We start from the raw sequence: 55933 nt of genomic DNA on the forward strand, positions 1-55933 counted from the left end.
CTGTTCCGGAGCCGTTCGCGCCGCCCCGTCGATCCGGCGAAGCTCGCGGCGGCGGCCGCGGCCGGGGACGCCCGGGCCGTGCGGGGGCTGCGGGCGCTCGCCCTGACCGCGCGGGCCGAGGGACGCCCCGACGCGGCCGAGCGGCTGCTGCGGCAGGCGGTGAAGGCCGGTGACGTGGAGTCGATGTGGGAGCTGGGACGGCTGGTCGAGCAGCGCGAGGGGCCGACGGCGGCGGAGCCGTGGTTCCGGATGGCGGCGGAGGCCGGGCACCCGGTGGCCAAGCGGATGTTCCGGCCGGGCGGCGCACTGCACCCGGACGGGTCGGACCCGGCCCCGTAGCCCCCTCCGCGTCACGCGGGCCGCGGCGCGGCCGCCACGCGTCATCGTGGCGGCCGTCCCCCGTCGCGCTGGTTCCCGGCCACTCCCCAGCTCTCGAAATTTAGGTTAGCCTCACCTAAATTGACCTTCGGGCCGTGGGCCCGGGGCACCGGGGCGAGGCAGGAGACACCGTGGGGCATGGCTGGGAAGGCGTCGTTCTCAAGCTGTTCAGGGGGCGTGACTTCACGTTCACGGTGACCGGCGCGGAACAGGTCACGGACCGTTTCCGCCGGGTGCACGTGACCGACGGCGGGCTGCTCGCCGCGACGGGCGGGGCGCACCCCACGATGTGGGTGCGGCTGTGGTTCGAGAAGGACGGCAAACCCCACCAGCGCGCCTACACTCTGGTCGACCCCGACCCGGAGACGGGCACGTTCAGTCTGGAGTTCGCCCTGCACGAGGGCCCTGCCTGCGACTGGGCGAAGACCGTCGGAATCGGCGAAACGATCGACGCGACGCTCCAGGGCACCGGTTTCACCCTTCCCGACCCCGCGCCCTCGCGGCTCTTCGTGATCGGTGACGCGGCGGCGCTGCCGGCGATCAACTCCCTGCTGGACGCGGTCCCGTCGGCCCCGGCGACGATCTGGTTCGAGACCGCGCACGAGGAGGACCGGAAACTGCCGTTGCGCCTCGACGGGGCCCACCACACCCTGCACCACGTGGAGCGCCGAGAGGCGGGCGCGCATCTGGTCTCCGAGGTGCGGGCGGCCCTGCCGGAGCTGCTGGGCGAGGACCGCACGGACGCGTACGTCTGGGTCGCCTGCGACACGGCGACCACCCGGACCCTGTCGGCGTACCTCCGCAAGGAGCTGGGGCTGCCCAAGGACCGGGTGAACGCGCTGGGCTACTGGCGGCCGTAGGGCCGACAGCTTCCGCGCAGGGGCGGCCGGGGGCTCCGGCGCTCGCCGTACGCGCCTACGCGGCCCCGGACCGCATCGACCTGCGCAGCAGGACACCGCCGATCCCCACCAGGCTCGGGAACCCGCTCTTCGGCATGGCCACCGTGCCGACCACGCCGACGGCGGTCAGGGCGATACCCGCCGCGCGCTGGGCCGGGATGTCGTCGTGCTCCTCCGCCGAGCGCAGCAGCCGGCCGCCCAGCCACAGGGTGGGGGCGGCGGCCATGAACCAGAAGGCGGCGGCGCGGTCGCCCCGGTCGGGCACGGAGTCGACCACGTCCCGCCCCAGTTCGGCGAGCACGTCCCGGTAGATCACCGCGCCGATGGCGCCGTGGGCGATACCGACCACCTGGAGCCAGTGCCCCGTCGAACGTCGCGTCATGGCCACAGCGTACGGCCCCCGCACGGTCCGACGGGCTCAGTCCTCGACCACGAGGGCCGGGGTCTCCTTCGTCAGGATCTCGCCCCGGAAGAAGGCCGGGCTGCGGCGCTCCATCGCGACCATGAGCACCACGCCGAGGAGCAGCAGCCCCACCCCGATGACGAACACCGATCCGACGCCGAGGACCGAGGATCCGGAGCCGTACGCCGGGTCCCACATGTCGTAGAGGGTCTTGGCGAAGACGGCGGCGAGCAGAGTGCCGCCGAGCAGCGGGAAGAGGCCCTTGAAGACCAGGTCCCGGGCGGAGCGGGTCAGTTCGGCGCGGAAGTACCAGGCGCAGGCGAAGGCGGTCAGCGCGTAGTAGAAGCAGATCATCAGGCCGAGCGCGTAGATGGTGTCGACCAGGACGTGCTCGCTGACCAGGGTCATCACGGTGTAGAAGGCCCCGGTGCCGATGCCCGCCGTGACCGTCGCCCGGCCGGGGGTCCTGAACCGGGGGTGGACCTTGGCGTACGAGGCCGGCATCGCCTCGTACGCGGACATCGCGAGCACCGTGCGGGCCACCGGGATGAACGTGGTCTGGAGGCTGGCGGCGGCCGAGGCGAGGACCGCGAGGAAGAGGAGGACGCCGAGGCCGGGGCCCATCACGGGTCCGGCGAGGGCGGCGAAGACGTTGTCGGAGGTGTCCGGGTTGGCGAGGCCGAGCCCGGAGGTGCCGGAGCCGACGGCCATCTGCGCGGCGATGCCGGTGGCGAGGTAGGAGCCGACCAGGACGACCATCGCGATGAGGGCGGCGCGGCCGGGGGTCTTCTCGCTGCCCGTGGTCTCCTCGTTGGCGGTCAGGCAGGCGTCCCAGCCCCAGAACATGAAGATCGAGAGGGACAGCCCGGCGGTGAAGGCCGCGAAGGACTGGACGGCGAAGGGGTTGAGCCAGGACCAGGAGAAGTCGAGCGAGGAGGCGAACTCCGGTCCGCCGCCGCCCGCCTTGCTCAGGGCCATCGTCACGAACACGGCGAGGACGACCAGCTGGAGCCCGACCAGGGCGTACTGGATGCCCTTGGTGGCGGTCATGCCCCGGTAGCTGATGGCGGTGGCGACGGCGATGAGGACCAGGCAGGTGAGGATGTGGACCGGCTTGCTGTCGTCCAGGGCGGCGACCGACGCACTGCCGGCGATCTCCCCCGCGAGCAGCCAGAAGTACGAGGTGGCGACGCCCGCCAGGTTGGACAGCACGATGATCGTCGCGATGACCAGGCCCCAGCCGCACATCCAGCCGACGCGGGGGCCGAACGCCTTCACGGTCCAGGTGAAGGAGGTGCCGCAGTCCGGCATCGCCCGGTTCAGCTCGCGGTAGGCGAAGGCCACGAGCAGCATCGGCAGGAACCCGGCCAGGAAGACGGCGGGCATCTGCGCGCCGACCTCTCCGGCGGTGGAGCCGAGGGTGGAGGTCAGGCAGTAGACGGGGGCGACGGTCGAGACGCCGATGACGGCGCTGCCCATGAGGCCGACGGAGTTCCCGCCGAGCCCCTTGCCCCGTACGCCACCGCGGCCGTCACCACCGTCGGCCGGCAAGCTTCCCCGTACCGTGTCTCCGGCCCGTGGCCGCGCGTCCAGCTGACTCATGGGGAGGACGCTATGCGCTGCGATATCCACATCCGGAGCGTGAGACTCCAACGTCTCACCCTTGGATATATCAGCCAACTCCCCAGGAACGCTTCACCAATTCAAGGCCGCATTCGCGTGAAGCCTTGCAATGCATGCCACTCAGTCAGGCGTAGCGCCGTACGGTAATCGCAGCACTGTCCGTTTCGTACTGATTCAAAATTTTCCCGCGCCCCCGGGACGCCCCCTCAGCCGGGCCAGACGATCGCCTGCGTCTCGCTGTAGGCGTGCAGCGCGTACGAGCCCACGTCCCGCCCCACGCCGCTCTTCTTGAACCCGCCGAACGGGGCCTCCATGTTCCGCCCGACCGTGTTGACGCCGACCCCGCCCGCGCGCAGTCGGCGGGCGATCCGGAAAGCGCGGGCCACGTCCCCGGACCACACGTAGTCCATGAGGCCGTAGTCGCTGTCGTTGGCCAGGGCGACGCCCTCCTCCTCGTCGTCGAAGGGGACGACGACGACGACCGGCCCGAAGATCTCCTCGCGGACCACCCGCATGTCCGGGGTGCAGTCGGCCAACAGGGTCGGCGCCACGTAGAAGCCCCGGTCCAGGTGGCCGGGCCGGGCGCCGCCCGTGACGACCCGCGCGCCCTCCTTCCGGCCCAGCTCCACATACGCCTCGACGCGGTCGCGGTGGGCGGCGGAGATGACCGGGCCGACGACGGTGGCCCGGTCCCGGGGGTCGCCGACGGTGAGCCGGTTCGCGTACGCGGTGAGCGCGGCGATCAGCTCGTCCTGCCGGGACCGGTGGACCAGGACGCGGGTCGGAGCCGTACAGATCTGTCCGCTGTAGAAGGAGAACGTCGTGCCGATGCCCGCGACGGCCAGGTCCACGTCGGCGTCGTCGAGGACGAGCGCCGCCCCCTTGCCGCCCAGCTCCATCAGCTGCCGCTTCATCCCGCGCCCGCACACCTCCGCGATGCGCTGCCCCACGGCGGTGGAGCCGGTGAAGCTGACCATGTCGACCTCCGGGGAGTCGACCGCGGCCTCCCCCACCTCCGCGCCCGACCCGGTGACGACGTTCACGACGCCCGGCGGAACACCCGCCTCCGCGAGGGCGGCGGCCATCCGGTAGACGGAGAGCGGGTCCTGCGGGGCGGGCTTCACCACGACCGTGTTGCCCATCGCGAGCGCGGGCGCGATCTTGCCCGCCGGGTTGGCCCAGGGGTTGTTGTACGAGGTGACGCAGGTGATCACGCCGACCGGCTGGCGGACGGCCAGCGCCCCGAAGACCCCGGCCCGCCCCATCGGACCGGCCTCGTTGATCTGGGGTGCGACGGCCTCCTCCACGGGCTCCAGGGCCCCTCGCGCGTACCGCCGGAAGCGGGCGATGCCCACCCCCACCTGCATCCCCCGGGCGGTGGAGGCGGTGGCGCCGCTCTCCGCCCGCGCGACCTCGGCGTGGGCGGCGAAGTCCCGCCGGACGAGGTCGGCGGCCCGGTCGAGGATCGCGGCACGCTCCTCGGGCCGGGTCCGCGACCAGGGCCCGAAGGCGTCGCGCGCCGCCGCGGCGGCCTCGTACACCTGGGCGCGGCTCGCTTCGGGGGCGAGGCCGACGACCTCCTCGGTGGCGGGGTCGATGACCTCGTAGTGCCCGGCGGCGGGCTCGGTCCACTCCCCGCCGACGAAGAGCTTGCCGGGGCTGCCGTCGTTCACGCCGTACTCACCGTCCGGGTGTCGCGGCCCGAGCGCAGCACCGTCCCCGGCACCGCCCCCGTCACCTTGTCGTCGCGCAGGGTCTCGACCCCGTTGACGCGTACGGAGACGATCCCGATGGCCTTGGAGTCCAGGCGCGGGCTGTCCCCGGGCAGGTCGTGGACGAGGGTCGCGGGCCCGGCGTCGATCCGTTCGGGGTCGAAGAGGACGAGGTCGGCGTGGAAGCCCTCCTCGATCCGCCCGCGCTCGCGCAGCCCGAAGAGCCGCGCCGGGTCGTCGGTGAGCATCTTCACGGCGGCGGTCAGGGAGATGAGTCTCCGCCCCCGCAGACAGTCGCCGAGGAAGCGCGTGGTGTAAGGCGCCCCGCACATCCGGTCCAGGTGGGCGCCCGCGTCGGAGCCGCCGAGCAGGACGTCCTCGTGCGCCCAGGTCCGCTGCCGCAGCGCCCAGGAGTCCGGGTCGTTGTCGGTGGGCATCGGCCACAGGACCGTACGCAGGTCGTCGGCGGCGCAGATCTCGACCAGGCAGTGGAAGGCGTCCTGGCCGCGCTCGGCGGCGATGTCGTCGACGACCCGCCCGCTGAGCCCCTCGTTCGCGGCACTGTAGGTGTCCCCGATGACGTACCGGCCGAAGTTGGCGAGCCGGCGGAAGACCCCGGCCTCCTTGCTGTCGGCGCGGCGCAGCATCTCAGCGCGTGTGCGGGCGTCCCGGAGGCGTTCGATCCGCTCGGGGACGGGGAGGGCGAGGATCTCACCCCAGCCGGGGATGAGGTTGAGGGCGCAGAAGGTGCCGAGCGACATGTTCATCGGGGTGAGGATCGGCATGGTGAGGGCGACGATCCGCCCGCCGGCGCGGCGGGCTCGCTCACTCGGGATCAACTGGCGCGGTACGCGTTCGGGGACGGCGGCGTCGATGGTGAGGACGTTCCAGTTGAGCGGGCGTCCGGCGGCGGCGGTCATGTCGACGAAGAGGTCGATCTCCTCGTCGGAGAACTGGTCCAGGCACCCGGCGACGATCGCCTCCAGCTGCGTCCCCTCGTGCTCGCCGACCGCGCGGGACAGGGCGAGCAGCTCCTCGGGCCGGGCGTGCCGGGAGGCGACGGGCTCGCCGTCACCGTCGGAGTGGGTGGAGGACTGGGTGGTGGAGAGCCCCCAGGCCCCGGCGTCCATCGCGTCGTGGAAGAGGGCGAGCATGGCGTCCAGCTGGGCCGGGGTGGGCTGCCCGCCGACCGCGTCCGCGCCCATGACGTGCCGCCGCAGGGCGCAGTGCCCGACCATGAACCCGGCGTTGACGGCGATGCGCCCTTCGAGGGCGTCGAGGTACTCGCGGAAGGTGGACCAGGTCCAGTCGACGCCTTCCTCCAGCGCGGCGAGCGCCATGCCCTCGACCCTCGACATCATCCGCCGGGTGTAGTCGGCGTCCTCGGGCCGGTCGGGGTGGAGCGGGGCGAGGGTGAACCCGCAGTTGCCGCCCGCGACGGTGGTGACGCCGTGGTTCATGGAGGGGGTGGCGTAGGGGTCCCAGAAGAGCTGGGCGTCGTAGTGGGTGTGCGGGTCGACGAAGCCGGGGGCGAGGACGAGCCCGTCGGCGTCCTCGCTGGTGACGGCCTCTTCGGTGAGGGTCCCCGGCTCGGCGACGACGGCGATCCGGCCGTCGCGGATGCCGACGTCGGCGGTGTAGGCGGGCCCGCCGGTGCCGTCCACGACGGTCGCGCGGCGGATGAGGTGGTCGAGCATGACGGTTCCCTTCTCGGGGTTCCTTCTCCGGCTCGGGTGCGTGGGACAGCCGGGGTGCGCACGCTTTCGGCCGCGGTACGCACCCCGGCTCATCAGGGCGACGGTCCGGGAAGACGCCGCCCGGCCATGGGTGGGGACGTGGTGCGTTTTCAGCCCCTCCGGCCATTGAGGCGCGCGTTTCAGCCTCTCCGGCGCTTGAGGAGCGGGGCCCGGGGCGGAGCCCCGAACACCAGCCCCGCCGGCGCTTGAGGCGCGTACTCCAGCCCCTCCGGCGCTTGAGGAGCGGGGCCCGGGGCAGAGCCCCGTGCGGTCAGCCCGCGGCCCGGAACCGCGAGGTCCGATGCACCGGATCCGTGTCGATCCGCGGAATCACATGCTCCCCGATCAACCGGATCGTGTTCATCGTGTCCTCGGGACTGATCCCGATCGGGAGCCCGAAGCTCAACTGGTCCGCCCCCGCCCGGTCCCACCGCCGGCACTGCTCCAGCACCTCGTCGGGGTCGCCGCAGATCATCAGCTCCTCCGCGATGAGCAGCTCGACGATCTCCTCGCTGTACTCCGGCAGCAGCTGCGGCCACTCCGGGATCCCCTCCGGCCGGGGAAACGTGTCGTGGTAGCGGAACAGCAGCGACTGGAGGTAGTTGAGCCCACCGCCCACCGCGATCTCCACCGCCTTGGCGTGCGTCTCGGCGCAGATCGCGGTGGACGTCACCATCACGTTGTCGTTGACGAACGCGCCCACCGGCTCGGCGTCCTTGACCGCGTTCTTGTAGGACTCGACGACCCACTCCATGTCGGAGACCTTCTGCACGCTGAAGCCCAGCACGCCGAGCCCCTTCTTCCCCGCCATGGCGTACGAGGACGGCGACCCGGCCGCGTACCACATGGCCGGGTGGGACTTCCCGTACGGCTTCGGCAGGATCTTGCGCGGCGGCAGGGACCAGTGCTTGCCCTGGAAGCCGACGTACTCGTCCTGGAGCCACATCTTGGGGAACTCGGCGATCGTCTCCTCCCACAGCTCCTTCGTGTGGTTCATGTCGGTGATGCCCGGCATGAACCCGAGGATCTCGTGGCTGCCCGCACCCCGTCCGGTGCCGAACTCGAAGCGCCCCTCGGAGAGGTGGTCGAGCATCGCGACCTTCTCGGCGACCTTCACCGGATGGTTGACGGGGGCGAGCGGGTTGAAGATGCCGGAGCCGAGGTGGATGCGCTCGGTGGCGTGCGCGAGATAGCCGAGGTACACGTCGTTGGCGGAGAGGTGCGAGTACTCCTCCAGGAAGTGGTGCTCGGAGGCCCAGGCGTACTTGAAGCCGGACTTGTCCGCCTGGATGACGTACTCGGTCTCCTCGATCAGCGCCTTGTGCTCTGCCTCGGGGTCCACCTTGGCACGCGCGGCGGGCACGTACCCCTGAACAAAGAGCCCGAATTCCACGGAGGTTCACCGTCCTCAAGTCTTCCTGGCGAATTTTCTGACGCATCGTCAGATTGCGATGCGACCGACTGTTCCACCGCCACCGCGACCCGTCAATACCTGACGTCTCGTCAGAAAGGGCTGACTCCCGCCAGCCAACCCCCGTCCACGACGAACGGCTGCCCGGTGACGTACGAGGAGTCCGGGCCGGTCAGGAACAGGACCAGCGCGGCGACCTCCTCGGGCCGGCCGATCCGCCCCATCGGCACGAGCTTGCGGTAGTACGCGTCCAGAGCCGCGCTCGACGCCGACAGGTCGGCGTCCGCGTCCAGCAGCGCCGGGTTGCTCATCGCGGTGTCGACGGCCCCCGGGCAGACGGCGTTGACCCGGATGCCCTTCCCCGCCAGCTCCATGGCGGCGACCTTGGTCAGCCCCAGCACCGCGTGCTTGGTCGCGGCGTACGCGCCGACCAGGGGCATGCCGGTCAGACCGGTGTACGAGGACGTGTTGACGATCGTCCCGCCGCCCGCGGCCTCGATCTCGGGTGCGACGGCGCGTATCCCCAGGAACGCGCCGGTCATATTGACCCGCACCACCTGCTCGAACTCGGCCAGCGGGGTGTTGACCAGCTCGTTGAAGCGCAGGACGCCCGCGTTGTTGACGAGCCCGTCGATCTTCCCGAAGGCGTCCTTGGCCGCGGCCACGCCTGCGGCCCAGTCCTCCTCGCTCCCGACGTCCAGACGCACGAACCGGGCGACGCCCTCCCCGAACTCCTCCCCCAACTCCTTCGCCAACGCCTCCCCCTGCTCGACCAGCACATCGGCGACGACGACCCGCGCGCCCTCGGACGCGAAGAGCCGCGCCTCCTGCTCGCCCTGCCCACGCGCCGCCCCGGTGACCAGGACGACCCGCCCGTCCAGCTTGCCCATGTCCGTCTCCTTCACGTACCGAGGTGAGGGGCCACGTCCGCGCCGAACGCCGCCATCTGATCGGTCAGTTCGTCCACGCTCCGGCTCCGGAAGCGCACCTGGATCTGGTGCACGCCGATCGCCGCGTACTCCCGCAGCGACTCCGCGAGGGCCTCCGGCTTCCCCGTGAGCGTCCGCCGCCCCACGGACCACCCGGGCTCACCGACGTACAGCGGCTCGGTGATCGCACCGACCACGATCGGCGCCTCGACCCCCGCCTCCTCCCGCAGGGCGTGCACCCGGGCGATCTGCGCGGGCAGCCGGTCCCGGGCATCACCCTGCGGCAGCCACCCGTCCCCGCGCACGGCGGCCCGGCGGGTGGCGGCGGGCGAGGAGCCACCCACCCAGATCGGCACCCGTTCCTGGGCGGGCCGGGGCAACTGCCCGAGCCCGCCGAACGAGAACCGCTCCCCCGCGAACTCCGGGTACTCCTCGGGCCCGAGCGCGGCCCGCAGCGCGTCGATCGACTCGTCCAGCAGACCCCCACGCCCGTCGAAGTCCGCCCCGACCGCCTCGAACTCCTCCCGTACATGCCCGGCCCCGACCCCGAGGACGAGTCGGCCGCCGCTGAGGTGGTCGAGGGTGGCGTACTGCTTGGCGGTGACGAGCGGGTGGCGCAGCCCGACGACGGCGACATGGCTCATGAGCAGCACGCGCTCGGTGACCCCGGCGAGAAAGGCAAGCGTGGCGACGGGGTCGTACCAGACGGTGCTCATGCCGTCCGCCAGCCGTCGCGGGATGGCGACGTGATCGCAGCCGGCGATGTAGGCGAAACCGCCGTGCTCGGCGGCGCGGGCTATGCGGACGAGATCGGCGGGGGTCGCCGCCGCCTCCCAGGGTTCCGCGTAGATGACGCTCTGCGACTGGACCGGCAGCTGCATCCCGTACGACAGCGGCCCGCCGGGCAGTATCGGCACAGCGGCCTCCTTCCCCTCCGGCCCGGGGCGGTCCGCCCCGGGTGACGGCCGCCATCGTCATACCTGACGGGCCATCAGACAAGGGGTGGGGTGCATCGGGGGCATCGGCGGCGGGGGCCGATGAGTTTCACGGCCGCCGACGGTCAGGAGTGGTAGGCAGGACGGACCGGCAGACCGACCTGGGGCGGCCCGGTAGACACACGGCACGGCACACGGCACACAGCACGCGGCTCGCACGATCGACCGACCGAGCAAGGAGAACGACCATGACGGCTTCCACCGACGACAGCAGCGGCACCACCAGCCCCGGGACCGGCACCAGCCCCGGCACCGGCACCGGCACCGGGGGCATCACAGGCCTCGGGATCATCCTCGGCAGCACCGACTCCGCCGCCCTGATCGCCTGGTACCGCGCCGCACTGGAACCCCTGGGCGCCCGCTGGGCGGAGCACTTCCTGATCGTCGGCCCCGGGGCGATCATCGGGTTCGACGAACGGGACGACGTGGCGGACGAGGCCGCCGAACCGGGCCGACAGCTGATCAACCTCACCGTGCGCGACATCCGGGCGGCCGAGAAGCACCTCAACACGCTCGGGGTGACGTGGGTGCGGCCGGTCGAGGACACCGGGAACGGCTGGTTCTTCTCCACGATCGTGGACCCGGTGGGCAACTACCTCCAGCTCCTCCAGGGCCCGGGAACCCCCTGAATCCCCTCCTCCGCAGAGCACGGGCGGCTACGTTGGCGAGGCCATCCGAACAAGGGGATTCCAGCGAACATGCCGAACACGCCGCACACGCCGAACACGCCATCGACGACGACCTTCCGTATCGGCGGGGACCTGACCGTGAGGCGGCTGGGGTTCGGTGCGATGCACCTGCCCACCGAACGGCCCGAGGACCGCGAGGCGGCCATCGCCGTGGCCCGCCGGGCCGTCGAGCTGGGGATCACTCTGATCGACACGGCCCACCTGTACGGGTACGGGGCCAACGAGGAGCTGCTGGCGGAGGCGCTCCACCCCTACCCGGACGACCTCCTCATCACGACGAAGGTCGGCGTCGTCCGCTCGGCCGAGACGGGCGACTGGGCCCTGAACGGCCGCCCGGAGTCCCTGCGCGCGGAGGTGGACCACGCCCTGCGCCGACTCCGCGTGGACCGGATCGAGCTGCTCCAGCTCCACCGCATCGACCCGGAGACCCCGCTCGCCGACCAGCTCGGCGCCCTGCGGGACCTGCGCGAGGCGGGCAAGGTGGGCCGGATCGGCCTCTCCGAGGTGACGGACGCCGAGCTGGCCGAGGCCAGGGAGATCGTCGACATCGCGAGCGTGCAGAACCGCTACAACCTGACCGACCGCGAACACGAGCCGGTCCTCGCGGCCTGCGAGGCGGCGGACATCGCCTTCCTGCCGTGGCGCACGGTGGCCTGGGGCAAGGCGGGCGACCGCGCGGAGGTGGCAGCGGTGGCCGCCGAACTGGACGCCACCCCCACCCAGGTCTGCCTGGCCTGGCTGCTGGACCACTCCCCGGTGATGCTCCCGATCCCGGGCACGTCCAGCATCGCCCACCTGGAGGAGAACACGGCGGCGGCGGACATCGTGCTCACGCCGGAGCTGCGGGCGCGGTTGGACGGGATCGCGGAGAACGCGTGACTCCGACGGCCGGTCGTCTCAGCTCCCGGGTCCGTGGGGGGCGGTCACCAGATCCCGAACGACCCCGTCCGGATCAGCTGCGGCCTCCTCGGCGAACTCCGGGAAGTCCAGGTTCGCGAGCTGGAGATTCCCGTGGACCATGTGAACGGCGTCCGGCACGACACGCACCTCGCGGGGCGGCGGGGAGTCGATGAGCTCCTGGTAGTAGACCGGATCGAGGTCCTGGTCGTCGTCCGCGCCGAGATCGAGCGCGAGCAGCGGACGCAGGGGCGAGCGCATGGTGACGCCGTCGGCGAGGAACACCACGCTCAGCTCCTCGTCCCGCGCCGCCGCGACAAGAGCCTCATCACTCGTGACCCCTGCCCACCGCCGGTCGTCGACCAGGTGCACCGGCGACTCCCACTCCCTGCCCCCGACGACACGTTCCAGCTCGGCGACGACCTCCCGCCACGCGACGTCATCGGTGTAGTCGGTCCGGATGACGAGAGGCGCCCACTCATCGGGCCTGACGATCTCCGGCAAGTCCATCACCCTCTGCTCCCCGGACGATTTCGATCCTGTCGCACGGACCCTCTCACCCACCACTGACAGCACCATGCGGCGTTCCTACAGCACCGAGCCGGGAGGGGCGGAGAGCGCGGTGAGGCGCGCCATCTCCTGTTCACGGAAAGTGGTGACCTCACGGCAGAGCCGGCTCATGACGAAGCTTCCGAGCGAAACGCAGAGGTCCATGCGCTGAACGCATCCGCCCACCATGCGGTTGATCCGGTCCAGGCCCCTCCGACGCACACGCGGGCAGCACGTCCGCGCCGTTCTCCCCGTTGGAAGTGACGCCCACCCGCAGCCCCGGTCGACGAGCGATCCTGACCAGTCCAGGAAGATCCGGGTGCAGGGTGGCGGCCCACCGCCGATGCGGTGCAGTGCGGGGGCGTCGATCACGGCTCGGAGCCTGAAGCCGAGCCTGTCGCCGAGCAGCTCCTTGCGTTTCATGCGGGTCTCGACGAGGGACTCCACCTGGTCGGCCGGTGATGCGACCTCGTACAGGTGGCGCATGTACTCCTCGGTCTGGAGCAGCCCCGGAATGACCATCGGTTCGAACGTGCGGACCGCTTGCGAGTCCGCCTCCAGCATCAGGTAGTCCTTCAGGACGTCGTGGAGGAAGGGCTCCGGTCCGCTCCACCAGTCGACCCTGTGCATCTCTTTCGCCAGCCGCTTCAGGCTGGCTCGCTGCCGTCCATCCTCCACTCCGTAGAGATTGAGGAGGGTCGTCAGGTCGAGCGGGCGGATGCCTCGCTTGCCGTTCTCGATCTGGCTGGTCTTCGGCTGCCCGCACTCCAGGGCCTCTGCCACGTCCTGGACCTTGAGGCCGGCGTTCAGTCGGAGCTGTCGCAGTTCACCGCCGAGTCGGCGGCTCCGCATCGTGGGCATGTCGCTCTGAGCCATGGCGCCATCTGGGAGGCCAAGACCTCGGCGGAGAGATGGCTGTACGTCCATTGCTGGCCGCAGCCGTAGGGCGCCTTGAAGTTGGGGGCGGCCGCGGCCGGGCTCGCGGTGGCGGTGACCGTGAGCAGGCCTCCGAGGAGCGCCAGCAGGGCAAGCAGACTGGTACGGGTCGAGCGCATGGGCGGGGGAAACCTCCGGGTCGACAACCGGGCAGTGGGGTGCCGGGTGCGGAGCGCGGGGCGCGAAGTGCCTGTCTGCCTAAGCGAGTTGAACGGAGACCAGGGTGCCGCAACTTCCGGCGGAGGGACAGACCTCGCGGGTACTTCCGGGGCTACCGCAGGGCCGCTCCCCGGCGGCGCCCCAGCCCTCCCTGGTACCGTCGATCGCATGTCTGCAGCTTCGTGCGCGGCCGCTTGCGCCGCGGTGACCAAGGCCCTCCGCTAGCGGCGGGGCGTCTGCTCACACACTTTCCAGGGCGTCCAGCCGCTTCGTGATCAGATCCGGGCGGCCTCTTCGTGCTGCTCGGAGCCACTTCTGAGCTACGGAGCACCTGATGTTCTCAGGCATCCTCTCTTCACGCGGGTCCTCACGCGGTCACGGCCCGTCCCCCGTGCGCGCACGGCTGGTGCTGTGCGCGATGTCCATGTTGCAGTTCTTCATCGCGGTCGACGTGACCGTGGTCAACATCGCCCTGCCCTCGATCGGCGCCGACTTCGGCGTCGACGGGCACTCCCTCGCCTGGGTCGTGGTCGGCTACACGGTCACCGGCGGCGGGATGCTGATGCTCGGCGGCCGGCTGGGCGACCTGCTCGGCCGACGGCGCGTGCTGGTGCTGGGCACCGGCCTGTTCGGCGTCGCGTCGCTGCTGGCGGGCCTGGCCCCCACGTTCGGTCTGCTGGTGGTCATGCGCCTGTTGCAGGGCGCCGGGGAGGCCGTCGCGCTGCCGGCCGCGATGGCCACCATCATCCTGATGTTCCCCGAGGGGCCGCGCCGGTCGCGGGCCCTGAGCGTGTGGGCGGCGGTGGCCAGCTGCGGGCTCGTGCTCGGGTTCGTGCTGTCCGGCGTCATCACCGCTCACCTGGGGTGGCGGTGGATCTTCCTGATCTCGGTCCCGTTCATCCTGGTCGTCCTGCTGGCGGCCGTCTTCCTGGTCGACGGCGACCGACCGGTGGCCGAGGACCGGCGGGCGCTGGACCTTCCCGGCGCGCTGCTGCTGACCGCCTGCCCGCTGCTGTTCACGTTCGGCGTGGTCGAGGCCGGTGAGCCCGGAACGTCCCCGTGGGTGGTCCCGGCGGCGCTGGCCGGGGCGGTGGCGGCCGGGATCGGGTTCGTACGGGTCGAGGCCCGCTCACACAACCCGCTGGTGCCGCTGCGCTTCTTCGCGCACCGCACCCGGGTCGCGGCCAACCTGGCCACGATGCTGCTGAGCGGGGCCCTGTCCACGTCGTTCCTGCTGTTCACGTTCTATCTGCAGGATCGGCTGGGCGTGGGTCCGCTGGGCGCGGGGCTGACGATGCTGCCTCTCGCGGTCTCGCTGATCGTGTTCTCCATGCTGGTGCCCCGCCTGCTGGGCCGCTGGGGCGCCCGTGCGTGCGTGCTCGCCGGCATGGGGTTCACGGCGGCGGCGATGGCCACGATCGCGCTGGTCTCGGTCTCGTGCGCGGGCGGGATGGCACTGGTCCCGGCCATGCTGCTGATCTCGGCCTGCATGGGGTTCGGCATCGTCGGACTCCAGTACGTGGCAGTCACCGGCGTTACCGAGGACGACGCCGGAATCGCCTCGGGCGTGCAGCGCGCCGCCGACCAGCTGGGCGGCGCGGCCGGGGTGGCGGTCTGCGTCGGGGTCGGCTTCGCGCCCACGCTGCACTCCTTCGACCCGTTCGTGGTGGCGACGCTGCTCACGGGCGTGGGGCTCGTGACGGGTGCGGTCGTGGCCTGGCGCATGCCCGCACCCCTGCCCGCTCCGGCGGCCGGGGCCGACCTGCGGGAGCAGGCCGGGGCCGACCTGCGGGAGCAGGCCGGGTGACCTGAACCCGGCCGGGTCGCGCCGTCCCGAAGTTCGGGGCGACGCGGCCCGGCGGGGTGGGGCCGGGTTGGGCTGGGCTGGGCTGCAGGACGCGAAGGTCCGTCGTGCGGCCCCGTCAGGCCCACTCGACGGGGACTGCGCGTTCGAGATCACAGGAGCGCGCAAGTACCCGAGCGATACGTAGCACCATGCATGACATGGAGATCACGGCCAGCGATTTCAACCAGAGGTCCTCACAGATCCTCGCTGCGGCAGCACGAGGCGAGACCATCACCGTCACCAGGAACGGCACCGCCGTCGCGCGCGTCGTGCCCATCAGTGACGAGGACGTCCCTCCTTACCCGACCGGCCCCATGGGCGCCCTGCACCTCCCCGACCTGGGCCTTCCTGATCTCACCGACGAGGAGACCGAGCTCACGCTCAAGAACATGGGGTCGTGAACCTGGTCGCCGTCGCCGAAACGCACACCGACACCGGGGCGTGCCGGTTGCAAGCCCGACGACCTCTGAGAAGGGCACCCGCCGGGCTCCCTCCGGCTTCACCCGGCCGAGTGGAGTCGGCGGCCCGCAGGGGTGGTACGGCCTCGCCGCGCCCCGCTCTCGTGGTGGTGTGCCGAACCATGAGCGCATGTCACGGAACAGCCTGCGCTCGCTGGCCCGCCGTGTGGTTCCCACGCTGCTGGTCGCCCAAGTCGTCTTCCTTCCCCTTCAGTCCGCCTCTGCCGCCACGCTCACCGCGCACCCGTGCGCGTCGTCCGCCGGGTGCGGTTCGGTCATCGTCGCGCCTGTCTCGCAGGCCGCCCCGGATCACGGTGACTGCACCAGTCCGGAACCGGTCGTGTGCCTGATCCGGAGCGAGACGCCGCAGGAGCGCGAGGTCGCCCGCGACCAGCGAACGCGCTACCACGACCTTCTTGAGGACATGGAGCGCACGGAGTGCGCCATGCGCGCCGAGGGTCGCTCGGAGGAGGACATCGCCCGCGCTCTGGTCCAGATGCGCAATGACGCCAAGGACGTCGTCCGCGCCGGCATGACCCCTGAGCAGGTCGCGGAGCTGGAGGCGCGCAACCAGAAGAAGTACGGGAACCCGCTCGGCCCGACGGCGGACCAGCTCTACCTGAAGTACGGCTCCTGGGAGAAGGTCTCCGACGCCGCCACCCGTTCGAGCGCGGCCGTGGACCGGGAGCTCGGCCTGGAGTTCCGCCACTGCTCCTGTGACGTCCTCCGGGCGGCCTGACTACCCCCGCCGAAGCCCTGCATGGGTGTACCCCGAACGAAAAGGCCGGCTAGGAACGTTCCTAGCTGGCCTTCGGCATCCACTCCCGACATCAACGGCTGCGATCCCTCACGGCCAGGGCGCCTCGCGAGTGGCCGGTCCAGTGGCCGATCGGGGCTCCCGTCCCGATCTCTTCCCCCAGGCAGAGCCGAGCGTTCGTGGGTCGGGGCGGCCGGGATGAAGAGCTGACGTGGGTGATGGCTGATACGAACCTCACCTCATGCAGGTCGCGCGAGCACATGCGAGCCTCATGAGTGTCAATACAGCCTCATGTGGGTTACGAGACCTGCATGAGGCTACCCTTGGCCACCACACAAACCAGGAGGTGGGTCAGTGACAGAGAACGAGCTGCATGACTTGCTAGCGAAGCTTCGCCGCTTCGGTGGGGATCACTTCACTTGCGAGGTCAAGCGCTCGCAGGGTGGCCTGCCGACCTCTATGTGGGAAACCGTGAGCGCTTTTGCGAACGCGCAAGGCGGGCTGATCATCCTTGGCGTAGACGAAAAGTCCAACTTCACCGTTGTCGGCGTGAATGAACCCTCAAAGGTCGAAGCGCATCTCGCTGCAGTATGCAGCGAAATGGAGCCGCCGGTACGCGCCGAGATGGCCACCGTAGAGATTGACGGCCACCACGTGATCCTCTGCCACATCCCTCCTACGCCGAGAGACCAGCGCCCATGCCACAAAAAGGATCGAGGCCCTTGGGCGGGATCCCGGCTCCGCGTAAGCGATGGAGACCGCAAGCTAACGGACTATGAGGTATCCGTCCTCCTCTCAAACCGCAGTGAGCAACGGCAGGACCTACGCCCAATTACAGAAGCCACACTAGTCGACCTCGACGAAGAAACAATTCGTGGATTTTTGCGTCGCGTACGCGAAACAAAATCTCAGATCTTCACCAGGATCAGCGACGAAGAAGCACTGCGAATGCTCAATGTCCTTGTTAAGCACGAGGACACCTTGGTTCCATCCTTGGCCGGGCTTCTTGCGTTCGGGCTCTACCCTCAACAATTCGAGCCCCAGCTCGATATCACTTTCGTCGCCTACCCAACACCTGAGGCCGGCGTCCTAGGACCATCAGGCGAACGCTTTACGGAGAACCGCTCGATCGACGGACCCATCCCGCAGATGGTAAGCGAATGCATTCGCATTCTCAAACGCAACATGAAACGTCGAAGTATCGTTTCCGGACTATACCGCACAGACGAGTGGGAGTATCCGGAAGAAGTCTTGCGCGAAGCTTTGGTAAATGCGCTGGTACACAGAGACTACTCCGAGCCCTCCCGGGGCATGCAAGTACAGGTAGAGATGTACCCGGATAGGCTCATGATCCGGAATCCAGGTGGACTCTACGGCCCCGTGGAGGTAAACAGCCTGGGCACGGAAACTGTTTCCTCCTCACGCAACAAATCGCTGCTAAAGATCCTGGAAGATACCTCCTACAGCGACAACAGGATGGTCTGCGAAAATCGAGGTAGCGGAATTGCTCGGATTCGAATTTCGCTGACTGAGGCAGGCATGGAGCCTCCGCGATTCATCGACGACATCTCCTTCTTCATGGCAGAATTCCCTAACCATACTTTGATCGATGATGACGCACTCGCCTGGCTGGGGAGTCTGGGCACAGGCCCACTATCCCGACCTCAGATGACTGCGCTTGTAATGATGCGCAACGGCCAAACGATAACGAACAGCTCATACAGAGCCGCGACCGGAGTCCACGACAGCAGGGCCGCCAGCCGAGATCTGAAGGATCTCGTCGACAGGGGGATCGCTGAGCAGTTCGGCAATCGGGGCTCTGCCTATTACGCACTCGGGGCCGGGCACCACCCAGACCCCGAGGAAGATTTGTTTGGCAGCCTAGCCGAGGGAACCATGGTCCTTGCTGCGCCCGCAGAGGCTAAGGAGATCGAGGCGGAGCCAGCCGACCACGCCCGCCGTCCGAATTTGACCGATCTCCAGAGAGCGGTCCTCGCATCCCTCTCCGAGGGAGATCTACAAAGGCACGAGATCGAATCGAAGACCGGCTTCGATGCCGTCCAAGTACGGGGGGCACTCCAAGCTCTTCGCGAGAAGAATCTTGTGGTGCTGGTAGGTAAGCCTCGGGCGCGCAATGCACGCTGGCAGGCGCGGCGAGTATGACCACGCCCACGCGCAACAGTGCCACGAACGCAGACTCTCCTTACGTCCGGGCGTAAGAGCACTCGAGACCGGGCGGGCCGTTGAGCAATACTGGCGCGGCGCTGCACTGAGCCCAGCCCTGCTGGGTTTGGGACTGTGTGCACTCGTAGCACTTGGGTCCCGTCGCATTGCTCGCTCCGACTGCGACGAAAGGTCTCGGACTATGCGCGAGAGGGGGATGGCTATGGTGACTTCCCTGAAGGTCGCTGGTCGCCAAGTGGTCGCTGGCTTCGATGAGGGCGTCGTTGGCGGAATGTTCTTCGCCGGGAGAATGCTGGCATCCGCGGCTGACGTCAGCCGCGGATGCCAGCATTCTCCCGCAGCTTTAGGTGGCCCCCTCACCTCCGGTACAACACCTCGATCTCCCCCGCGAAGTCCCGCGCGATCGCGTCCCGCTTCAGCTTCAGCGACGGCGTCAGGTGGCCCTTCTCCTCCGTGAAGTCCACCGGAAGGACCGTGAACTTGCGGATCGACTCCGCGCGGGAGACCAGGCGGTTGGCCTCGTCGACCGCCTTCTGGAGCGACGTGCGCAGGTCCTCGTCGTGGACCAGGTCCCGCAGCGGGATGTCCTCCTTCTTGGTCATCCGGCGCCAGTGCTGGAGGCCGTCCGGCTCCAGGGTGAGCAGGGCGGTGATGAACGAGCGGTTGTCGCCGACGACCATGCACTGGCTGACCAGGGGGTGGGCGCGCAGCCAGTCCTCCAGCGGGGCCGGGGTGACGTTCTTGCCGCCCGACGTGATGATGATGTCCTTCTTGCGGCCCGTGATCGTCAGATAGCCGTCGTCGTCCAGTGCGCCCAGGTCGCCCGTGGGGAACCAGCCGTCCGGCAGGAGCGCCGGGGTCACCTCCGCCCGTTCGCCGTCCCAGTAGCCCCGGAAGACCTGGTCGCCCCGCAGCAGCACCTCGCCGTCCTCCGCGATGCGCACCGACGTCCCGGGCAGCGGCCAACCGACCGTGCCCAGACGGGGTTTGAGGGGCGGGGTCACCGTGTGGGCGGCCGTGGTCTCGGTGAGTCCGTAGCCCTCGAAGACGCCGATGCCCGCGCCCTCGTAGAACGCGGCGAGCCGGCGGCCGAGCGGGGAGCCGCCGCAGATCACGTACCGCACCCTCCCCCCGAGCGCCGCCCGGATACGGCGGTAGACCAGCGGGTCGTACAGGGCGCGGGCGGCGCGCAGGCCGAGGCCCGGGCCGGGGCCCGTGCCGTGTTCGGCGGCCTCGACCGCCTTGCCGTAGCGCTGGGCTATACGGGCCGCCCGGTCGAACGAGGAGGCCCGGCCCATCTTCTCGGCCGTCGCCCGGCCGGTGTTGTAGACCTTCTCCAGGACGTACGGGATGGCGAGGAGGAAGGTCGGGCGGAAGCCCGCCAGGTCGGCGAGAAGGTCCTCCGTCCGGATGGACGGGGCGTGGCCCAGGCGCACCCTGGCCCGCATGCAGCCGATCGCCACCATGCGGCCGAACACGTGCGAGAGGGGGAGGAAAAGGAGGGTGGAGGCCGGGTCCTTCGAGACCGACTTGAAGACCGGGTGGAGCAGTTCGATCGCGTTGTCGACCTCGGCGAAGAAGTTGCCGTGGGTCAGGACGCAGCCCTTCGGGCGGCCCGTGGTGCCCGAGGTGTAGATCAGAGTGGCGGGGGTGTCCGGTTCCAGGGCGGCCCGGCGGGCCGCCACCGCCGCGTCCGGGATGTCCTGGCCGAGGGACTTGAGCCGGCTGATCGCCCCCGTGTCGAACTGCCACAGATGCGCCAGGCCGCCGAGCTGCTTGCGCTCCTGGCTGATCAGGCGCCCCTGTTCCTTCGTCTCCACCGCGCACGCCACCGCGCCCGAGTCCTGGAGGATCCAGCGGGCCTGGAACGCGGAGGAGGTCGGGTAGATGGGGACCGTGACCAGGCCGGCCGCCCACGACGCGAAGTCCAGCAGCGTCCACTCGTACGTCGTCCGGGCCATGATCGCGACCCGGTCCCCCGCCCGCAGGCCCTCCGCCATCAGGCCCTTGGCCACCGCCAGCACCTCGGCGGCGAACTCGGCGGCCGACACGTCCCGCCACGCGCCCCCGGCGTCCTTGCGGCTGAGCACCGGGTCCGACGGGGCCTGTCGGGCGTTGTCGAACGGGATCTCGGCCAGCGAGCCGCGCTCCACGGCCGGTGCGAACTTCGGTACGGAGACCTCCTGGACCCTCCCGTCGGTGCCTCGCTTCTTCGTCGGCTCGACCAGAACGGGCTTGACTGCGGGGGCGGTTGCGGCGGCGGAAGGTGGCGTTGACACGTGCGGCTCCTCGGTTCGGGGGGTCGGGCGGGTCGGTTCGCCGGGTCGTCCGCCCGGCAGCGATGCGGCAAGAGGCAAGCAGGTCAGGGGCGTTCGAGGATGGCGGTCACCCCCTGGCCGCCCGCCGCGCAGATCGAGATCAGGCCCCGGCCCGGCGCGTCCCGTTCCGCGAGGAGCTTGGCCAGGGTGGCGACGATCCGGGCGCCCGTCGCGGCGAAGGGGTGGCCGGTGGCCAGGGAGGACCCGGCCACGTTCAGCCGGGCCCGGGCCACCGGGGCCAGGCCCTGCTTCTCCCAGGCGGCGAGGGTGGCCAGCACCTGGGAGGCGAAGGCCTCGTGGATCTCGTACAGGTCGAAGTCCTCGATGCCGAGACCGGCCCGCTCCAGCAGGCGCGGCACCGCGTACGCCGGGGCCATGAGAAGGCCGTCGTCGCCGTCCACGTAGTCCACGGCCGCCGTCTCGTACAGCGAGAGGTAGGCGAGTGGCTCCAGACCCCGCCCCCGCGCCCACTCCTCCGTCGCCAGCAGGACCGTCGCCGCACCGTCCGTCAACGGGGTCGAATTACCCGCCGTCATGGTGGGGTTCGGGCAGGAGGCACCGAACACCGGCTTCAGTCGCGCGAGTTTCTCGACCGTCGATCCCGGGCGGAGGTTCTGGTCACGGTCCAGGCCCCGGTACGGGACCACCAGGTCGTCCAGGAAGCCCCGTTCGTACGCGGCGGCCAGGCGCTGGTGGCTGGTGGCGGCCAGCAGGTCCTGGTCCTGCCGGCTCACCGCCCAGCGGCGGGCGGTGACGGCGGCGTGCTCGCCCATCGACAGTCCGGTGCGGGGTTCGGCGTTGCGCGGGATGTCCGGTACGAGGTGGCGGGGGCGGACGGCGGCGAGCGCCCTGAGGCGGGCGGGCGTCGTCTTCGCGCGGCGGGCGGCGAGGAGGATGCGGCGCAGTTCGTCGTTGACGCCGAGCGGGGCGTCGCTGGTGGTGTCGGAGCCGCCCGCGATCGCCGAGTCGGCGGAACCGAGCGCGATCGTGTTCGCGGCGGCGATCACCGCCTGGAGGCCCGTGCCGCAGGCCTGCTGGATGTCGTACGCCGGGGTGCGCGGGTCGAGCGCGGAGCCGAGAACCGTCTCCCTCGCCAGGTTGAAGTCGCGGCTGTGCTTGAGGACCGCGCCCGCGACGAACGCCCCGACCCGGTCCCCGGCCAGGCCGTGGCGCTCCACGAGGCCGTCGAGCGCGGCCGTCAGCAGGTCCTGGTTGGAGGCGGTCGCGTACGGGCCGTCCGAGCGGGCGAAGGGGGTGCGGCTGCCGCCGATGACCGCCACGCGGCGCGGCTGCGGCAGGGCGAGGGGAATCGACGGTCGCGGGCTCGTCACCGTGACCATCTCGTCTCGGTCGGTCCGTTCATCTCGACCAGCTCCTGACTCTTAAGTAACCTTACTCAAGAGTAAATCTACGACCGAGCAGGGAGTCAGGACAATGGCCGATCGCTATCTGCACCTCACCGGCACAGCACCCGGCCGCTTCCTCACCCGGCGGCTCGGCCTGCCCCAGCCCGCCCCGCTGCGCCGCTGGACCCTGGAGACCCCTCGCCTGGACGGGCCGCTGCTGCACCTGACCGCCGGGACCTCGGCGATCCGGGACGGACTGGCGAAGGTGCTGGCCACGACCGGGCTCACCGTCGAGGCGCGGGCGGCGCGGCCCGCCGGGATCGTCCTGGACGCCACGGGAGTCATCTCCGCCCGGGGACTCGCCGAGGTGCACGCCGCCCTCCATCCCGTCGTACGGTCGCTGGCTCCCGGTGGCCGGATCGTCGTCATCGGCACGCCGCCGACCGTGGAGGACCACCATCAGGCCGCTGCCCAGCAGGCGTTGGAGGGTTTCGTCCGGTCGCTCGGCAAAGAGGTCGGGCGGGGCTCCACGGTCCAGCTCGTGCGGCTCCCGGCCGACGGGGCGCCGGAAGCCGCCGAGTCCACCCTGAGCTTCCTCCTCTCCCCCCGGTCCGCGTACGTCAGCGGCCAGGTGATCGAGCTGACCTCCGCCGCCCCGGGCTCCGTGCCCGACCGGTCCGCCCCGCTCGCCGGCCGAACCGCCCTGGTCACCGGCGCGGCCCGGGGCATCGGCGCGTCCACCGCCTCGGTGCTGGCCCGCGACGGGGCGCACGTGATCGCGCTGGACGTCCCCGGGGCCCAGGACGACCTGGTGCGCACCGCCGACCGGCTCGGGGCCACCGCGCTGCCGCTGGACATCACCGCCCCCGACGCCGCGGCCCGCATCGCCGCCGCCGCACCGGACGGGCTCGACGTCCTCGTCCACAACGCGGGCATCACCCGCGACCGCCGCCTGGCCAACATGCCGGCCGAACGCTGGGCCCAGGTCATCGAGGTCAACCTCGACAGCGTGCTCCGCACCACCGACGAGCTCCTGGGATCGGGCGCCCTGAACCGGGGCGGCCGGATCGTCGCCACCGCCTCCATCGCGGGCATCGCGGGCAACGACGGCCAGACCAACTACGCGGCCGGCAAGGCGGGCGTCATCGGCCTCGTCCGCTCGCTCGGCCCGCGCGCCGCCGCCGAGCACGGCGTCACCGTCAACGCGGTCGCCCCCGGCTTCATCGAGACCAGGATGACCGCCGCCGTGCCGTTCCTCATCCGCCAGGCGGGCCGCCGGATGAACTCCCTCTCCCAGGGCGGGCTTCCGGCCGATGTCGCCGAGGCCGTCGCCTGGTTCGCCCAGCCCTCCTCCGGCGCCGTCAACGGCCAGGTGCTGCGCGTCTGCGGCCAGAGCCTGCTGGGGGCGTGAGTCCGATGACCTCGCTCACCGCCTCGCTCGCGCGCGGGGCCCTCACCTCGCCGTTCAAGCGCGCCGGACGGCCGGACGCCACACTGCCGGCCGACCGCCTGACCCGCCCGGCCGCGCCCGTCGCGCCCGGCCCCCTCGCCGCGTACGGGAGGATCTGCGGGTTCACCGCATCCGGGGCGCTGCCGCTCACGTACCCGCATGTGCTGGCCTTCCCGCTGACCATGCGGCTGATGACCGGACGCGCCTTCCCGCTGCCGGTTCTCGGACTCGTCCACACCTGGATCGAGATCACCCCGCACCGGGCCGTGCAGCCCACTGAGCCGCTCGAACTGACTGTGTACGCACAGGAGTTGAGCTCGCACCGGCGGGGCACCGAGGTCACGATGACGACCGAGGCGCGGGTGGGCGGGGAGCTGGTGTGGGAGTCACGCAGCGGCTATCTGTCCCGGCACCGGCGGGCGACGCCGGACAACGCACCGGGGGGCCGCGCGACGCCGGGCGGGCCGCCGGGCCGGGCGACCGTCGGACAGAGCCCCGCCACCGCCCCACCGGCCGCCGATGCCCTGCCCGCCCGCGCCGAGTGGCGGCTGCCCGGTGATCTGGGGCGGCGGTACGGAGCCGTCTCCGGAGACCGCAACCCGATCCATCTGCACCCGCTGACCGCCCGGCCGTTCGGCTTCCCCCGGGCCATCGCGCACGGCATGTGGACGGTCGCCCGCTGCCTGGCCGAGGCCGGCGACCCGGCCGGAATCCGTTCCGTACGGGCCGAGTTCAAGGCCCCCGTCCCGCTGCCCGCCACCGTGACGTACGCGGCCGACGCCCCCGGGAAAGCCTTCGAACTGCGGAACGCGAGCGGACGGGTGCACCTCTCGGGGACGGCGAGCCGGAAGGCTTCCTAGGAAGCCGGGGGCTGCCAGGGCCGGGCCTGCATCAGGTTCTCCAGACCCGCCCAGGCGAAGTTCATGAGCGTCGCCGCGGCCTCCTTCGCCGAGACGTCCGGGGTGTCGTTGGCCCAGCCCGCCAGCGACTCCGCCGCACCCACCAGCGCCTGCGCGAGCCCCGCCACGTCCCGGTCCGCGAGTGCGGGGTCACTGTGCGCCTCCCGGGCGGCGGCCCCGATCAGCCCCGTCACGAACGCGACGATCTCGTCCCGCATGGAGCCGAGCTCGCTGACGAACGGCTCCCCGTGCGACCGCGCCTGGCGGTGCAGGACCGACCAGCCGTCCGGGTTCTCGGCGGTGTGGAGGAAGAACGCCCGCAGCCCCGCCCACAGTTGGCCGTCGGGAGGCAGCCCCGGCTCCACCCCGGCCCGCACCGCCTCCAGCAGGGCGTTCGCCTCGCGCCGGATGCAGGCGGAGAACAGCTCTTCCTTGGAATTCAGGTACAGGTAGACCAACGGCTTGGACACGCCCGCCAGCTCCGCGATCTCGTCCATCGAGGCGGCCCGGTAGCCGCGCCGGCCGAAGGTCCGCACCGCGGCGTCCATCATCTGCTGCTCGCGCACGGCGCGCGGCATCCGTTTGCTCTTCACTGCACCCACGTCCGGATCCTCCCCGCCCCCACTGCCCTGCTCCCGCCCCAGGGTACGGCGGCGCGCGGCCCTGCGTCGTGGCGAACGATCACCGGCGGCGGGGACGGCCGGGTGCGACCGACGGAGGAGAGGGGTCATCCCCTGGTCCGACGGTGGATCCACCCGGCGTCCGACGCGGGTTGTTCGAGCAGCCGCCTAGCGTGGCGGACATGACGATCTCCTCCCTGCGCAACAGACCGGCCGGGGCCGTCGCCGCGGCGCTCGCCCTGGCCGGTCTCGCCGCTCTGGCCACGGCCGCGCCCGCCTCGGCATCCGGCCCGGCGCCGGCCACCGCCTTAGCCCCCGCCTCCGCCGGCCCCGGCGACCTGGCCGAGCCGTCCCCGCCGACGCTCCCCCCGCCCACCGGCCGGTACGCCACCGGCCGCGACACCCTGCTCCTGACCGACCACGCGCGCACCGACCCGTGGGTACCGGCCGCCGGGCCGCGCCGGTTGCTGGTGTCGCTGAACTACCCGGCCCGCCCCGGCACCGGCGGCGACCCGGCCCCGTACATGACGGAGGAAGAGGCGCGGCTGATGCTCGCGCAGCGCGGCCTCGAGGACGTCGTACCGTCCGAGCTGGTCAGCGACATCGGCACCCATGCCCGTACGGCGGCCCGGCCGGCCCCGGGACGCTTCCCGCTGGTCCTGCTCTCCCCCGGCTTCGGCACGCCCCGGGCCACGCTGACCGGGCTCGCGGAGGAACTGGCGAGTCGGGGTTACGTCGTGGCGACCGCGGACCACCCGTACGAGTCGACCGGTACGCAACTGCCCGACGGGCGGGTCCTCACGTGTGCGGCCTGCGACAAGGTGGACGCGCAACCCGACCAGGCCGCGCGGCGGGCGGTCCTGGCCGACGTCTCCGCCGGGCGGGCCGACGACTTCTCGTTCCTGCTGGACCGGCTGACCGGCCCGGACCCGGCGTGGCGGCACGCCCGGACGATCGACCCGCGCCGGGTGGGCATGGCGGGCCACTCCATCGGGGGCAACGCGGCCTCCTCCACGATGGCCGCCGACCGCCGGGTGGACGCGGGGGTCAATATGGACGGCACGTTCTTCGACCCGGCGCCCGCCCGGGGGCTGGGCGGGCGGCCGTTCCTGATGCTGGGCACCGACCCCGGGCACGGCCCCGGCACCGACGACTCCTGGGACCACGCCTGGGCCCGGCTGGACGGCTTCAAGCGGTGGCTGACGGTGCGGGACTCCGGGCACTTCACCTTCACCGACATCCCCGAGATCGGTGAGCAGCTGGGCATCGAGGACCCGGACGCGCCGCTCTCCGCCGCGCGCTCGACCACGATCACCCGGAGCTTCGTGACGGCCTTCTTCGACCGGAGCCTGCACGGCCGGCCGGCCCGGCTGCTGGACGGCCCGACCCCGGCCGACCCCGAGGTCCTCTTCCAGCGCCCCTGACCGCGCGGGAGGCCCTGGGACACGACCGCGCCCCCGGTCCACGTACGTGGACCGGGGGCGCGGTCGTCGTGCGGGGCGGGTGCCACCGGCGACGTCAGGCGGGGACGGGCAGGGTCACCTTCTGCTCGGCCTCGCGGACGTCGTCCTGGCCGAAGGAGTCGATCGGGGAGGAGGAGGCCGAGTTGTACGCGTCGTGGTCGAGGATCTTCTCCCGGGCCGCGACGATCACCGGGACCAGCGCCTGGCCGGCCACGTTGGTGGCGGTGCGCATCATGTCCAGGATCGGGTCGATGGCCATCAGCAGGCCGACGCCCTCCAGCGGGAGGCCCAGCGTGGACAGGGTGAGGGTCAGCATGACCGTCGCGCCGGTGAGACCGGCGGTGGCCGCCGAGCCGATCACCGAGACGAAGGCGATCAGGAGGTAGTCGCCGATGCCCAGCTGCACGTCGAAGATCTGCGCGATGAAGATCGCCGCCAGCGCCGGGTAGATCGCGGCGCAGCCGTCCATCTTCGTGGTCGCGCCGAACGGCACGGCGAAGGAGGCGTACTCCTTCGGAACGCCGAGGCGCTCGGTGACCCGCTGGGTGACCGGCATGGTGCCGACCGAGGAGCGGGAGACGAAGGCGAGCTGGATCGCGGGCCAGGCGCCCTTGAAGAACTGGAGCGGGCTGACCTTGGCGACGGTGGCCAGGAGCAGCGGGTAGACGCCGAACATCACCAGGGCGCAGCCGATGTAGACGTCGGCGGTGAAGGTCGCGTACTTGCCGATGAGGTCCCAGCCGTAGTCGGCGATGGCGTAGCCGATGAGGCCGACGGTGCCGATCGGGGCGAGGCGGATGACCCACCACAGGGCCTTCTGGAGCAGTTCCAGGATCGACTGGCTGAGGGTGAGGATCGGCTGGGCCTTGTCGCCGAGCTTGAGGGCGGCGATACCGGCGACGGCGGCCATGAACACGATCTGGAGGACGTTCAGCTCGGTGAACGGCGTGATCACGTTGTCCGGAACGATGCCGGTCAGGAAGTCGATCCAGCTGCCCTTGGTCTCGGAGAGCGCGCCGTCCTTCGGCGTGAGGCCGGTGCCGGAGCCCGGGTTGGTGACCAGACCGATCGCGAGGCCGATGGCGACCGCGATCAGCGAGGTGATCATGAACCAGAGCAGGGTGCGGGTCGCGAGCCGGGCGGCGTTGTTGACCTGGCGCAGGTTGGTGATCGACACGAGGATCGCGAAGAAGACCAGCGGGGCGACGGCCAGCTTCAGCAGCTGGACGAAGAGCGAGCCGATCTCGTCGAGGGTGGTGACGAGCCAGCCGAGGTCCTGGCTGCGGGCCAGCCAGCCGAGCAGTACGCCGAGGACCAGACCGGCGACGATCTGGGCCCAGAACGGGACCCTGGGTATACGGAAACCGGGGCCGGAGCCGGTGGGCTGCTCGGCCTCGGGGGCGGTGGACGCGGGGTTCGCGGACACGGACACACTCCAACTGGGGACGCATCGGGACGCACGGAGGCAACCGTGCGGTCGTGCGGTGGAACGGGGACGGGGTCGCGGCGCCCGCGTCGGGGGGCGGCGCCGCTGCATGATGCCGTATCAGACCTCGCGGCAACAGACCGCGGACATACAGCGGCAGAGATCGACATGCAGGCGCGCCACGAGCGGGATGCTCGCGGCATGGCGGAGGCGCACAGCTGTCTTCACGTCGAATACGTTAACACTTGAACTTTGGGAACCTCAAAGCCTTTCTTTGGCTTCCGGGTGGAGGTCCGCCGGGCGGGAATGGCTGGAAAGCGGCGCAGAACGGCGGAGAACGCCGCGGACCCCGGTGCTGGAGCCTGTCGGCTCCCGCCCGGGGCCCGGCGGAGAAGGGGTGCGCGGCGCGCGAGTGTGAGGAAGCTTACGTGGCGCCTACAGGCGCTACTGGACCGCGTCCTCGCGGGTGCGGTTGGCGTCGAGGCGCGCCTTGGTGCGGTCGACGGTGGAGACGATCTGCTCGGACATCTCGTCGCGCTGCTTGCGCAGCAGCACGTAGCTGAGGGGGGCGGAGAGGAGGAGGCCGAGGAGGATCACCCAGACGACGTTGGAGCCCCCGAGCCCTGCGGGCACCAGCCCGAAGTGGACGGCGACACCGGCGGCGAGGAAGCAGCCGACGAAGATCAGCAGGCGCAACGCCGTGTAACGGATCAACGCGCTCGGCTTGGCAGCGGACACGGCTGGCCCTCTCTCTTCCCATGGACTCTCGACACGCTTCTGCCCGACCAGTGAAGCATGGCCCGAATTCTCTCGGTTCAGGGGGTTGCCGGGCCCGGCGGGCCGACGCGATCCGCACCCCGGGGCTCACAGCCGGAGCAGCATGACGATGTCGTCCCGGTCGTCGCCGGGGGCGACCCGGATCGCGTCCGGCACCCGGCCGACCTCCTTGTATCCGCAGGCGGCGTAGAAGCGGTCGGCGCCGGTGCCGCCCCGGCAGGTGAGGCGGATCGCCTCGATGCCCTCGACGGAGCGGGCGGCGTCGGCGGCGGCCGCCATGAGGTCGCGACCGTAGCCCTTGCCCTGGTGGCGGGGGTGGACCATGACGGTGTAGAGCCACAGCCAGTGCTTCATCAGCCGGTGGCTGTTGAGGGCGAGGAAGGCGGTGGCGGCGACGGCCCCGTCCTCGTCCCGGCCGACCACCAGCCGGGTGCGGCCCTCCTCGATGGCGACCAGGTGCTTCAGCAGCTCGGGCCGGATCTCCTCGGCCGTGACGGGCGGAACGAAGCCGACGGCTCCGCCGGCGTTGCTGACGTCGGCCCACAGGGCGGTGATGCCGTCGCGCAGGGCGGGGGTGAACGAGGGATCCAGCTCGAAAGTAAGTGCCATAGGGGAAGATTAACCATTACATCCTGCATGGCTCAACCCCGTCCGAAACGCGAAAAGGCCCCGGCCGGGACGGCGGCCGGGGCTCTCGTTCGGTGCGGGGTCGGACAGGACGGGCGTCAGACGCGCATCGGCTGCGGCGACTCGCGGCGGTCCGCCTCGGGGCCCGGGTACTCGCGCAGGATCTCGTACCGGGTGTTCCGCTCGACCGGCCGGAAACCGGCGTCGCGGATCAGGTCCAGCAGATCCTCGCGGCCGAGCTTGTTCGGCGTGCCGAAGTCGTCGGCGTCATGCGTGATCTTGTACTCGACGACCGAGCCGTCCATGTCGTCCGCGCCGTGCTGCAGCGCGAGCTGGGCGGTCTGCACACCGTGCATCACCCAGAACACCTTGACGTGCGGCACGTTGTCGAAGAGCAGCCGGGAGACCGCGAAGGTCTTCAGCGCCTCGGCGCCGGTCGCCATCGTGGTGCGTGCCTGGAGCTTGTTGCGGACCTTGCCGTCCTTCATGTCCACGAAGTCGTGCTGGTAGCGCAGCGGGATGAAGACCTGGAAGCCGCCGGTCTCGTCCTGCATCTCCCGCAGCCGCAGCACGTGGTCGACGCGGTGACGGGGCTCCTCGATGTGCCCGTACAGCATCGTCGCCGGGGTCTTGAGCCCCTTCTCGTGCGCGAGGCGGTGGATGCGCGACCAGTCCTCCCAGTGGGTGCGGTGGTCGACGATGTGCTGGCGGACCTCCCAGTCGAAGATCTCCGCGCCGCCACCGGTCAGCGATTCGAGACCGGCCTCGATCAGCTCGTCGAGGATCTCGGAGGCCGAGAGGCCGGAGATCGTCTCGAAGTGGTGGATCTCCGTCGCCGTGAACGCCTTCAGCGCCACGTCCGGGAGGGCTTCCTTCAGCGCGCTGAGCGAGCGCGGGTAGTAGCGCCACGGCAGCGTCGGGTGGAGCCCGTTGACGATGTGCAGCTCGGTGAGGTTCTCGCCCTCCATCGCCTTGGCGAGGCGGACGGCCTCCTCGATGCGCATCGTGTACGCGTCCTTCTCGCCCGGCTTGCGCTGGAACGAGCAGTACGCGCACGAGGCGGTGCACACGTTCGTCATGTTGAGGTGACGGTTGACGTTGAAGTGCACCACGTCGCCGTTCTTGCGCGTGCGCACCTCGTGCGCCAGCCCGCCGAGCCACGCCAGGTCGTCGGACGCGTAGAGGGCGATCCCGTCCTCGCGGGTCAGCCGCTCGCCGGCCCGGACCTTCTCCTCCAGCTCGCGCTTGAGTCCCGCGTCCACTAGGGCGCCTCCCATATCTCCGTGTATCAGACTTCGGCCAACCGTACTCCCCCGCCTTTCGGGCGGGAGGCGCCCCCTCTACGGCGCTGCGCGCCTAGGCCTCTTCGGGCAGTTCTCCGACCCGGTTCTCCCACTTGGTGGAGAGCACGATCGTCGTCCGCGTCCGGGAGACGCCCTTCGTACCGCTGAGACGGCGGATCGTCTTCTCCAGCCCGTCCACGTCGCCGACCCGGACCTTCAGCATGTACGAGTCGTCGCCCGCGATGAACCAGGCGTCCTCGATCTCCGCGAGGTCCTTCAGTCGCCGCGCCACGTCCTCATGGTCGGCCGCGTCCGACAACGAGATCCCGATCAGCGCGGTCACGCCGAGCCCCAGCGACGCGGAGTCGACGGTGGCGCGGTAGCCGGTGATGACACCAGCGGTTTCCAGCCGGTTGATGCGGTCGGTGACGCTGGGCCCGGAGAGCCCCACGAGCCGTCCCAGCTCGGCGTACGAGGCCCTGCCGTTCTCCCTGAGGGCCTGGATGAGCTGCCTGTCCACCGCGTCCATATGACTGAAACCTTCCATTGTTCAGCAGTACCGCGAGTCTACGTGTAGAATCTAAGGCATGCAGGGCCGATGCCCTGTAAATCTTCTAGAACATCCAAGAAACGCTTTCGAATCTTCAGGAGTGAACTTCACCGTGTACACGATCGAGATGGCCTACGCCCGGATGCGCGAGCTGCAGGACCTGGCCAACCGCTCGCGTGCCCACCAGCCCGCCGCCGCGCACCGCGTCGACAAGACCCGCACCCCGCGCGTGCACAAGAAGCGCTGACCAGGACCTGACGAGCAGGGCCCAGCGGTAGTGACCAGGGCCTATCGGTCCTGAGGGCCTCGGGAACCGCCACCGAGCTCTCCTTCCCAACGGCGGTAGAGCCGGTGCGGCACGCCTCCCGCGTCCAGCACCCGGCCCGCGACGAAATCCACCAGATCCTGGATGTGCGTCGCACCCGCGTAGAACGCCGGAGAGGCGGGCAGCACGATCGCGCCCGCCTCGTCCAGGGCCACCATCTGCTTCAGCGTCTGGCCGCTCAGCGGAGTCTCGCGGACCGCGACGACGAGCGGACGGCGCTCCTTGAGCGTCACGCTCGCGGCCCGCTGGAGCAGATCCTTCGACAGACCGAGCGCCACTCCGGCCACACAGGCCGTCGAGGCCGGCACGATGAGCATCCCCTTCGCCGGGTACGACCCGGAGGACGGCCCGGCCGCCAGATCACCGGCGGGCCAATGGCGTACGCGCTCCAGCTCCGCGTCCCCGACGGCGAACGCGTCCGGCTTCCCGTCGGCCCCCCGCGCCAGCCAGGTCCGCAGATCCTCGCGCCAGTGCCCGTCCCGGAACGCGATGCCGGTCTCGTCCAGCAGCGTGAGCCGCGAGGCCCGGCTCACCACCAGGTCCACGCTCTCGCCCGCCGCGAGCAGCCCGCGCAGCACGGCGGCCGCGAACGGGGTACCCGAAGCGCCCGACACCCCGACAATCCAAGGCCGCCGCTGCTGATGAGTCACTGAAGTCCTGGATTCCACACCCGCGAGCCTATCCGGCACGCCCTCGCGCCCGGCACCCGGAACCGGGCGGGCGCCGCAGACGTTCACCGGGTGACGGGCAACCGGGGGCAGGGACTGAACCATGGGCGACTACTGGACCACCGGCCGGACCACGGGCGACGGCGCCACCGGCGGCGCGCGGGCCCTCACCGCAGGGCTCCTGATGGCGGGCTGGGTGGCCCTGCTCTGGATCCTCGAAGGGATCGACACCGCCACGGGCAACGCCCTGGACACCTACGGCATCAGCCCGCGCGAGGCGGCGGAGCTGCGGGACGTGGTGCCCGCCGCGTTCCTGCACAGCGGCTGGGAGCACCTGGCCTCCAACAGCGTTCCGCTGCTGGTCCTCGGCTTCATCGCCGCCCTCGCGGGGCTCCGACGCTTCGCCGCCGTCGTCGTGACGATCATCCTGGTCAGCGGCCTCGGCGTCTGGCTGACCGCCCCGCCGAACACGATCACGCTCGGCGCGTCCGGCGTGGTCTTCGGGCTGCTCGGCTATCTCCTGGTCCGCGGCTTCGTGGACCGCCGCCCCTGGGACGTCCTCATGGGCGTCGGCGTCGCCGTGGTCTACGGCTCGCTGCTGTGGGGCGTCCTGCCGACCGACTCGGGCGTCAGCTGGCAGGGCCACCTGTTCGGGCTGGTCGGCGGAGTGGCGGCGGCCTTCCTCTTCCGCCGCCCGCGCCGCGCACCGGACAACCTGGTCACGGTCTGACGGGCCTCACGGCGTCAGGCCGCGCACCAGCAGGTCGAGCAGCGCGCAGGCGAACAGCGCGATGCCGATGAAGCCGTTCACCGAGAAGAACGCCCGGTTCAGCCGGGACAGGTCGTGCGGCCGCACCACCCGGTGCTCGTAGACGAACGCCACCGCCACGATCGCCATGCCGATCCAGTAGAAGACCTCGGCGTCCGTGGCCAGCCCGAACCACACCAGCAGCCCGGTCGTGACCACGTGGCACACCCGCGCGCCCCACAGCGCCGCCGGAATCCCGAAGCGCGCCGGGAAGGACAGCACCCCGTGGGCCCGGTCCGCCTGGACGTCCTGACAGGCGAAGATCAGGTCGAAGCCGCCGATCCAGATCCCCACGGCGAGCCCGAGGATCACCGCGTCCCACGACCAGCTGCCGGTCACGGCGAGCCAGGCGCCGACCGGTCCGATGGCCTGGGCGAGGCCCAGGATGGCGTGCGGGAAGTTCGTGAACCGCTTGCCGTACGGATAGAGCACCATCGGCGCGACGGCCAGCGGGGCGAGCACCAGGCACAGCGGGTTGAGCAGGGCCGCCGCGCCGAGGAAGACAGCCAGCGCGACCAGCGCGCCGGTCCACGCGGACTTCACCGACACCGCGCCGGTCACCAGCTCACGGCTCGCGGTGCGCGGGTTCCGGGCGTCGATCTCCCGGTCGATGATCCGGTTGGCGGCCATCGCGAACGTCCGCAGCCCCACCATCGCCAGCGTGACGAACAGCAGCGTGCCCCAGTGGACGCTGCCGTCCAGCAGGAACATCGCGGTCAGCGCGGCGATGTACGCGAACGGCAGCGCGAAGACCGAGTGCTCGATCATCACGAGCCGCAGGAAGGCCTTCACCTTGCCGTCCGAGGGCGTCGGCCCGGGGACGGACGCCGCCTCCGCCGTACTGCTCACAGCCCGTATTCCTTCCAGCGGCGGTCGACCTTCGCCGCCGTCTCCGGGTCGGAGACGACCATCTCCGGCCATCCGCCGTCCCGGGTGTAGCCCTCGGTGGGCAGCTTCCTGGTGGCGTCGATGCCCGCCTTGCCGCCCCAGAACTGCTGGTACGAGGCGTGGTCCAGGTGGTCGACCGGCCCCTCGGTGACCGTGAGGTCGCGGGCGTAGTCGGTGTTGCCGAGCGCCCGCCAGGCGACCTCGTGCAGATCGTGGACGTCGCAGTCGGAGTCGACCACCACGATCAGCTTCGTCAGCGACATCATGTGCGCGCCCCAGATCGCGCTCATCACCTTCTGGGCGTGCTTCGGGTACTTCTTGTCGATCGAGACGATCGCGCAGTTGTGGAAGCCGCCCGCCTCGGGGAGGTGGTAGTCCACGATGTCCGGCACGATGATCTTCAGCAGCGGCAGGAAGAAACGTTCCGTGGCCCGGCCCAGCGGCCCGTCCTCGGTCGGCGGGCGGCCCACCACGATGGACTGGAGCAGCGGCCGCTTGCGCATGGTGACGCAGTCGATGGTCAGTGCGGGGAACGGTTCCTGCGGGGTGTAGAAGCCGGTGTGGTCCCCGAACGGGCCCTCGGGGAGCATCTCGCCCGGCTCCAGCCAGCCCTCGATGACGACCTCCGCCTGCGCGGGGACCTGGAGCGGCACGGTCTTGCAGTCGACCATCTCGATCCGCTTGCCCTGGACGAACCCGGCGAAGAGGTACTCGTCGATGTCCCCGGGCAGCGGCGCGGTGGAGGCGTAGGTCACGGCGGGCGGGCAGCCGAAGGCGATGGCGACGGGCAGCCGCTCACCGCGCCGGGCGGCGACCTGGTAGTGGTTGGCGCTGTCCTTGTGGATCTGCCAGTGCATCCCGATGGTGCGCCTGTCGTGCCGCTGGAGCCGGTAGAGGCCCAGGTTCCGGACGCCGTTCTCGGGGTGCTTGGTGTGGGTGAGGCCGAGGTTGAAGAAGGAGCCGCCGTCCTCGGGCCAGGTGAACAGCGCGGGCAGCTGGTCCAGATCGACGTCGTCCCCGGTCAGCACCACCTCCTGGACGGGCGCGTCACCGGACTTCACCTTCTTGGGCGGCACGTGCACCATCGAGCCGAGCTTCCCGAATGCCTCCCGCACCCCGACGAAGCCCTGCGGCAGCTCCGGCTTGAGGAGTCCGCCGATCTTGTCGCTGATGTCGCTGTACGACTTCAGTCCGAGGGCCTTCAGGAGACGCCGGTCGGTGCCGAAGACGTTCATGGCCAGGGGCATCGAGGACCCCTTGACGTTCTCGAACAGCAGGGCGGGCCCGCCGGCCTTGTTGACCCGGTCGACGATCTCGCCGACCTCCAGGTGGGGGTCGACCTCGACCTTGACGCGCTTGAGATCACCATCGCGCTCAAGAGCCCGGAGCAGGGAGCGAAGATCGTCGTAAGCCATGCGGTCCAGTTTGTCATCCCCGCCCCCGCGGCCCCGCCGGGGCTCCCCCCGCGCCACGCGCCGAAAGTCCGCCGACCGTCCGGGCACGCGCCCGGCAGGTCCGCCTCCGGGCCCCGGTCCCTTCATGCCGAGCCGGTACCCTGGCCGCGACACCGGGCTTCATCCCGCCCGCCGCCACTTCCTGGGGGACGCACCATGAGAGCCCTGATGTTCATCGTCCCGCTGGCTCTGACGATCTACGCGTTCATCGACTGCCTGAACACCACGGAGGAGGACACCAAGCATCTGCCGAAGATCGCCTGGGTCTTCATCATCCTGCTGTTCTGGATCGTCGGCCCGGTCGTGTGGCTCGCCGCCGGCAAGAAGCGCCACCACAGGACCGGGGGCTCGGGACCCGCCTGGCAGCGGCGCGGGCGGCAGCAGTGGGTGGCCCCGGACGACAACCCGGACTTCCTCAAGTCGCTCAAGGACGACAAGGACGCCGAGGCAGCGGCCGAGGAGGAGCGGGGCCGCCGCGACGGCGGTACGGGCCCCGACGACAAGACCCCGCCCCCGTCCTGACGGGCCGCCCCCGCCCCGACCGCCATACGGGAACTCCCCGGACGGAGATCCGTCCGGGGAGTTCCCGTATGCCGTGTGCGTGCGCCGCGTGGCTGCGGTCTCAGACCCCCGCGTAGGAGTGCAGGCCGGAGACGAAGATGTTCACGCCGTAGTAGTTGAACAGCCAGCAGGCGAACGCGACGAGCGCCAGGTAGGCGGCCTTGCGGCCCTTCCAGCCGGCGGTGGCGCGGGCGTGCAGGTAGGCGGCGTAGGCGACCCAGGTGATGAAGGACCAGACCTCCTTGGGGTCCCAGCCCCAGTACCGGCCCCAGGCGTCGCCCGCCCAGATCGCGCCGGCGATGATCGTGAACGTCCACAGCGGGAAGACGGCCGCGTTGATCCGGTACGAGAACTTGTCCAGCGTGGACGCCGAGGGCAGCCGCTCCATGACGGAGGAGGCGAACCTGCCGGGTGCGCCGCCGGAGGCGAGCTTGTTCTCGTAGCTGTCACGGAAGAGGTAGAGGACCGTGCCGACCGCGCCGAGGTAGAAGACGGCGCCGCAGATGATCGCGGTCGAGACGTGGATCCACAGCCAGTACGAGTGCAGCGCGGGCACCAGCTGGTCGCTGTCGGTGTAGAGCGTCGTGACCGCGATGCCGAGGTCCAGCAGGACGGTGGTGACCAGCGGGAGGCCGATCCAGCGGACGTTCTTCTTCAGGGCGAGAAACACCAGGTAGGAGCCGACCGCCACCGTCGAGAAGGTGATGGAGAACTCGTACATGTTGGCCCAGGGGGCCCGCTGCACCGACAAGGCGCGGGTGGCGACGCCGCTCGCCTCGACAAGGAAGGCCACCACGGTCAGCGAGACCGCGATCCGGCCCCACAGGTCGCCCTTGAACGTGCCGCCGGCCGCACCCGGGCCGTCGGGCACGTCACGCGTACCGGTGGCGGAACGGGTGATGACCTCGGGCCGGTCCAGCACGGCCGTACCACCGGCCCGCGCCTTCCCCGCGGTGGCGGAGGCGGAGGCGCCCGCTCCGGAGGCGGACAGCGCGGCGGCGGTGCGGCCGACCTTGCTGCGGCTGCCGAGCACCCACTCCGCGATGTGCGCGAAGAACGCCAGGGTGTAGACGGCCATCGACGAATAGATCAGCACGTTGCTGGTGTTCGCCAGGCTCTCGTTGGTTGCGGCGGCGAGATTCACTTCTCAGCCCCTTCGACAGGTGCTTCGGCAGGATGTACGGGCCGGCTCCCGGCCTCGTTCGTGACATCGTTCGTGGCGCCGGGCGTGCCGGGCCCGTCCGGCGTGTCCGGTTTCTCCGGCACGTCCGGGGCCTCCGCGGCGGCGGGGGCGACGGGGGCCGTGGCGGCCAGAGCGGCCGCCAGGTCACCCAGTTCCTCGGGGAGCCTCGCGGACTCGCTGCGGCCCAGGCCCGCCATCTCCACGACCGTGACGCCGTCGGCGCCCCGGACCGCCCGCACCCACACGCGGCGGCGCTGGATGAACAGCGAGCCGGCGAGGCCGGCGATGGCGGCGACGGATCCGCCGAGCGCCCAGCCGTTGCCCGGCTGCTGCGAGATCTGGAAGCTGGCCCACTCCTCGACCCCGTCGAAGGTGATGGATCCGGCGCCGTCGGGCAGATCCAGCTTCTCGCCCGGCATCATCATCTTCTTGAGGAGCTCGCCGTCCTCGTCCTTGAACTCCTTCATCTTGGACGTGTCGAGCTGGTAGACGTTCTGCGCGAGCCCGGAGTCGACGCCGAGGGAGCCGTGGTAGGCGCTGAGCGCCAGTACGGGGAAGTCCAGGGCGGGGAACTGCGAGAACATCTGGCCCTTGCCCTCGCCGGCGAAGGTCGGCACGAAGAAGGCCTTGAAGCCCAGTTGGGTCTTCTCGCCGTTCTTGTCCTTGTAGCCGTCCATCACCTTGATGGCGCCGGACGAGGTGATGTTGTTGTCGATCGGCAGCAGCGGGACCGCGGACCGCGAGACGACCTTCCCCTTGCCGTCCCGGACGGTGACGACGGGGGCGTAGCCGTGAGCGATCAGATAGACCTTGGTGCCGTCCACGGTGAGCGGCTCGTTGACCTTGATGACGTCCTTGCGCTCCGCGCCGTCGGCCCCCTCGGTGTACGTCACCCGGGCCTCGAAGGTCCGCGGGGTGCCGCGCTGCGGGCCGCTCTTCTCGTACGTACCGACGAACTCGTCGAGCACGAAGCTGAACGGGGCCAGCGAGTCGGAGTCGTGGAGCGAGCCCGACTTGAAGTCGTCGTACTGGGTGAGCGTGTTGGAGAAGCCGTCGCCCTCGACGATCAGCTTGCCGCCCTCCGACTTGAAGAGCTGCCCGGAGGCGAAGGCCACCAGCATCACGATCAGGGCGATGTGGAAGACCAGGTTCCCGGCCTCGCGGAGGTAGCCCTTCTCGGCGGCGACCGCGTCGCCCACCACGTGCGCCCGGAAGCGCCGCTCGCGCAGGAGGGCGAGGGCCGCCTCACGGGCCGCCTCGGGCTCGGCCTCCGTGCGCCAGGTGGTGTACGCGGGCAGCCGGGTCAGCCGCTTCGGGGCGCCCGGCGGGCGGCTGCGCAGCTGGCCCACGAACTGGCCGGTGCGCGGCACGATGCAGCCGATGAGCGAGACGAACAGCAGGATGTAGATCGCGGAGAACCACACCGAGCTGTAGACGTCGAAGAGCTGGAGCTTCTCGTAGATCGGGGTGAGGGTGGTGTGCTGGTCCTTGAAGGCCTGCACCTTCATGTCGTCGACGCTGGTCTGTGGGATCAGCGATCCGGGGATGGCCCCGAGGGAGAGCAGGAAGAGCAGGATCAGCGCCACCCGCATCGAGGTGAGCTGACGCCAGAACCAGCGTGCCCAGCCGATGACGCTCATCGCGGGTAGACCCGCCCCGGTGTCGGGACGCTCCTCGCGGGGCGCGGTGGAGAGCCGCTCGCCCGCCGCGCCGTGGGCGGAGCCCTGGTCGCGCGCGTCCTCGCGCTGCCGCGTCTCCGTGCTGTTCGACTTGCTCATGAACTCAGATCCCTACAACGAAGCCGCTGGACCAGCTCTGCATGTGCTGCATGAGCGTGGCCCACACACCGGTCAGCAGCAGGATTCCGGTCACGATCATCATGCCGCCGCCGATCCGCATCACCCATGCGTAGTGGCGCTTGACCCAGCCGAACGCGCCGAGCGCCTTGCGGAAGGCGACCGCGGCGAGGATGAACGGGACACCGAGACCGAGACAGTACGCGACGGTCAGTATCGCGCCGCGTCCGGCGGTGGCGCTGTCGGTCGAGAGCGCCAGTACGGAGGCGAGGGTCGGGCCGATGCACGGTGTCCAGCCGATCCCGAAGAGCGCGCCGAGCAGCGGCGCGCCGGCCAGTCCGGCCACCGGCCGCTTGTGGATGCGGAACTCGCGCATCGTCACCCCCGGCAGGAGCCCCATGAAGAAGACGCCCATGGCGATCATCAGCACGCCGAGGACCTTGTTGAGCACCTCGGAGTGCGCCTGGAGCTCCTGGCCGAAGTAGCCGAAGAGCGCGCCGGTGGAGGCGAACACCACGGTGAAGCCGAGGACGAACAGCGAGGCGCCCGCCACCACCCGCCCGCGGCGCGCCTCGGCGAGGTCCGTGCCGCTGACCCCGGTGACGTAACTCAGGTAGCCGGGTACGAGCGGCAGGACGCAGGGCGAGAAGAAGGAGACGAGACCGGCCAGCAGGGCGAGCGGCAGAGCGACCAGCAGCGCCCCGGTCAGGACGGTGTCGTTGTACGCGGCGAGCGTGACGGTCTCGTGGGGGGCGGCGAGCGGGATCACTGGATCACTTCTCCGCGATGACCGGGTCGATCATCTCGCGCAGCTCGTCCGCGTCGAGCCCCCGGAGCGTGCGGGCGGCGACCTTCCCGTCCCGGTCGAGGACCACGGTGGACGGGATGGCCTGCGGGTTCAGGGTGCCTTTGGGGAAGCGGAGGATGAGCTTGCCGATCGGGTCGTAGAAGCTCGGGTACTCGACCCCGTAGTCCTTCTCGAAGTTGATCGCCTTGTCCCGCTCGGGGTCCCGGGTGTTGATGCCGACGAACTGGACGCCCTGGGCCTTCGTCTCCTCGGAGACCTGCGCGAAGTACTTCGCCTCCAGTCGGCAGGGGCCACACCAGGAGCCCCAGACGTTGAGCACGACGACCTTGCCCTTGTAGTCGGCGACGTCGAGCGGCTTGCCGTCCAGACCCTCGCCGACGAGCTTCGGCGCCGCCACCCGGTCCGCCTTCGCGACGGTGGAGATGCCCCCGCTGCCGGTGATGAAGTTGGTGTTGCCGCCGCCTCCGGCCTTGCTGCCGTCGCCGCACGCGGACAGCGTCAGGGCACCGGCCACGGCGGTGGCGGCGAGCAGGGTGAAGCGGCGTCGGGACGCGCGGCCAAAGCTCATGTGAAAAGTTTCGCATGGCGGATTCCGGGCTCCCCCGCGCCCCCCTCAGTGCCCGTAAAGCCCCTTGTCAAGCCTGTTTAAAGAAGGAGTTCCATCCGCCGGCGGGCGCCTGGCCCACGTCCAGCGTCCGGAGCTTGGCGAGCACGGCGGGATCCTGGACGTCGAGCCAGTCGACGTACTGCCGGAACGAGACGAGACGCACGTCGTCCTTGTCCGCCACCTTCTTGATCACTTCTTCCACGGCGTCCATATAGATGCCGCCGTTCCACTCCTCGAAGTGGTTGCCGATGAAGAACGGCGCGCGATTCGACTCGTACGCGCGCTGGAAACCGGCGAGATACGCCCCGGTCGCCTGGGTGCGCCAGCCCGGATAACGCGAGGGCATGCCCTTCGTCGAATTCTTCGACTGATTGGCGAGGATGTTGTAGTCCATCGAGAGCACCTCGAAAGAGTGCCCGGGGAACGGCATCGCCTGGAGCGGCAGATCCCAGACGCCGCCGCGCTTCACGGGCCAGGTCTGGCGGCCGCCCGGCGAGCTGGCGTCGTAGCGCCAGCCCAGTTTGCGCGCGGTCGGCAGGAGATTGTCCTGGCCGAGCAGGCAGGGCGTGCGTCCGCCGATCAGTTCCTTGCGATAGTCGAACGGAAGCGGATCCTCGTTCTCCCACCCGGTGTTCGTCCGCCATTCCGTGACGAAGGACACAGCCTGATTGATCTCGCTGTGCCATTGGGCGGGCGTCCAGCGCTCGACGGATCCGGAGCCGCCGCAGAAATGCCCGTTGAAGTGGGTGCCGATCTCATGGCCGTCCAGCCACGCCTGGCGCACGTACTTCAGTGTGTCCTTGACGTGATCGTCGGTGAGATAGCCGATGTCGGAGGCGCCGCGGGGGTTGTTCGGCGGACGGTAGAGGGATTTCCTCGACTCGGGCAGCAGATAGATGCCGGAGAGGAAGAACGTCATGGCAGCGTCGTGCTCTTTGGCCAGTTCGAGAAAGCGCGGGAAGAGCCCGTTGCCGACCTCGCCCGCGCCGTCCCAGGAAAAGATCACGAACTGCGGCGGCTTCTGACCGGGTTCGAGCGGGACGGGCGCCTGCGGCTGGTTGGGCTGTTTGCCGGTGTCGGCGGTCGAGCCGTCGCCGATCAGCCGGACCTTGTTCTTCGGCGCGCCGTTTCCGCTGCCGTTGCCGTTGCCGCTGGTGCCCGCGTCGCCTCCGCCGCCCTGGCCGGGCCCTCCGTCGCCGGAGGAGCCGGAGGCGCCACAGCCGGCGAGGCCGATCGCGGCTGCGGCGCCGAGCCCCGCCCCGAGCAGGCCCCTTCGATTGATCTCGCGCATACCGTCCCCATCTGCGGTCGTTTTATCTCAAGCCCATACAAACTGCTGAAGGGTTAGATGGGGCGCGTAACACGTCGGTTCCGTGCATTTGGGGACTTTCTTTACGCTTTACCTCGCAGCTCGACCGACGGTCCGCCCGATCCGGGCGCGACACGTCCGTACGACGCTCGCACGCGCTTACGGGCAGCCCTGATGGGGGACGCGGGAGTGGCCCTCCGCAGTTCTGCCGTCGGCCGACGGATCACCGACCGGTTTCGGGGCGGCCCCCGGCCGGCGCCGACGGGTCGGCTTCCCTGGACCGTCGAACTCATGCGCGGGCGCGGAGACGGCCCGTCGGCCGCCCGAGGTGCTGGTCTAGCGGAAGGTCTCCACCAGGGCGTCGGCCAGGAGCCCCTGCCAGCAGGCGTGGTCGCGGCCGCCGTTATGAACGGTGCGGACGACCCGGTACCCCCGGGCGCGCAGCGCCGGGACAAGAGCCTCTCCGTTCTCGGCCCAGGCGGTCCCGTCGTGCAGGCCGAGGGCGAGGTGGACGACGGGGCAGGAAATCCGGTCCCCGCCGGCCGTGGTCCGGTCCCCGCTGTCGAGGGGTCGGCTCCCGCCGTCGGGCATCCGGTCCGCCTCGCCCGGGGCCCTTTCCTCGCCGTCGGGCCGCCCGTCCGGCGAGGGTGACTGGACGAGGACCCGGCCGAAGCGTTCGGGCCGGGTGAGGGCGGCGTACAGCGCCGTCGTCCCGCCGGGCCCCTGGCCGGAGACGACGGTCCGGTCCGCGTCGGCGGTCAACGGCCACCGGGCGCGCGCCCAGGGCAGCAGTTCGTCGGCGAGGAAGGCGGCGTAGGCCTCCCGCCCGCCCGGGTCGCGCCGCCGGGTCCCGGCGCCCTCGCCGTCCTCGCCGCCCTCGCCGTCCGGGGAGAGCACGACGAGCGGCGGCAGGACCCCGTCGGCGATCAGCGCGTCCAACGTGTCCTGGAAGCCGAGCCGCCCGAACCACATGTCCCCGTCGCAGAGCACGAGCACCGGCAGCGGCCCCGGCGCGGGCACCGGCCGGCCGTCCCCGGGGCGGTCGGCCCCCTCCGGCGGAAGGTACGTCCACACCTCGCGCCCCTCGCCCGGCGCCCGGCCGACGACGGTGTGCCGCTCCAGGGCACCGCGCCGAACGTCGGCCCGCCGGCCCGCCCAGGGCTGGGGCGGGGCCTCCGGCAGGGCGAACACCGAACTCTCCGCCGCCCGCCGGCGGACCGGCAGCCGGCGCGGGTTGAGGGGGTCCGCCCCGCCGTGCGCCGTCAGCGCCGCCAACCGCCGCTGGAGCAGGGCGGGATCGACGGGCGCGGGGCCCGGGGAGATGTCGGCGACCAGCCGGTAGGACCCTCGGTGGTCGGCGCGCAGCCGGTAGCCGAGGTACCAGACGTCGGTGCCCGGGAGGCGGTGGAGGAGGGTTTCGGCCCGCCGGTCGGGGTCGCCGATGCCGGTCGCCATCAGGAGGACCTGGCGGGTCGCGCGGTGGCCGCGCCAGAGGAAGGTGACGGCGCGATGGCCGGGGGCGTCGTCGAGCGCTTCGACGAGCGGGGTGCCGGTACGGGCCACCCCGTCCCAGAACGCCTCGGTCAGGGCGTCCCGGGCGGCGGCGTCCCGGGCGGCTTCGAGCTGCCGGGCGAGCCTGGCCACCCGGGGGCCGACGACCGGCCGGGGGGCGGCGTCCGCCGCACGGGCCGCGTCACTCATCGGCCGACCTCACCGGGGCGGCCCGCTCGGCCGGTCTCCGGTCGGGCGTGGTCGTGGGGGCAGTGCGGGTCATCGTTCCACCGTTCCGTCGCAGGCGTCCGTGACCACGGCCAGCCCCACGGGAACCAGCGGGGCTCGACCGGCCGTCGACCCGTCCACCTGGCGTCAAGTTAGCTTAGCCTAAGCTAACTTTCTGGTGGGTGGTGTGCAAAACGGGCGGGGCGGAAACAGGACGGGACCGCCCGCCGCGGTGCGCGGCAGCCGGTCCCGTACGTCCCGCCCCCTGGCGTCGGACTACGCGCCGAACGCCTTCGACTGCCCCTTCGCCGCCTTCCCCTTCACCGGCTTGGCCCCGGCCAGCAGGTGCACAGGCACCAGGTCGCGGGCCGGCTCCGCGTAGCCGACCGAGACGATCCGGTCGCCCCGGTAGGTGAAGCTCGTCAGCGAGGCCAGCGTGCACTGCCGCTTGCGCGGGTCGTGCCACAGGCGGCGGCGCTCGACGAAGGAGCGCAGGATCCAGATCGGCAGCTGGTGGCTGACGCAGACCGCCTCGTGGCCGCGCGCCGCGTCCCGGGCTGCGTCGAGCGCGCCCATCATCCGGACGACCTGCTCGATGTACGGCTCACCCCAGGACGGCTTGAACGGATTGGTGAGGTGCTTCCAGTTGTCCGGCTTGCGCAGCGCGCCGTCGCCGACGCCGAAGGTCTTGCCCTCGAAGACGTTGGCCGCCTCGATCAGCCGGGCGTCGGTGGCGAGATCCAGGCCGTGCGCCTTGGCGACGGGGGCGGCCGTCTCCTGGGCGCGCTCCAGCGGGGAGGCCACGACGTGGGTGATGTCGCGCTTCTCCAGGTGGTCGGCGACCCGGTCGGCCATCTTCCGGCCCAGGTCGGAGAGGTGGTAGCCGGGGCGGCGCCCGTAGAGCACGCCGTCCGGGTTGTGCACCTCGCCGTGCCGGACCACGTGCACCACGGTCAGCTGCTCGTCGCGGCCGACGCTCTCGTGGTCCGTGCTCTTCCCGCTCATGCGGTGGCCTCCGCCGCGGCACGGGCGGCGGCGGGCAGGGCGGCGGCGATGCGCTCGACCGCCCGCTCGTCGTGGGCCGTGGAGACGAACCAGGACTCGAACGCCGAGGGCGGCAGGTAGACGCCCTGCTCCAGCATCGCGTGGAAGAACGCGGTGAAACGGAAGACGTCCTGCTTCTTGGCGTCGTCGTAGTCCCGGACGGGCTCGTCCGTGAAGAAGACGGAGAACATGTTGCTCGCGGCGGACACGGTGTGCGCGACGCCCTCCTTGGTGAGCGCGCCGCCCACCAGGGAGCGCAGCTCGGCGGAGACCGCGTCGATCCTCGCGTACGCCGCGTCGTCCAGCAGCCGCAGCTGGGCGAGCCCGGCGGCGGTGGCGACCGGGTTCCCGGAAAGGGTGCCCGCCTGGTAGACCGGGCCGGCCGGGGCCAGGTGCGCCATGACGTCGCGGCGACCGCCGAAGGCCGCCGCGGGGAAGCCGCCGCCCATCACCTTGCCGAAGGTCATCAGGTCGGGCCGGACGCCGTCGACGCCGTACCAGCCGGCCTTCGACGTACGGAAGCCCGTCATGACCTCGTCGGAGATGTACAGCGCGCCGTTGGCCGCGCACAGCTCCTTGAGGCCGGCGTTGAAGCCGTCCGTCGGCGGGACGACGCCCATGTTGCCGGGCGAGGCCTCGGTGATCACGCAGGCGATCTCGCCCGGGTGCGCCGCGAAGGCGGCGCGCACCGCGTCCAGGTCGTTGTACGGCAGCACGACGGTGTCCCCCGCCGTGGCGCCCGTGACCCCCGGGGTGTCGGGCAGCCCGAAGGTGGCCACGCCCGACCCGGCGGCGGCCAGCAGCGCGTCCACGTGCCCGTGGTAGCAGCCGGCGAACTTCACGACCTTGGCCCGGCCCGTGAAGCCTCGGGCGAGCCGGATCGCCGACATGGTCGCCTCGGTGCCGGAGGAGACCAGGCGCACCTGCTCGACCGGCTCGATCCGCGCCACGATCTCCTCGGCGAGCGCGACCTCGCCCTCACCCGGCGTACCGAAGGAGGTGCCCCGGGAGACCGCCTCCTGGACGGCGGCGATGACCTCGGGGTGAGAGTGGCCGAGAATCATCGGTCCCCATGAGCACACGAGGTCGACGTACTCGCGGCCGTCGGCGTCGGTGAGGTACGGACCGGTGCCGGACACCATGAACCGGGGCGTACCGCCCACAGCCCGGAAGGCACGCACGGGAGAGTTCACGCCGCCGGGCGTCACGACGGACGCCCGGTCGAACAGCGACTGCGAAACTGGGGCTTCGTATGAATACGCCACTTTGGTCCTGATCTGCGATTCGGGTATCGGGAGGCCGGGCCGGGAAATCACTGACAATCTCGGCCACCGGTGAGCAGGGAGCGCACTCCCCTCGTATCACGAAAGAGCGTCAGCCCCCTCGCGTCTGCGAAACTGGGGCGTCATAGGGAAAGCTCACACATGCCATGGTGTCAGAGGCACGCGCGGTCTTGCGGGCAGGTGTTTCACCGCACGCCCGCGGGGGAGGTCACTGACACGATGATCGGGTTGCGCGGCGGGGGCTGTGTCTCCTAAGAAGTAGTCGGGTGGATGAGATATGCATCGCGGTGGCGGAGTGGGCGAGGGGACCGACGACCTGGGGCCCGAGCCTGCCCGGCGAGGGCGGCACCGGCGCAGGGGCGAGCGCGCCCAGAGCAGGGGCGCGGACAGCACGCCGCCCCCCGGGACCAGGAGCGGGGGCGGGATGGGGGTGACGTACAAGTACTTCGGCGCCCCGGACGGGGCCACCGCGGCCCGCGTGCCCATCTCGATGCGCCCGGAGGAGCTCGGCGGTGACGAGCTGGGCATGGGCGGCATGTTCACCAAGATCAAGCCGGAGACCGTGGCCGCCATGGTCCTGACCGGGATCCAGGGCATACCCCTGCACAAGGTCCCGCCGCTCGAACTGGTCGTCCTCCACCCCGACTACGCCGTGGTCAAGCTGCCGATGACCGTCGTCGACCCGCTGCGCGGCGTCGGCGAGGAGTCGGTCGGCGCGGCGGCCTTCATCTGGTCCACGGTCCCCGACCGCGGCGGCCCGCGCGACGCCTTCAACGTCTACCAGCTGCTCCACGAGTGGCAGGACTTCTCCCACCGGCTGCACGACGCGGGGCATCAGGCGTACTGCCTGGTCTGGCCCTGATCCGGGGACGGGCGGAGGTCGGGCGGAGTTCCAACGGAGTCGAGCGGCCTCGTGCTCCGGAGCCCGCTCGCGCGCGGCACACGCCGGAGCCGCTCGCGCGCGGCGAGGCGGTGCGGTGCCGGTCGTCGGCCGGTTCGAGCCAAATATGGTGAGGATTTGGCCGACAGTCGGTCTTCGGCCGACCTGCCGGGCACGCCATGCACAGGACACCCGCCCGTCTGGAGGCCCGCCGCGGGCGACGTACCGCCGCCCCTGCCCCTCCCGGTCCCCGTCCCCGTCCCCGTCCTCGTCTCCGGCGGCGGCGTCTGCACGGCGCGCGACTGCTGGTGGCGCCGTAGGCATCCGGCGCCACCGTCCCCGTACACCCGTCGGGCGGCCCGGCTCGCGGAACAGGAGATGCTGCTCCTGACCGAGAAGGTCGTCGACGCCGCGCACGCCGCGCTCGACCCCCTCTACGACGCCGCGGGCAGCGCCGGACCGCCCCCGGGCAGCCTCAGCCCCCGGCCGTCCCAGTCTTCCCCGCCGTCCCGGCCGCCCCGGGCGCCCCGGGGAGACGCCACCCCGGATCGCGCCCCGTCACCGCCAGCAGCCGCTCGAAGGCGGTAGCCCCCTCCCCCACCGGGAACGGCTCACCGAACACCTTCATCTCCCGGGCCCGCGGAGCCATCGCCGCCAGCCCCGGCCCCAGTTCGTCGAGCACGCGCTCCTCCGGCACGAAGTCCGCGCCCGTCGCCCGCGCCAGGTCCCAGGCGTGCACGGTCAGATCGCCGAGCACCATGAGCCCCACCGTCCGGGCCGGCAGCCCCATCTGCCCGGTCACGCCCTCCTCGACGCCCGGCACGCTCCACGCCTCCACCAGCCGGGCGGTCTCGGCACCGAACCTGCCCCGCCAGTCGCCCGTCACGAACTCCGGCGCCTGGCCAAAATCCACCTCCTCGCGGGCCGCGAGGGCCTGGAAGTTCACGACCACCAGGAACAGGTGGTTCACCAGCGCCCGCACGTCGTACTCGGCACAGGGCGTACCGCCGTCCAGCTGCCCGTCGTCAATCCCCCGCACGACGGGCAGGGCCCGGTCCGCGGCGGCTTCCAGCAGTTCACCGATCGTCTGTGTCATGCCTCCACCCTGCGCCCGCGCACCGCACGGCGTCTTGAAGAAACACGACAGGTGTTCCGGGGGCGCGGGACTAAAATCGGGTCATGGCCGCCGGACCTCGCCGCGACACCCGGGGCATCGTCGACGCCCCCGACCTGTTCGCGCACGTGCGCTTCCGCCGCCGCGAGCCCGCCGCCGGGCTGCGCCCGTATCTGGAGCACTACTGGCTGATCGACTGGGACCTCACCGAGCCGTACGCCGTCCATGTGGTCCCGCACCCGTCGGTGAACCTGGTCTTCCAGCGGTACGAGACGGGGGACAGCCCCCGGGAGCGGTCCGGGTACGCCGAGGTCGCGGGCGTCGCCCCCGGGCTCTTCGCCCGGAAACTGGCCGGGCGCGGCCGGGTCTGCGGGGTGCAGTTCCGGCCCGGCGGGTTCCGCCCGTTCGCACCTGGACGCCCGGTGTCCGCGTGGACCGGGCTACGGTCCGACGCCGCCGGGACGCTGCGGCCCCCGCCACCCGTCCGGGGCGTCCTGGACCCGGACGACGAGGACGCGCGGGTCGCGGCGCTGGACGCCTTCCTGCTGGCCCTGGAGCCCCGCCCCGATCCGCGGGCGACGCTGGCGATGGCCGTCGTCGACCGGGTGCGCGCGGACCGCACGGTGCTCCGGGCCGACCGGCTCGCCCGGGACGCCGGGCTCTCCGCCCGCTCCCTGCAACGGCTCTTCTCCGCGTACGTCGGCGTCGGCCCCAAGTGGGTCATCCTCCGCTACCGCGTCCACGAGGCCCTGGAGCGCGCCGGATCCGACCCGGCCATCGACTGGGCGCGGCTCGCGGCGGAGCTGGGCTACTGCGACCAGGCCCATCTGGTGCGGGACTTCACCGCGACGGTGGGCGTGCCCCCGACGGCGTTCGCTCCGCGTTGACGGGCGTGCCCCCGACGGCGTTCGCCCCGGGTTGACCGCGGCCGGGCGCGGCTCCGCACGCACATCCACCCGCGCACCCGCACGCCCGCCCGGCTCCCGTACGCCCCGCCAAATCCCTGGCAGCCCGTCCCGTCCCGGTGGCATCCTGACCGGGTGAACGGACCCGAGATCACCCTCGAAGTAGCCCCTGAGCTGCGGCTCTTCGTCCCGCACGACCGTCGCGGCGGACCCACGCCCCTCGTCACGGACGGCTCCTCGACCCTCGGCCATGTCATCGAGTCCCTCGGCGTGCCGCTCACCGAGGCCGGAACTATGCTGGTGAACGGCGCCCCGGTGGCCCGCTCGCATGTGCCCGGCCCCGGCGAACACGTCGACGTACGCGCCGTGGAACGCCCCCAGCGGGTCCCCGGCGCCCCCCTGCGCTTCCTCCTCGACGTCCATCTCGGGACGCTGGCCCGCCGCTTGCGGCTCCTGGGCGTCGACGCGGCGTACGAGAGCGAGGACATCGGCGACCCCGCCCTGGCCACCCGCTCCGCACGGGAGCGGCGCGTCCTGCTCTCCCGGGACCGCGGCCTGCTGCGCCGCCGCGAGATCTGGTCGGGGGCGTACGTCTACAGCGACCGCCCCGCGGAGCAGCTCCGCGACGTCCTCGGCCGGTTCGCCCCGGCCCTGGCCCCGTGGACCCGCTGCACCGCGTGCAACGGCACCCTGGCCGGGGCCGCGAAGGACGCCGTGAGCGGACTCCTCGAACACGGCACCCAGGAGGCGTACGACGCGTTCGCCCAGTGCACGGAGTGCTCCCGGGTGTACTGGCGCGGCGCCCACCACGGCCACCTGGAGACGATCGTGTCCGAGGCGATGGCCGAATTCGGGGGCGCGCCGACCTGAGGCCCCTCCCGTAGGCGCGGCAGGCGCTCTCAGCCGACGATGTGCCGCAGATAGGCCTGCGGGTCGGCCAGGTAGCGCCGCCAGTGGTCGACGAGTTCCAGGTCCGCCCATCGCACGCGGTCCATGCCGCCCGCCCCCACCTGGACGATGTCCGCTCCCGGCAACGCGGTCAGCAGCGGCGAGTGGGTGGCACACACCACCTGACCGCCCGCCGCGACCAGCCGGTCGATATGGCCCAGCAGTTCGAGGCAGGAGGAAAAGGAGAGCGCGGCCTCCGGCTCGTCCAGGACGTAGAGCCCCGGCACCACGAACTTCTCCCGGAAGGCGGCGAGGAACCCCTCCCCGTGGCTGCGGGAGTCCGGGTCCAGGCTCTCCCGCTCCAACGCGTCGAGAGCGGTCTCCGCACGCAGGAAGAACCCCTTGCGGGCGGCCCGGCTGCCGATCATCCGCCGCCCCCGGGGCGCGGCGTCGAAGCGGACGCGCTCCCCGAGCACGGACTTGCCCCGCGAGGTGGCGTACTTCCAGTCGGCCGAACCGCCGTACGAGTCCAGCCCGAACCCCTCCGCCAGCGCCTCGGCCAACGTCGACTTCCCCGACCCGTTCTCACCGACGAGGAAGGTGACCGGAGCCCGGAACCGCAGGCCCTCGGCGAGAAACTGCCGCACACAGGGCACGGTCCAGGGCCAGGCTTCCGGGTCGGGGTCGTACACGTGGGCGTAGGCGCGTTCGACGATCACCAGCCCATGATCGCGCATCGCCGACCGGAGTCGGGACGCGTCCGCCCCGGCCTCCCGCGCACGGGGCGCCTCGCACCGCCTGCCTATCCTTCTCCCCGTACCCGATCAGCAGTCCGAGGAGATCGCCATGGCCGCCACCCCCATCGCCGTCGTCACCGGCGCGAGCAGCGGCATCGGCGCCGCGACCGCCCGTACGCTGGCCGCCGCCGGTTTCCGGGTCGTGCTGACCGCCCGCCGCAAGGACCGCATCGAGGCGCTGGCCGCCGAGATCACCGAGGCCGGCCACCAGGCGACGGCCTACCCCCTGGACGTCACCGACCGCGCGGCCGTCGACGAGTTCGCCACCGCGTTCCGCTCCCTCGCCGTCCTCGTCAACAACGCGGGCGGGGCGCTCGGGGCCGACCCCGTCGCGACCGGCGACCCCGCCGACTGGCGGCAGATGTACGAGACCAACGTGATCGGCACGCTCAACGTCACCCAGGCCCTGCTGCCCGCCCTCACCGCGAGCGGCGACGGCACGATCGTGATCCTCTCCTCCACCGCGGCGCTCTCCGCGTACGAGGGCGGCGGCGGCTACGTGGCGGCCAAGCACGGCGAACACGTCCTGGCCGAGACCCTGCGGCTGGAGATCGTCGGCACCCCGGTCCGGGTCATCGAGGTGGCTCCCGGCATGGTCAGGACCGAGGAGTTCGCCACCACCCGCTTCCGCGGCGACACTGAGAAGGCCGCCAAGGTCTACGCGGGCGTCGACGCCCCGCTGACCGCCGAGGACGTGGCCGACACGATCGGCTGGGCCGTCACCCGCCCCAGCCACGTCAACATCGACCTCCTGGTGGTCCGCCCCCGCGCCCAGGCCTCCAACACGAAGGTCCACCGCACCGGTTGAGCGGCTCATCCCCTGAGGGACGGGCGACGGGACCACCGGACTACGGGACGTACGGGGCGGGGCGCAGCCGCCACCGCCGGACCGGCCCTCCGCACCCATTTCTCTCGATCACTCGTGCGGGTGACCCGGCCGGATCACCCACCCGGCCCTCGCAGTCGCTGCCCAAGCGCGGTCGCGCCAGAACACAGCGCGGCCCCCGGTCAGGATTGCCGTCCCGTCCGAGGGCCTCACCATCAGGAAGTTGGGCTTCCCATGGCTGAGCACGACACTGACGCGCCCCCACTGTTCGAGATCGGAGATCACCTTCCGCCCCAGCGGCCGGTCCGGTCTTCATGGATCTCGAACACCCCGAATACGCTTACATGTTCGGTTCCCTCCAGGCCGACGGCCACCTCGCACAAGGCACCGGCCGCACGGGCAACCTGACGGTGGAGATCGGCGTCCGGGACATCGCCGTGCTCCACGCGTTCCAGCGGCTGACCCCGTACAACAGCAGCATCCCCGAGCGGGTGCGAGCCACGAACTTCTCCCAGGAGCACCACTCGGCCATCTGGACCCTCTGCACCTCGCTGACCACCGCGAGCGCCGCTGTCGGCGCCTGTCTCTGCAGGTACGTCAAGGCGGTGACCGGGGCCGCCCGGCAGATCAAACGCAACACCCGCGACGGAATCTTCAACGTCGTCTACACGAAGGAGGCGGCGGTTCAGCTGGTCGAGCACCTCTCCTCCCCGGGCTGTCTGTCCCTCGCGCGCAAACAGACGGCAGCCGCTTCTCTCGCTTCCTGGGAGCGCCCGGCGGACATGAGCGTCCGCCCTCCGGGGCGACGCTGGAAAGCCTGGGAGGACCGCGTTCTGCCGGCTCACGACGACACCGGTACGGCGGCCGCCGAACTGGGCCGCGGTCAAGCCTCCCGCTCCGTACGCATGTGGCGGCCGAAGACCGGGAAGGGCGGCACCCCAAGGACGCTCCGCCTGGCGCGTAACTCCCCGGAGGACGGATGAAGGGCGTGCCGCCGTCGGCGGCGATGCCCCTCATCTCAACCCTTGATGCAAATGACCTGCTTGAGCTTCGCGACGACCTCGACCAGATCCCGCTGCTGCTCCATGACCTGCTCGATGGGCTTGTACGCGGCAGGGATCTCGTCCAGAACGCCGGAGTCCTTGCGGCACTCCACACCGCGCGTCTGCTCCTCCAGGTCACGCACCGTGAAGCGACGCTTGGCCGCGTTCCGGCTCATCCGGCGACCGGCTCCGTGCGAGGCCGAGTTGAACGCCTTCTCGTTGCCGAGACCCTTCACGATGTACGAACTGGTGCCCATCGAGCCGGGAATGATCCCGTACTCCCCGGAGCCGGCGCGGATCGCTCCCTTGCGGGTGACCAGCAGATCCGCTCCGTCGTACCGCTCCTCCGCCACGTAGTTGTGGTGGCACGAGATCTCCTGCTCGAAGACCGGCTTCGCCTTCTTGAACTCCTTGCGGACCACGTCCTTGAAGAGCGCCATCATGATCGCGCGGTTGTACTTGGCGTACTCCTGCGCCCAGTACAGATCGTTCCGGTAGGCGGCCATCTGCGGAGTCTCCGAGATGAAGACGGCCAGGTCCCGGTCGACAAGGCTCTGGTTGTGCGGAAGCTTCTGCGCGATGCCGATGTGGTGCTCGGCGAGTTCCTTGCCGATGTTGCGGGAGCCCGAGTGCAGCATCAGCCACACCGCACCCTCACTGTCGAGGCAGAACTCGATCATATGATTTCCCGAGCCGAGCGTTCCCATCTGCTTCGTGGCACGTTCCTGACGGAATTTGACCGCATCGGCGATCCCCCCGAACCGCCCCCAGAAGTCGTCCCATCCCGCCGTCGAGAACCCGTGCAGCTTCCCCGGGTCCACCGCGTCACCGTGCATCCCCCGGCCGACCGGGATGGCCTGCTCGATCTTGGAGCGCAGCCGTGAGAGGTCGCCGGGAAGGTCGTTCGCGGTGAGGGACGTCCTGACGGCGGACATCCCGCAGCCGATGTCCACGCCGACCGCGGCCGGGCACACCGCGCCCTGCATCGCGATCACCGAACCGACCGTCGCCCCCTTGCCGAAGTGGACGTCCGGCATGACGGCGAGACCCCTGATCCACGGCAGCGTGGAGACGTTGCGCAGCTGCTGCATCGCCACGTCCTCGACCGACGCGGGGTCCGCCCACATCCGGATCGGGACCTTCGCTCCCGGCACCTCTACGTACGACATAACTCCTCGATTCCCCCGAAAAGACTGAAAGCGCAAAACCGGTACCAAGATCGGCAAACCTGTCGGCCGACCGGCGTTCACAGCGGCGCGTGCGATACACATTGTGTCCATCGGCCGCCTTCGAGCGGCAACCCGTTTTCCGTACCGAAGGGAGCCTGGGACGGTGCGAGACATGGCGTACGTACCCGGCGTCGCGCTTCTGGCAGCGCTCGCCGTCGGCTGCAGCGCCGGCTCCGACAGCAACGCGAACGGTGCCGACAGCAAGGCGGGCAGCCCGACGGTCACCCCCGCGCCCCCGGGCAAGTACGAGACCCTGCCCGCCCCCTGCCGCGCCGTGCCGCGCGGCATGCTCAAGGACCTGCTGCCCGGCGCCGCGGAACTGCCCGGGGACCAGCAGGAGAAGGTGTTCCGGGGATCGGCCTCCGTCACCTACGACACCGACCGCAAGGTCGGCTGCAGCTGGAAGTCCGACGCGCCGAACGCCACCCGGAGCCTCTCCATCGACTTCGAGCGGGTCGTCTCCTACGACCCCGCGGTCAGCGACGACGACCGCGCCGACACGGTGTACGCGAAGAAGGAGAAGGCCGCCGGCCTGTCGTCGCCGGCGGCCGCCGGGCCGGACGCGGAGAAGAACAGCGGTGCTCCGGACGCGCAGGGGAAGCAGAAGGACAAGGACAAGGCCGGCGCCGACACGGACAGGCCGGAGGACGCGGCGGCGGACGCCACGGCCTCGGCGGACGGATCGGCGGACCCCTCGTCCTCCTCCTCGCCCTCCGGCGGCGACGGCGGGGGCGACGACGACGGCGCCAACACGGAGGAGGCCCTCCCCTCGCGCGTCCTCGACAACCTCGGAGATGCCGCATTTCTGCACAATCTGCCCACTCGGGCAGGTTCCACCGCACAGCACCGCACGGTGAGCGTGGTATTCCGCACATCGAACGTGGTCGTGACCGTCCGGTACGCCGAGCAGCCGGCCCTCGTCACCCAGGTGCCCGACAGCAGGGAACTCCAGGAAAAGGCCCAGGCACTGGCCCGGAAGCTGGCCGAGACGCTCAGCGAATAGGCCCGCGCCCGACGGGCCCCCACCGGCCGGATTCCGCTCTCCGGGGGCCCTCGACGGCGGCACGGTCCGACCGCCGGCCGTCGTACCGTGGCTGTCCGGAAGACGTACCGCCCCGCTACCGAGCCCACCCGTACACCGCACGAACCGAGACCTCCAGCACCGAGAGCTCCGTGCCATCCGAGTGAAGGAACCATGCACCGATCAGCCCCGCGCCTGTCCCGCATCCTCGCCTGCGCCGCCGTTCCGGTGATGCTCGTAGCCGTCGGCTGCTCGTCGGACTCCGGCTCCGACGGCAAGAAGAACGCGGGCTCCTCGTCGTCCGGCTCCCCCAGCGCCAAGCCCTCGGAGCCCACCGTCGAAGCCGCGAGGTTCGACGATCTGCCCGACCCGTGCGCCTCGGTCACCAAGAAGACGATCAAGGACCTGGTGCCCGGGGCCAAGAAGAAGAACGGCACGGCCGGCCGGTCCAACGACCTGGCGGCCCGCAGCAGTTGCTCCTGGAACGGCCTGGACGACAAGGGCGTCGACGGCTCGCAGTACCGCTGGCTGGACGTCGGCTTCACCCGCTTCGACTCGGACCAGTCGCTGGGCAGCGGCGCCAAGCGCGCCACCGCCGAGTACACGAAGCAGGTCACCAAGGCGAAGGCCTCGGAGGGCGCCGAGAAGGTCGCCGCCGAGCTCACCACGGGCATCGGCGAGGAGGCCACGACCGTCACCTACGGCCTCAGCAAGACGGACGAGGACTTCGCGTACGCCACCGTCGTGGCACGCACGGGCAATGTCGTCGTCACCCTGACGTACAACGGCGCGGGTTACGCGGGTGCGAAGACGCCCTCGTCCGCGAGCATCGTCAAGGGCGCCCAGAAGGCCGCGAAGGAAGCGGTCGCCGCCGTCGCCGACACCGCCGACGCCAAGGTCGCTCCCCCGGTGAAGGGCGGCTCCGACGACAGCGAGAAGGACGTCAAGAAGGACACGGCCAAGGGCACCGGCAGCGACAGCGACAGCCCCAAGTCGAAGGCGAAGCCGAAGACGAACTGACGGCCTTCCCGCACGTTTTCCCGAGACCCGGCCCTCCCCGAGGGCCGGGTCTCGGGGTTCGGACGAGCCCCCGCCCGAAGACTCACCCGGAGTCCCCGCCGAAGCGGCGCCGAAGCCCCCGCCGGACCCGGGAACAGCCCCGCAACTCCTCCCCCACGTAACGAAACTCGCACACATGTGCCAGGCTGTCCCCTCGCCGGGCGTCTGAAGCCTGGCCGAAATCAACCCGCGCGCAGGCCGGGTCCGGGTACAGAGGTCGGGGAGGGGATCGCGCGTGGCCGCGATGCAGCTGACACGCACGCACCGCATACTCATCGGGATCGTCGTCGCCGGTGCGGTGCTCATCGCCGCGATCGGTTTCGCGGGTTCCTACGCCGCCGTGCGTGAACTCGCGGAGGACAAGGGCTTCGGCGAGTTCGCGGTGGTCTTCCCCATCG

54 protein-coding genes (2 of these 54 cut by a window edge) are annotated in these 55933 nt (G+C 71.0%); 22 read left to right on the top strand and 32 right to left on the bottom strand.

Annotated features, from left to right (window positions below; genetic code table 11):
* Together ACH4RG_RS24665 and ACH4RG_RS24670 are read left to right on the top strand one after the other, a co-directional pair.
* Nucleotides 1-339 carry the 3' portion of a sel1 repeat family protein gene (locus tag ACH4RG_RS24665; protein ID WP_398540252.1) on the top strand. 138 nt of this gene lie to the left of the window's left edge, so only the last 339 of its 477 coding nucleotides appear in the window; its start codon lies off the left edge, out of view; the stop codon is at nucleotides 337-339.
* 170 nt (nucleotides 340-509) lie between these two features.
* On the top strand, nucleotides 510-1238 hold the full coding sequence (locus ACH4RG_RS24670) for a siderophore-interacting protein (RefSeq protein ID WP_397920750.1): 729 nt from the start codon (nucleotides 510-512) through the stop codon (nucleotides 1236-1238).
* A 55-nt stretch (nucleotides 1239-1293) separates the two neighbouring features.
* Here the strand turns inward: ACH4RG_RS24670 and ACH4RG_RS24675 are convergent, their stop codons facing one another.
* The 7 genes from ACH4RG_RS24675 to ACH4RG_RS24705 form a co-directional block, all read right to left on the bottom strand.
* On the bottom strand, nucleotides 1294-1659 hold the full coding sequence (locus ACH4RG_RS24675; RefSeq protein WP_397920748.1) for a DUF6463 family protein: 366 nt from the start codon (nucleotides 1657-1659) through the stop codon (nucleotides 1294-1296).
* A 36-nt stretch (nucleotides 1660-1695) separates the two neighbouring features.
* Nucleotides 1696-3282: an APC family permease gene (locus tag ACH4RG_RS24680; protein ID WP_398540253.1), complete on the bottom strand. Its 1587-nt coding sequence runs from the start codon at nucleotides 3280-3282 to the stop codon at nucleotides 1696-1698.
* 227 nt (nucleotides 3283-3509) lie between these two features.
* Complete coding sequence (locus ACH4RG_RS24685) at nucleotides 3510-4976, bottom strand: aldehyde dehydrogenase family protein (protein ID WP_397920744.1); 1467 nt, start codon at nucleotides 4974-4976, stop codon at nucleotides 3510-3512.
* Nucleotides 4973-6712 (bottom strand): amidohydrolase family protein, encoded by a 1740-nt coding sequence (locus ACH4RG_RS24690; protein ID WP_398540254.1) that lies wholly within the window; start codon nucleotides 6710-6712, stop codon nucleotides 4973-4975. The genes ACH4RG_RS24685 and ACH4RG_RS24690 overlap by 4 nt, the downstream gene beginning before the upstream one ends.
* Nucleotides 6713-7022: 310 nt before the next feature.
* On the bottom strand, nucleotides 7023-8144 hold the full coding sequence (locus ACH4RG_RS24695) for an LLM class flavin-dependent oxidoreductase (protein ID WP_397920740.1): 1122 nt from the start codon (nucleotides 8142-8144) through the stop codon (nucleotides 7023-7025).
* A 110-nt stretch (nucleotides 8145-8254) separates the two neighbouring features.
* Nucleotides 8255-9052, bottom strand: coding sequence for an SDR family NAD(P)-dependent oxidoreductase (locus ACH4RG_RS24700; protein ID WP_397928557.1), 798 nt, complete (start codon nucleotides 9050-9052; stop codon nucleotides 8255-8257).
* A gap of 11 nt (nucleotides 9053-9063) precedes the next feature.
* Nucleotides 9064-10008, bottom strand: a complete 945-nt coding sequence (locus ACH4RG_RS24705) for an LLM class F420-dependent oxidoreductase (RefSeq protein ID WP_397920736.1) — start codon at nucleotides 10006-10008, stop codon at nucleotides 9064-9066.
* 266 nt (nucleotides 10009-10274) lie between these two features.
* Here ACH4RG_RS24705 and ACH4RG_RS24710 point away from each other — a divergent pair, with 266 nt between their 5' ends.
* Together ACH4RG_RS24710 and ACH4RG_RS24715 are read left to right on the top strand one after the other, a co-directional pair.
* Nucleotides 10275-10715: a VOC family protein gene (locus ACH4RG_RS24710; RefSeq protein WP_397920734.1), complete on the top strand. Its 441-nt coding sequence runs from the start codon at nucleotides 10275-10277 to the stop codon at nucleotides 10713-10715.
* A 69-nt stretch (nucleotides 10716-10784) separates the two neighbouring features.
* Nucleotides 10785-11654, top strand: a complete 870-nt coding sequence (locus ACH4RG_RS24715) for an aldo/keto reductase (protein ID WP_397920732.1) — start codon at nucleotides 10785-10787, stop codon at nucleotides 11652-11654.
* Between the two features lie 18 nt (nucleotides 11655-11672).
* Here ACH4RG_RS24715 and ACH4RG_RS24720 read toward each other — a convergent pair whose 3' ends face one another.
* From ACH4RG_RS24720 to ACH4RG_RS24730, 3 genes are all read right to left on the bottom strand, one after another.
* Entirely contained in the window at nucleotides 11673-12182 is a 510-nt protein-coding gene (locus ACH4RG_RS24720; protein ID WP_397920730.1) for a DUF6924 domain-containing protein, read from the bottom strand.
* Nucleotides 12183-12260: 78 nt separating this feature from the next.
* Nucleotides 12261-13097, bottom strand: coding sequence for a Scr1 family TA system antitoxin-like transcriptional regulator (locus ACH4RG_RS24725; RefSeq protein ID WP_398540255.1), 837 nt, complete (start codon nucleotides 13095-13097; stop codon nucleotides 12261-12263).
* Complete coding sequence (locus ACH4RG_RS24730; RefSeq protein WP_398540256.1) at nucleotides 13028-13276, bottom strand: hypothetical protein; 249 nt, start codon at nucleotides 13274-13276, stop codon at nucleotides 13028-13030. Before ACH4RG_RS24730 ends, ACH4RG_RS24725 begins: the two co-directional genes overlap by 70 nt.
* Nucleotides 13277-13734: 458 nt before the next feature.
* Here ACH4RG_RS24730 and ACH4RG_RS24735 point away from each other — a divergent pair, with 458 nt between their 5' ends.
* From ACH4RG_RS24735 to ACH4RG_RS24750, 4 genes are all read left to right on the top strand, one after another.
* Nucleotides 13735-15123: an MFS transporter gene (locus tag ACH4RG_RS24735; protein ID WP_398540257.1), complete on the top strand. Its 1389-nt coding sequence runs from the start codon at nucleotides 13735-13737 to the stop codon at nucleotides 15121-15123.
* A 197-nt stretch (nucleotides 15124-15320) separates the two neighbouring features.
* Nucleotides 15321-15563, top strand: coding sequence for a type II toxin-antitoxin system Phd/YefM family antitoxin (locus tag ACH4RG_RS24740; RefSeq protein WP_397920722.1), 243 nt, complete (start codon nucleotides 15321-15323; stop codon nucleotides 15561-15563).
* 187 nt (nucleotides 15564-15750) lie between these two features.
* Entirely contained in the window at nucleotides 15751-16359 is a 609-nt protein-coding gene (locus tag ACH4RG_RS24745) for a hypothetical protein (RefSeq protein ID WP_397920720.1), read from the top strand.
* 372 nt (nucleotides 16360-16731) lie between these two features.
* Entirely contained in the window at nucleotides 16732-18540 is a 1809-nt protein-coding gene (locus tag ACH4RG_RS24750; protein ID WP_398540258.1) for an ATP-binding protein, read from the top strand.
* Between the two features lie 377 nt (nucleotides 18541-18917).
* Here ACH4RG_RS24750 and ACH4RG_RS24755 read toward each other — a convergent pair whose 3' ends face one another.
* On the bottom strand, nucleotides 18918-20840 hold the full coding sequence (locus tag ACH4RG_RS24755; RefSeq protein ID WP_397928569.1) for an AMP-dependent synthetase/ligase: 1923 nt from the start codon (nucleotides 20838-20840) through the stop codon (nucleotides 18918-18920).
* Nucleotides 20841-20923: 83 nt separating this feature from the next.
* Entirely contained in the window at nucleotides 20924-22219 is a 1296-nt protein-coding gene (locus ACH4RG_RS24760) for an acetyl-CoA C-acetyltransferase (protein ID WP_397920714.1), read from the bottom strand.
* 94 nt (nucleotides 22220-22313) lie between these two features.
* On the opposite strand from ACH4RG_RS24760, the gene ACH4RG_RS24765 reads away from it, so the two are divergent.
* Both ACH4RG_RS24765 and ACH4RG_RS24770 read left to right on the top strand, forming a co-directional pair.
* Nucleotides 22314-23636 (top strand): 3-oxoacyl-ACP reductase, encoded by a 1323-nt coding sequence (locus ACH4RG_RS24765; protein WP_397920712.1) that lies wholly within the window; start codon nucleotides 22314-22316, stop codon nucleotides 23634-23636.
* A gap of 5 nt (nucleotides 23637-23641) precedes the next feature.
* On the top strand, nucleotides 23642-24535 hold the full coding sequence (locus ACH4RG_RS24770; RefSeq protein WP_398540283.1) for a MaoC/PaaZ C-terminal domain-containing protein: 894 nt from the start codon (nucleotides 23642-23644) through the stop codon (nucleotides 24533-24535).
* Here ACH4RG_RS24770 and ACH4RG_RS24775 read toward each other — a convergent pair.
* A complete protein-coding gene (locus ACH4RG_RS24775; protein WP_397920710.1) occupies nucleotides 24532-25176 on the bottom strand; it encodes a TetR/AcrR family transcriptional regulator in 645 nt (214 codons plus the stop codon). The genes ACH4RG_RS24770 and ACH4RG_RS24775 overlap by 4 nt on opposite strands.
* 200 nt (nucleotides 25177-25376) lie before the next feature.
* On the opposite strand from ACH4RG_RS24775, the gene ACH4RG_RS24780 reads away from it, so the two are divergent.
* A complete protein-coding gene (locus tag ACH4RG_RS24780; RefSeq protein WP_398540259.1) occupies nucleotides 25377-26618 on the top strand; it encodes an alpha/beta hydrolase family protein in 1242 nt (413 codons plus the stop codon).
* 94 nt (nucleotides 26619-26712) lie between these two features.
* On the opposite strand, the gene ACH4RG_RS24785 is transcribed toward ACH4RG_RS24780, so the two are convergent.
* The 5 genes from ACH4RG_RS24785 to ACH4RG_RS24805 form a co-directional block, all read right to left on the bottom strand.
* A complete protein-coding gene (locus tag ACH4RG_RS24785; RefSeq protein WP_397920706.1) occupies nucleotides 26713-28083 on the bottom strand; it encodes a dicarboxylate/amino acid:cation symporter in 1371 nt (456 codons plus the stop codon).
* Between the two features lie 444 nt (nucleotides 28084-28527).
* Nucleotides 28528-28821 carry a DUF4229 domain-containing protein gene (locus tag ACH4RG_RS24790; protein WP_215106163.1) on the bottom strand — a complete coding sequence of 98 codons (294 nt, stop codon included), beginning with the start codon at nucleotides 28819-28821 and terminating at the stop codon, nucleotides 28528-28530.
* 126 nt (nucleotides 28822-28947) lie between these two features.
* Nucleotides 28948-29469 (bottom strand): GNAT family N-acetyltransferase, encoded by a 522-nt coding sequence (locus ACH4RG_RS24795; RefSeq protein ID WP_397920704.1) that lies wholly within the window; start codon nucleotides 29467-29469, stop codon nucleotides 28948-28950.
* 116 nt (nucleotides 29470-29585) lie between these two features.
* Nucleotides 29586-30749 (bottom strand): aminofutalosine synthase MqnE, encoded by a 1164-nt coding sequence (mqnE, locus tag ACH4RG_RS24800; RefSeq protein ID WP_018961622.1) that lies wholly within the window; start codon nucleotides 30747-30749, stop codon nucleotides 29586-29588.
* 94 nt (nucleotides 30750-30843) lie between these two features.
* Nucleotides 30844-31299 (bottom strand): Lrp/AsnC family transcriptional regulator, encoded by a 456-nt coding sequence (locus tag ACH4RG_RS24805; RefSeq protein WP_003968405.1) that lies wholly within the window; start codon nucleotides 31297-31299, stop codon nucleotides 30844-30846.
* Between the two features lie 121 nt (nucleotides 31300-31420).
* Between ACH4RG_RS24805 and ACH4RG_RS24810 the strand changes: the two genes are divergently transcribed.
* Nucleotides 31421-31567: a hypothetical protein gene (locus tag ACH4RG_RS24810; protein ID WP_397921792.1), complete on the top strand. Its 147-nt coding sequence runs from the start codon at nucleotides 31421-31423 to the stop codon at nucleotides 31565-31567.
* Between the two features lie 41 nt (nucleotides 31568-31608).
* Here the strand turns inward: ACH4RG_RS24810 and ACH4RG_RS24815 are convergent, their stop codons facing one another.
* Nucleotides 31609-32295: a UbiX family flavin prenyltransferase gene (locus ACH4RG_RS24815; protein WP_397920702.1), complete on the bottom strand. Its 687-nt coding sequence runs from the start codon at nucleotides 32293-32295 to the stop codon at nucleotides 31609-31611.
* A gap of 121 nt (nucleotides 32296-32416) precedes the next feature.
* Here ACH4RG_RS24815 and ACH4RG_RS24820 point away from each other — a divergent pair, with 121 nt between their 5' ends.
* On the top strand, nucleotides 32417-33043 hold the full coding sequence (locus tag ACH4RG_RS24820) for a rhomboid family intramembrane serine protease (RefSeq protein WP_397920700.1): 627 nt from the start codon (nucleotides 32417-32419) through the stop codon (nucleotides 33041-33043).
* A 6-nt stretch (nucleotides 33044-33049) separates the two neighbouring features.
* On the opposite strand, the gene mqnP is transcribed toward ACH4RG_RS24820, so the two are convergent.
* Both mqnP and ACH4RG_RS24830 read right to left on the bottom strand, forming a co-directional pair.
* Nucleotides 33050-33970, bottom strand: coding sequence for a menaquinone biosynthesis prenyltransferase MqnP (gene mqnP, locus ACH4RG_RS24825; protein WP_398540260.1), 921 nt, complete (start codon nucleotides 33968-33970; stop codon nucleotides 33050-33052).
* On the bottom strand, nucleotides 33967-35424 hold the full coding sequence (locus ACH4RG_RS24830) for a menaquinone biosynthesis decarboxylase (RefSeq protein ID WP_397920696.1): 1458 nt from the start codon (nucleotides 35422-35424) through the stop codon (nucleotides 33967-33969). Before ACH4RG_RS24830 ends, mqnP begins: the two co-directional genes overlap by 4 nt.
* Nucleotides 35425-35631: 207 nt before the next feature.
* On the opposite strand from ACH4RG_RS24830, the gene ACH4RG_RS24835 reads away from it, so the two are divergent.
* Nucleotides 35632-35985, top strand: a complete 354-nt coding sequence (locus ACH4RG_RS24835) for a PLD nuclease N-terminal domain-containing protein (protein WP_397921729.1) — start codon at nucleotides 35632-35634, stop codon at nucleotides 35983-35985.
* Between the two features lie 100 nt (nucleotides 35986-36085).
* Here ACH4RG_RS24835 and ccsB read toward each other — a convergent pair whose 3' ends face one another.
* From ccsB to hemL, 8 genes are all read right to left on the bottom strand, one after another.
* Entirely contained in the window at nucleotides 36086-37168 is a 1083-nt protein-coding gene (gene ccsB, locus ACH4RG_RS24840; protein WP_397920694.1) for a c-type cytochrome biogenesis protein CcsB, read from the bottom strand.
* Nucleotides 37165-38985, bottom strand: coding sequence for a cytochrome c biogenesis protein ResB (locus ACH4RG_RS24845; protein WP_398540261.1), 1821 nt, complete (start codon nucleotides 38983-38985; stop codon nucleotides 37165-37167). The genes ccsB and ACH4RG_RS24845 overlap by 4 nt, the downstream gene beginning before the upstream one ends.
* Before the next feature lie 4 nt (nucleotides 38986-38989).
* Nucleotides 38990-39772: a cytochrome c biogenesis CcdA family protein gene (locus ACH4RG_RS24850; protein ID WP_397920690.1), complete on the bottom strand. Its 783-nt coding sequence runs from the start codon at nucleotides 39770-39772 to the stop codon at nucleotides 38990-38992.
* A gap of 4 nt (nucleotides 39773-39776) precedes the next feature.
* Entirely contained in the window at nucleotides 39777-40379 is a 603-nt protein-coding gene (locus ACH4RG_RS24855) for a TlpA family protein disulfide reductase (RefSeq protein WP_398540262.1), read from the bottom strand.
* A 67-nt stretch (nucleotides 40380-40446) separates the two neighbouring features.
* Complete coding sequence (locus tag ACH4RG_RS24860; protein WP_397928582.1) at nucleotides 40447-41709, bottom strand: hypothetical protein; 1263 nt, start codon at nucleotides 41707-41709, stop codon at nucleotides 40447-40449.
* A gap of 354 nt (nucleotides 41710-42063) precedes the next feature.
* Nucleotides 42064-43428, bottom strand: coding sequence for an enterochelin esterase domain-containing protein (locus ACH4RG_RS24865; RefSeq protein WP_398162993.1), 1365 nt, complete (start codon nucleotides 43426-43428; stop codon nucleotides 42064-42066).
* A gap of 294 nt (nucleotides 43429-43722) precedes the next feature.
* Complete coding sequence (locus ACH4RG_RS24870) at nucleotides 43723-44451, bottom strand: histidine phosphatase family protein (protein WP_397920682.1); 729 nt, start codon at nucleotides 44449-44451, stop codon at nucleotides 43723-43725.
* Nucleotides 44448-45719, bottom strand: coding sequence for a glutamate-1-semialdehyde 2,1-aminomutase (hemL, locus tag ACH4RG_RS24875; RefSeq protein ID WP_398540284.1), 1272 nt, complete (start codon nucleotides 45717-45719; stop codon nucleotides 44448-44450). The genes ACH4RG_RS24870 and hemL overlap by 4 nt, the downstream gene beginning before the upstream one ends.
* Before the next feature lie 331 nt (nucleotides 45720-46050).
* On the opposite strand from hemL, the gene ACH4RG_RS24880 reads away from it, so the two are divergent.
* On the top strand, nucleotides 46051-46635 hold the full coding sequence (locus tag ACH4RG_RS24880) for a hypothetical protein (RefSeq protein ID WP_397920680.1): 585 nt from the start codon (nucleotides 46051-46053) through the stop codon (nucleotides 46633-46635).
* A 493-nt stretch (nucleotides 46636-47128) separates the two neighbouring features.
* Here ACH4RG_RS24880 and ACH4RG_RS24885 read toward each other — a convergent pair whose 3' ends face one another.
* Nucleotides 47129-47749: a TIGR03086 family metal-binding protein gene (locus ACH4RG_RS24885; RefSeq protein ID WP_398540263.1), complete on the bottom strand. Its 621-nt coding sequence runs from the start codon at nucleotides 47747-47749 to the stop codon at nucleotides 47129-47131.
* 83 nt (nucleotides 47750-47832) lie between these two features.
* Here ACH4RG_RS24885 and ACH4RG_RS24890 point away from each other — a divergent pair, with 83 nt between their 5' ends.
* Nucleotides 47833-48654: a DUF6597 domain-containing transcriptional factor gene (locus ACH4RG_RS24890; RefSeq protein WP_398162994.1), complete on the top strand. Its 822-nt coding sequence runs from the start codon at nucleotides 47833-47835 to the stop codon at nucleotides 48652-48654.
* 153 nt (nucleotides 48655-48807) lie between these two features.
* Nucleotides 48808-49542 (top strand): Mut7-C RNAse domain-containing protein, encoded by a 735-nt coding sequence (locus ACH4RG_RS24895; RefSeq protein WP_398540264.1) that lies wholly within the window; start codon nucleotides 48808-48810, stop codon nucleotides 49540-49542.
* A gap of 29 nt (nucleotides 49543-49571) precedes the next feature.
* Here the strand turns inward: ACH4RG_RS24895 and ACH4RG_RS24900 are convergent, their stop codons facing one another.
* Nucleotides 49572-50279 carry an AAA family ATPase gene (locus ACH4RG_RS24900; protein WP_397928591.1) on the bottom strand — a complete coding sequence of 236 codons (708 nt, stop codon included), beginning with the start codon at nucleotides 50277-50279 and terminating at the stop codon, nucleotides 49572-49574.
* Between the two features lie 127 nt (nucleotides 50280-50406).
* Between ACH4RG_RS24900 and ACH4RG_RS24905 the strand changes: the two genes are divergently transcribed.
* Together ACH4RG_RS24905 and ACH4RG_RS24910 are read left to right on the top strand one after the other, a co-directional pair.
* Nucleotides 50407-51165 carry an SDR family NAD(P)-dependent oxidoreductase gene (locus ACH4RG_RS24905; RefSeq protein ID WP_397920671.1) on the top strand — a complete coding sequence of 253 codons (759 nt, stop codon included), beginning with the start codon at nucleotides 50407-50409 and terminating at the stop codon, nucleotides 51163-51165.
* A gap of 362 nt (nucleotides 51166-51527) precedes the next feature.
* Nucleotides 51528-52166, top strand: a complete 639-nt coding sequence (locus tag ACH4RG_RS24910; protein WP_398162995.1) for a hypothetical protein — start codon at nucleotides 51528-51530, stop codon at nucleotides 52164-52166.
* Between the two features lie 35 nt (nucleotides 52167-52201).
* On the opposite strand, the gene ACH4RG_RS24915 is transcribed toward ACH4RG_RS24910, so the two are convergent.
* The gene (locus ACH4RG_RS24915) at nucleotides 52202-53395 is read right to left on the bottom strand and encodes an RtcB family protein (RefSeq protein WP_397920667.1); all 1194 of its coding nucleotides are present in this window, start codon (nucleotides 53393-53395) and stop codon (nucleotides 52202-52204) included.
* 172 nt (nucleotides 53396-53567) lie between these two features.
* Here ACH4RG_RS24915 and ACH4RG_RS24920 point away from each other — a divergent pair, with 172 nt between their 5' ends.
* From ACH4RG_RS24920 to ACH4RG_RS24930, 3 genes are all read left to right on the top strand, one after another.
* Entirely contained in the window at nucleotides 53568-54458 is an 891-nt protein-coding gene (locus ACH4RG_RS24920; protein ID WP_398540265.1) for a DUF3558 domain-containing protein, read from the top strand.
* A 192-nt stretch (nucleotides 54459-54650) separates the two neighbouring features.
* Nucleotides 54651-55496, top strand: coding sequence for a DUF3558 domain-containing protein (locus ACH4RG_RS24925; RefSeq protein ID WP_398540266.1), 846 nt, complete (start codon nucleotides 54651-54653; stop codon nucleotides 55494-55496).
* Between the two features lie 274 nt (nucleotides 55497-55770).
* On the top strand, nucleotides 55771-55933 hold the beginning of the coding sequence (locus ACH4RG_RS24930) for a DUF2637 domain-containing protein (RefSeq protein ID WP_397920661.1). Its footprint extends 1250 nt past the window's final position; the window shows 163 of its 1413 coding nt (coding positions 1-163); the start codon lies at nucleotides 55771-55773; its stop codon lies beyond the right edge, outside the window.

The organism is Streptomyces sp. NPDC021019 (genome assembly GCF_044333295.1).
Lineage (GTDB): Bacteria > Actinomycetota > Actinomycetes > Streptomycetales > Streptomycetaceae > Streptomyces.

Bases quoted from the DNA above. Each gene is read 5' to 3' on its own strand.
- ACH4RG_RS24675 (WP_397920748.1), bottom strand. From the start codon at position 1,659: ATGACGCGACGTTCGACGGGGCACTGGCTCCAGGTGGTCGGTATCGCC.
- ACH4RG_RS24680 (WP_398540253.1), bottom strand. From the start codon at position 3,282: ATGAGTCAGCTGGACGCGCGGCCACGGGCCGGAGACACGGTACGGGGA.
- ACH4RG_RS24690 (WP_398540254.1), bottom strand. From the start codon at position 6,712: ATGCTCGACCACCTCATCCGCCGCGCGACCGTCGTGGACGGCACCGGC.
- ACH4RG_RS24700 (WP_397928557.1), bottom strand. From the start codon at position 9,052: ATGGGCAAGCTGGACGGGCGGGTCGTCCTGGTCACCGGGGCGGCGCGT.
- ACH4RG_RS24710 (WP_397920734.1), top strand. From the start codon at position 10,275: ATGACGGCTTCCACCGACGACAGCAGCGGCACCACCAGCCCCGGGACC.
- ACH4RG_RS24715 (WP_397920732.1), top strand. From the start codon at position 10,785: ATGCCGAACACGCCGCACACGCCGAACACGCCATCGACGACGACCTTC.
- ACH4RG_RS24720 (WP_397920730.1), bottom strand. From the start codon at position 12,182: ATGGACTTGCCGGAGATCGTCAGGCCCGATGAGTGGGCGCCTCTCGTC.
- ACH4RG_RS24725 (WP_398540255.1), bottom strand. From the start codon at position 13,097: ATGGCTCAGAGCGACATGCCCACGATGCGGAGCCGCCGACTCGGCGGT.
- ACH4RG_RS24730 (WP_398540256.1), bottom strand. From the start codon at position 13,276: ATGCGCTCGACCCGTACCAGTCTGCTTGCCCTGCTGGCGCTCCTCGGA.
- ACH4RG_RS24735 (WP_398540257.1), top strand. From the start codon at position 13,735: ATGTCCATGTTGCAGTTCTTCATCGCGGTCGACGTGACCGTGGTCAAC.
- ACH4RG_RS24740 (WP_397920722.1), top strand. From the start codon at position 15,321: ATGGAGATCACGGCCAGCGATTTCAACCAGAGGTCCTCACAGATCCTC.
- ACH4RG_RS24745 (WP_397920720.1), top strand. From the start codon at position 15,751: ATGTCACGGAACAGCCTGCGCTCGCTGGCCCGCCGTGTGGTTCCCACG.
- ACH4RG_RS24760 (WP_397920714.1), bottom strand. From the start codon at position 22,219: ATGGTCACGGTGACGAGCCCGCGACCGTCGATTCCCCTCGCCCTGCCG.
- ACH4RG_RS24765 (WP_397920712.1), top strand. From the start codon at position 22,314: ATGGCCGATCGCTATCTGCACCTCACCGGCACAGCACCCGGCCGCTTC.
- ACH4RG_RS24770 (WP_398540283.1), top strand. From the start codon at position 23,642: ATGACCTCGCTCACCGCCTCGCTCGCGCGCGGGGCCCTCACCTCGCCG.
- ACH4RG_RS24780 (WP_398540259.1), top strand. From the start codon at position 25,377: ATGACGATCTCCTCCCTGCGCAACAGACCGGCCGGGGCCGTCGCCGCG.
- ACH4RG_RS24795 (WP_397920704.1), bottom strand. From the start codon at position 29,469: ATGGCACTTACTTTCGAGCTGGATCCCTCGTTCACCCCCGCCCTGCGC.
- ACH4RG_RS24805 (WP_003968405.1), bottom strand. From the start codon at position 31,299: ATGGACGCGGTGGACAGGCAGCTCATCCAGGCCCTCAGGGAGAACGGC.
- ACH4RG_RS24820 (WP_397920700.1), top strand. From the start codon at position 32,417: ATGGGCGACTACTGGACCACCGGCCGGACCACGGGCGACGGCGCCACC.
- ACH4RG_RS24830 (WP_397920696.1), bottom strand. From the start codon at position 35,424: ATGGCTTACGACGATCTTCGCTCCCTGCTCCGGGCTCTTGAGCGCGAT.
- ACH4RG_RS24835 (WP_397921729.1), top strand. From the start codon at position 35,632: ATGTTCATCGTCCCGCTGGCTCTGACGATCTACGCGTTCATCGACTGC.
- ACH4RG_RS24845 (WP_398540261.1), bottom strand. From the start codon at position 38,985: ATGAGCAAGTCGAACAGCACGGAGACGCGGCAGCGCGAGGACGCGCGC.
- ACH4RG_RS24855 (WP_398540262.1), bottom strand. From the start codon at position 40,379: ATGAGCTTTGGCCGCGCGTCCCGACGCCGCTTCACCCTGCTCGCCGCC.
- ACH4RG_RS24860 (WP_397928582.1), bottom strand. From the start codon at position 41,709: ATGCGCGAGATCAATCGAAGGGGCCTGCTCGGGGCGGGGCTCGGCGCC.
- ACH4RG_RS24865 (WP_398162993.1), bottom strand. From the start codon at position 43,428: ATGAGTGACGCGGCCCGTGCGGCGGACGCCGCCCCCCGGCCGGTCGTC.
- ACH4RG_RS24870 (WP_397920682.1), bottom strand. From the start codon at position 44,451: ATGAGCGGGAAGAGCACGGACCACGAGAGCGTCGGCCGCGACGAGCAG.
- ACH4RG_RS24880 (WP_397920680.1), top strand. From the start codon at position 46,051: ATGCATCGCGGTGGCGGAGTGGGCGAGGGGACCGACGACCTGGGGCCC.
- ACH4RG_RS24885 (WP_398540263.1), bottom strand. From the start codon at position 47,749: ATGACACAGACGATCGGTGAACTGCTGGAAGCCGCCGCGGACCGGGCC.
- ACH4RG_RS24890 (WP_398162994.1), top strand. From the start codon at position 47,833: ATGGCCGCCGGACCTCGCCGCGACACCCGGGGCATCGTCGACGCCCCC.
- ACH4RG_RS24905 (WP_397920671.1), top strand. From the start codon at position 50,407: ATGGCCGCCACCCCCATCGCCGTCGTCACCGGCGCGAGCAGCGGCATC.
- ACH4RG_RS24910 (WP_398162995.1), top strand. From the start codon at position 51,528: ATGTTCGGTTCCCTCCAGGCCGACGGCCACCTCGCACAAGGCACCGGC.
- ACH4RG_RS24915 (WP_397920667.1), bottom strand. From the start codon at position 53,395: ATGTCGTACGTAGAGGTGCCGGGAGCGAAGGTCCCGATCCGGATGTGG.
- ACH4RG_RS24920 (WP_398540265.1), top strand. From the start codon at position 53,568: ATGGCGTACGTACCCGGCGTCGCGCTTCTGGCAGCGCTCGCCGTCGGC.
- ACH4RG_RS24925 (WP_398540266.1), top strand. From the start codon at position 54,651: ATGCACCGATCAGCCCCGCGCCTGTCCCGCATCCTCGCCTGCGCCGCC.